Origin of the sequence: Pseudoalteromonas sp. 20-MNA-CIBAN-0454, assembly GCF_040308685.1 — a bacterium.
GTDB classification, from domain to species: domain Bacteria; phylum Pseudomonadota; class Gammaproteobacteria; order Enterobacterales; family Alteromonadaceae; genus Pseudoalteromonas; species Pseudoalteromonas nigrifaciens.
Window position 1 is genome coordinate 1 of sequence record NZ_JBEOOB010000015.1, and the last position, 57,319, is coordinate 57,319.

Genomic DNA, 57,319 nt, shown 5'->3' on the forward strand with positions numbered 1-57,319 from the left:
TGTCATGAACCCAATGCGTGGAATTTAAGTGTTCACGATAAAACCGGAATCGGTGTTCACCATCACCGGAATACGCAAATGACCTCACAACCTAATTGCTCCATCATTTGGGCTGTTTGTTTTAAACTGCCTTGCGTACTTTGCTGTGCTACCTCGCTATCTAATTCACGAGCTGTTATTGCTACTCGATAGCCTGCTTTTGCAAATGCGATGGCTGTTGCACGACCAATACCTCTACTTGCACCTGAAATAAACGCTACTTTTGACACAAATTATCTCCTATTTTTTATTTAACTTAGCATCAATTTAGCATTGCGGCATAGTTTAAATGGACCAAGGATTTTATTGTTATATGAAAATGCTACATAACTGATTACACAAGTAATAATGTGTGTTCTAAAAGCATCTGTTGTTAGATTAAATAAGTGATTTTGTGAGGAGATTTTGTGGTAATAAAGGTAACGTTAGCTAAAAGCAAAAAACCCAGCAACGTTAGTTACTGGGTTTTAAATTTGGTGCGGATGGGGGGACTTGAACCCCCATGCCCTAAAGCACCACCCCCTCAAGGTGGCGTGTCTACCAATTCCACCACATCCGCATTTTTTAAGCTTGCGCTTAGGTGTTAAACTTTATGATTTATTTGAGGAGTATAAATCGTTTAACGTTTTAGCTTTTACGCTAAATTAATTTGGTACGTCAGAGCGTTGCTCTTTCGAAGATGTAACTGGCACATCTTCTTCAACAGGAATAACTGTTTCTAAAGCGGGTGCTGCTTCAAGGTTTTCCCATTCATCAGTCTTTTTAATATGACTTGCAGTAAGGTTGCCCAGTACTATGCTTAATATAAAAAACACAGAAGCTAAAACTGTCGTTGTTTTAGTCATAAAGTTACCTGCACCTGATGATCCGAAAACAGTTGACGAAGCACCCGCGCCAAATGAAGAACCCATATCGGCACCTTTACCTTGCTGGATTAAAACCATTCCAACAAGCGCTAAAGCTACAACTAAATAAACTACTAGTAAAATTTCGTACATTTATACGGTCCCTTTTGCACTGTTGCAGATAGCAGTAAATGAATCTGCTTTTAAACTTGCGCCACCAATTAGGCCGCCGTCTATATCTGTTTGTGCAAATAATAATTCGCTATTTTTTTCGTTAACGCTACCACCATATAAGATGGTTAGCCCTTGTGCTAAATCGCTGTTTAATGAAGCGATTTTGTCACGGATAAATTTATGAACGCTTTGTGCCTGTTCTGGCGATGCAGTCTTACCTGTGCCTATGGCCCAAACGGGTTCATATGCTATCACAGAATCTTTGAGTGCTGCTACACCTAATTTTTCAATTACTGCATCAATTTGTGCAGCAACTATTTGTTCTGTTTTACCGTTTTCTTGCTCACTTTCGCTCTCTCCAACACATAAAATTGGCGTTAAACCAACTTGTTGTGCGCGAGCAAATTTTGCAGCTACGACATCATTGCTTTCTTTGTATATACTACGGCGCTCTGAGTGACCTACTAATACATATTGGGCGCCCAACTCTTTAATAAGTTGTGCATCAACTTCACCGGTAAATGCACCGGGGGTATTTTCTGACACAGTTTGAGTTCCCGTTGAAACATCGCTGGCTATCATTGCTGACACTAACGGAAACGGAGGAAATAAAACAATGTCTATCTCGTTTGATTTAACATTGTTAATAGCATCAGACATTTGTTTAACCAGCTCTAAAGAGCCATTCATTTTCCAATTGCCTGCGACCATCGCCTTGCGTGCTGCCATTTTTCCACTCCACATGAGAAAGCGGTCGAGATATTAACTCGACTCGCCCAAAGTTACAAGAGGTTATTGTTATCAATCAGTTTGTTTGCTCATAGATTCAACAACCGCGGCTATTTTTTCTGCGCTGTCGATTACTAACTTCTCTTGTTCGGCCTCAACCATAACACGTACAACAGGTTCAGTGCCTGATTTACGTAGTAACACACGCCCCTTTTCACCTAAAGTTTGCTCAACCTCTGCTACTGCAGCTAATACTGCAGGCGCTTTTGTCGGATCTGTACCTGGGGTGTAACGTACGTTAATCATTTTCATTGGGTACTTAGTAAAACCAGTACCTAAGTCTTGTAATGTTTTATTTTGCGCAACCATAGCAGCTAGTACTTGCAAGCTTGAAATAATACCATCGCCGGTGCTAATTAAATCAAGGTTTAATACATGGCCCGAGCTTTCGCCGCCAATAGTCCAGCCTTTTTGTTGTAGCAATTCCATTACATAACGGTCGCCTACTTTACTGCGTGCAAATTCAATACCTTTGGCTTTCAATGCATTTTCAAGGCCCATGTTTGACATAACAGTGCCAACAACACCACCACCTAAATTATCATCTTGCGCTGCTTGGCAGGCAATAATATACACTAAGTCATCACCATCAAACACACGACCATTATGATCAACCATCATTACACGGTCGCCATCGCCATCATAGGCAATGCCCACGTCTGCATTATGTTCAAGCACTTTACGTTTTAGGGTATCTACGTGAGTAGCGCCGCATTCATGGTTAATATTTACACCATTGGGCTCACACGCATGCGTGATTATATTTGCACCTAGTTCGCGCATAACTGATGGTGCAATATGGTAAGTTGCGCCATTGGCACAATCGAGTACAATTTTTAATCCTTCAAGCGACAAGCTTTGTGGAAATTGGCTTTTACAGAATTCGATATAACGACCATCAGCGCTAGTTAAGCGACTCGCTTTACCTAATTTATCTGACTCAACACAAGTCATTGGTTCATCAAGCATGGCTTCAATTTCAAGCTCTACTTTGTCATCAAGCTTTAAACCGCGACAGTTAAAAAACTTTATGCCGTTATCGTAATACGGGTTGTGCGATGCACTAATTACTATGCCGGCTTCGGCTCTAAATGTTTGTGCTAAATAAGCAATCGCAGGGGTTGGCATAGGGCCCAGTAATACAACATCGATTCCTGCTGCAATTAACCCTGCTTGTAATGCGGTTTCTAACATATAGCCTGAAATGCGGGTATCTTTACCTATCATCACTTTTTTAGTGCCGTTTTCTGATAAGACACGGCCCGCAGCCCAACCTAGTTTCATTGCAAACTCAGGATTTATAGGATGCTCACCCACGAGCCCGCGTACACCATCGGTGCCAAAATATTTTCTTTCTTTCATTTAAAGTACTCCTTGTTTGCAGGCTTGTAGTACGTTAAGTACATCTGCGGTTTCTTTTACGTCGTGTACACGAATAATATGCGCACCATTTTGTGCTGCGATTAATGCGCCCGCTAAACTGCCGGCCAATCGCTCATTTGTATTTCTATTTAATAAGTTGCCAATCATCGACTTACGCGATAATCCCGCTAACAACGGTAAACCAAACTGATTAAAGTCATTAAACTGCGCCAGTAGTTGGTAATTGTGGCTGAGTGTTTTACCAAAACCAAAGCCAGGATCAAGAATAAGTTGTGTTTGCTTAATCCCCGCTGTTTTACACGCAGCAATACGCTGACTAAAAAACTGTTTTATATCTGTAAATAAATCATCATAGTGCGGCGCTGCCTGCATGCTGCGAGGTTGGCCTTGCATATGCATTAAACACACCGCAACATCAGGAAACTGCGCCACTACGTTCAGTGCGTCGCTTTCTTGTAATGCACGTACGTCATTAACAATATCGGCCCCAGCTAAAATAGCTTGGTGCATTACTTGTGCTTTACTGGTATCAATAGATATAACGCAATCACTGTTTTCACGAATTGCTTTAATCGCTGGTATTACACGTGCTAATTCATCCTCAAGGCTCACATCAGGAGCACCTGGGCGAGTCGACTCTCCGCCAATATCTATAATTTGCGCCCCGTCGTCTAACAATTGCAGCGCACGCTGCAGCGCAATATCAGGGTCTATAAACTTCCCGCCATCTGAAAATGAATCGGGAGTAACATTAAGAATCCCCATAATTACTGGGTTTGCCAAACTTAGTGTACGTTTGCGAGGCAAGTTAAGTAAATTATTCATGATGACCTTTTTGTTTGAACTTATTGGGCTAGCTGAGGTTGATTTTATACGTTTGATACAAAAAAGCCCCGAGGTTCGGGGCTTTTAGTTTAGCTATTTTAACGATTATTCAGCTTTGTCATCAAGGTTTGTTTCATCTTTTTTAGCTTCATCAGTTGGTTTTTGATCTTCATCAACTAATTTTTCTGCTGAAACATCTTCTTTAACTGGCTTTTTTTCATGGCGGTCATGCGCATCGCGTGGTTCACGAACTTCTTGGCGCGCCATTAAATCATCAATTTGCTTAGCATCAATCGTTTCGTACTTCATCAGCGCATCTTTCATTGCGTGTAGAATATCGATATTTTCTTTTAATATCGCTTCTGCTCGCTGATAGTTACGATCTGATAATAAGCGTACTTCGCTATCGATAATTTTAGCTGTTTCGTCCGATATACTCATAGAGCGGCCACCGCCCATGTACATATCGTTTTGATCTTCTGCGTAAAGTAGTGGTCCAAGTTTTTCACTTAAACCCCAGTGCGTTACCATTTTACGGGCAATATCACTCGCACGTTCAATATCGTTACTAGCACCTGTGGTTACTTTATCTGCACCATAAATAAGTGCTTCTGCGATACGTCCGCCATACAGGCTTGAGATCATCGACTCTAGCAATTCTTTCGAATGGCTTACACGGTCTTGTTCAGGCAAGTACATAGTTACACCTAGCGCACGGCCACGTGGAATTATAGATACTTTATAAACAGGATCATGCTCTGGCACCATACGACCAACAATAGCATGGCCAGCTTCATGGTACGCTGTCATGGCTTTTTCTTGCTCGCTCATCACCATGGTTTTGCGCTCAGCGCCCATCATGATTTTATCTTTAGCAGCGTCAAACTCAGCCATACTTACAACACGTTTATTACCGCGTGCCGCATACAGTGCAGCTTCGTTTACTAGGTTTGCTAAATCAGCACCTGAAAAACCCGGTGTACCACGTGCAATTACAGCCGCTTCAACGTTGTCGCCTAATGGCACTTTACGCATATGTACTTTAAGAATTTGCTCACGGCCACGAATATCAGGTAAGCCAACTTCAACTTGACGGTCAAAACGACCAGGACGAAGTAAGGCTGGATCTAATACGTCTGGGCGGTTAGTTGCAGCAATAACGATAATACCTTCGTTACCACCAAAACCATCCATTTCGACTAGCATTTGGTTTAGCGTTTGCTCACGTTCGTCGTTACCGCCGCCCATACCAGCGCCACGTTTACGACCTACAGCATCTATTTCATCAATAAAGATAATACAGGGTGATGCTTTTTTAGCTTGCTCGAACATATCTCGTACGCGAGATGCGCCCACACCAACAAACATTTCAACAAAGTCCGAACCAGAAATAGTAAAGAACGGCACTTTTGCTTCACCAGCAACGGCTTTAGCAAGTAACGTTTTACCTGTACCAGGAGGACCAACCATCAACACGCCTTTAGGAATGCTGCCACCTAATTTTTGAAATTTTGATGGGTCGCGTAAAAAATCTACCAATTCTGATACATCTTCTTTAGCTTCATCACAACCAGCAACATCGGCAAAAGTGGTTTTTATTTGATCTTCGCTCATTAAGCGCGCTTTGCTCTTACCAAACGACATTGCCCCTTTACCGCCACCGCCTTGCATTTGACGCATAAAAAATATCCACACACCAATAAGCAGTATCATAGGGAACCAAGAAATAAATATGCTTGCTAAAAATGACTGCTCTTCAGGTTTAACCCCTTTCACATTCACGTTACTTTTTAACAAATCATTTAAAATGTCTTTGTCGTAAATTGGCATAATCGTTTGAAAACGTTCGCCACTGGTTTTTGTACCTGTAATTGTGCCACTGGTACTTTCAATTGCCACTTCTTGTATAGAGCCACTGCGGGCATCTTTAACAAATTGACTATAACTAGTTTGACGATCTACTTGATCGCCGCCATTAAAGCTCTGAAATACTGACATCAGCACAACTGCAATAACCAGCCAGAGTATTAGATTTTTTGCCATATCGCTCAAGGGGTTAACCTCTTGTATCCAATTAATTTAAATTCAACTAAACGCCCAACAACTGTACTACAGTTTATATCCAGTCGCTACTATATATACTTCCCGTGAACGGGCGCGCGAGGCATCTGGTTTACGTATCTTCACTGTTTTAAAACTATTACGTACATCTTGCAAGAACTGATCAAAGCCTTCACCTTGGAATACTTTAACAATAAATGCACCATTTTTCTTTAGTACTTGATTACACATATCCAGTGCAAGCTCGACCAAATACATGCTACCAGCTTGATCAACTGAATTGTTACCACTCATATTTGGTGCCATGTCAGAGAGTACCACATCAACATTTTTGCCATCAATACGTTTTAACAACGCACTTAACACTGCTTCTTCACGAAAGTCGCCTTGTAAAAAGTCAACACCCGCTAATGAATCCATAGGGAGGATATCGCACGCTATAACTTGGCCTTTATCTCCTACTTTTTCTGCCAAATATTGTGACCAACTACCCGGTGCAGCCCCTAAATCAACAACAGTCATTGCTGGGCGGAGTAACTTGTCTCTACTTTGGACCTCATCTAATTTAAAAACAGCTCGAGAACGCCAACCTTTTTTTTGCGCCTCTTGAACATATTTATCATCAAAATGTTCTTTCAGCCATCGCTGTGAACTGGCTGACTGTTTTTTATTTGTCATAAATTAACACGCAACTAATTAGTAATATTCTTTAGATGGCGGTAGAATACCCTTAATTCAAGCCATATTCAGCAAAATTTGTATAAACATGACATTATCAAACAAACAAAAGCAGTTTTTAAAAGGTCAGGCACATAGCCTCAAGCCTGTAGTTTTACTAGGTTCTAACGGTTTAACCGAAGGCGTAGTAGTAGAAATTCAAAGCGCATTAGAAATTCACGAATTAATTAAAGTGAAGGTTCCAACTGATGATCGCGAAACTAAAGCGCTCATTTTTGAAGCAATTGTGCGTGAAACTGGTGCAACTAAATTACAATCAATTGGTCACACTATTGTGCTTTACCGCCAAAGTGAAGAGAAAAAAATTAAATTACCGCGTGGCTAAACACCTACTTGTAGGATTTACCCGGTAATATAAAAAAACCAGCACCCGCTGGTTTTTTATTATCTGTCACTTTTAAATTAATGATTAAAATCCATAGTGAGTTCACTGACCCTATATTGTGGTGCATCTTTTGGGGCTTTATCGCGTATTTTATCTAGTATGTAATAGCGCGAAAACTCATCTTCAGACATAGCACTCACCGTACCTTTTGAAAGCAGTGCCGTAAGTTCAGGCGTGGTATTACTGTGTCCTACAACAATTACAACACCCTGTAATTTTAGTAGTTTACTTTCAAGTGAAGCTAAATCAGCTGCATCATACATTTTTACTGTAGTGCTTAAGTAAGTAGCCATTGGCGCTGCTGTTTGTAATGTACGCTTATAATTGCTGCTAAATAGCTGCACGTTTTTATGTTGTTTTATTAACTGTACCAAATACTGTGCACGTTGTGCGCCAAGCACTGTAAGCGACGGGTTTTTACCGGCTTGTTTTTCACTGTGGCGAAATAAATAAATCTTATCTGGGGCGGCAAATACAAATTGGCTATTAAACACCATAACCAGTAGCGCCAAGATTAAAAGCCTTTTATCTTTAATCATGATTTTTAGCCTCGCTTATATTTAAGCACTCTATTTATAAACTCTGTTGTAAGTTCATTTATCACCCCAGTTTCGGCATTTATTATTAAGCTAAAACCCACATTTAAATGAGGAAAAACCACTAAATCGGTGCGATAGCCTTGCACCCAACCACTATGGTAATAAAGGGTTTCATCATCGTAGTTATATACTCGCCAACCTAGCCCATAAAAAGCCTCACTAAGATGACCTTTCCATACTCGTCGGTATTGCTCTTTTTTGGTATGCGTATAGGGACGTGTTTGTACCGCTAATGCATCGAGCGATAATACATTTGGGTACTGACCTAATTGCGCCTTTAGCCATATTGCCATATCGGCAGCACTGGCATTTATGCCTGCAGCGGGGGCTACTTTATAATAATTTTTTTTCAGCTTAGCGCTATACCAACGTTTTTTCCCTCTTACATGTGGAAATGCGTAGTTTTTATCTTGCACCATAGCGTCGTAGCCTAAACTAGTGTCATGCATTTTTAAGGGCGTAAAAATAGCGTCATTTAGCCACTGAGAGTAACTTTTATGAGTACTCCTTAAAATTACATCGTCAATTAAACTAAACATCACATTTTGATAGCCATAACACTGCCCAGGATCGCATATGGGCGCTACCGTAAGTAGCTTTTCAACAATATCTGGATAACTCATTCGTGATTCAATTAGGTTATCGTAGGCGTTGGGAACTAGGCCACTAGAGTGACTTAAAATATGATAAACCTTTAAATTATCTTTGTAGTCGGTGTTAGCAAATTCAGGAATATAGTCGCTAATAGGCTGGTATAAATCTATTTCCCCTTCACTTGCAAGCTTAGCAGCTAACGATCCTGCAAAGGTTTTAGATACTGATGCTAATCTAAAACGTGTATGTTGATTAACCCTTTGAGAGCTACCCACTTTGGTAAAGCCCATGGTATGAATATAATCACTCGACTGCATATTAACAATCGATAAAGCCGCGCCAGGTATACCTTTTCGTTTAAGCTTTTTTTCTGCGTAACGCCCATATTTTTTTACAAATGCAGGCCAATCTGGATCTACATTTGCAGCAACCTCTGAGTGGGTTATTAAAATACAAAAGGCGAGCAGGTAATAAATCGAGTAATTAAGGTACTTCATCGGTGGCTGTTTTTTCTTTTTTTAATTGCTTCTATGCATATAATATCATGAACTTTTGTCAAGACTAACGTACAATATGTTGATTATTGGCCTTTTACTGAGTGTGAAGTATTTATGCGTTTTTTAGTTGTACCACTTTTTATATTATTTTCATCGGGTTGCGCTATAACCACAACAACAAATCAGCCTGCTGAGCCATTGGCAATGCCCTTAAAGCCAATGTTAAAAAGTCAGACATACCAACTGGAGTATGAGGCACAACACACCTCGCCTAAAGTAAAGTCAGTGCAATTACCAGCTCATAAAGTAATGAAAAACCAAACGGTTAAAATTGTTACCGACAGAGTAAGTGTAACCGACACTTTACTGGCGCAAATAAGCCAAGCGCTCAATGACAAACAACTAAAAGTAACTACTAAAAACGATAGTGATTACACACTTGCTATTCATCAAGTTGATCTGTCGTTTACCGATGATAGTAAATACACGTTAAATCAGCCCAAACAACCTTATGCTCTATACTCTAAAGTTGCACAGCAATTTCCAACCCAGCAGTGTGCAACTATTTTAGCGCAAGTTAGCATGCGCTTAACGCATAAAGCCTCTGGTGATGTTGTTTGGTTTGCAAAATCATCTTTAGATAGCACTAGCTTTCATCGTGAATCACTGATTTATAGTTTTACCGAAGAGCAAAAAATCACTAATGAACTTGAAGTAGTCGCCTTTGTCCACCAGCAAAATACCGAACAAGCACGTTTAGCACGCGCCGAGGCAAATACAAAGGTAACTATTCCTAAATATAATACAATGAGCAAGCTTAGCACACTGACTAAAGTGCAAGGCCCGTGTACTCGCACAGAAATAAGTGCTTTAGCACCAATGATGCAGTTTTATTTAAGCAGTATATTAATCGACAAAATTAAAGTGATATAAGCGTAAGTTAAACACTACATTTTTTTACAGGTTTAAAGGAACGTTTAACAATATACTACGCTTTATAATCATTACTTATTTAGGTTCCAAGGATGAAGCACTCAATACTTAGCTATTTTTTATGTTACACCTGCTTATTATTTGCCTGTGTATTTAGTGCCCATAGTACTGCCAGTAACCGCTATTATGCTGATAATACCTTGGAGCCTATTCAAGGCTTTGCATGGGACTGGAGCGCCGGTACTGGTTATTATATTGAAGACTCTTACCTTATCGGCATGGACTCCTATGACGATGGTATTGAATTAGATCTCAGCCTTGCGGTTTCTTTTGATAACTTTTATCTCGATTATGACCATAACCAACTCAGCGGCGGCCTTGTTATAGGCTACAGTCTAATTAACAAATATAATTGGGAGCTCGATATAATCGGTGCTAACGCCCAAGCTGGGTTTGGTCAAAAAGGCTTGGGGTTTTATAACAATGGTGTGGTTGAGGAATTACGCGGCATTAAAAAGCGTAAGTATGACTTTAATACAGGCCTTAGATTTACCCACAGATTTGATGGCTCACAGGTTTCTATTGAATTTTTGCATGACATTTCAAACGCCCACAATGGCTGGGTATTTAATTCTTTTTTTAGCAAAATACAACCTTGGCGTAACTGGGAGTTTCGCTCAGGCATAGGCTTTAGTGCCTATTCTGCTGACTTTACTAACTATTATTTTGGTATTGAGCAAAGTGAAGTTACCTTGCTGCGTCCTGCCTATAAAACCAATGCCAGCAGCAGCATTATGCTTGAGTTTCATGCTGAGTACCCGCTTAACCAAGACTGGGTGTTTTTAGCCGGCTGGTTAACGACTTTATTTTCTAAAGAAATTGACGACAGCCCTATTATTTCTCAAGGGTACCAACACAAAGCCAAGCTAGGCGTGCGTTATGTATTTTAGACGCTGGTGTTATTTACTATTAGCTTACCCTGGCAGTTTACTCGCCGAGGTGCCCCAAGAGGTAACCGCACTTAGTGCAATACCTAATACCTGCGTGGCACTACGTGAAGGCCGCCACTGTTATACTGAAGTGGTTTTATCATGGCAGCAGCCCACAATAGGTAACTACTGCTTACGAGACGCTACCTCAAAATATATTATGCAATGTTGGCTTAAGCAGCAACACGGCGTTTTTAATTATGCATTTGACTCTGAGCAGAGCTTATCATTTGAATTATTTGATAGTAATACTGCAAAAGTCATAGCCACCACTGAAGTAAAGTTACAGTGGGTTTATCAAAACAGGCAGAAAAAACGCCGTTGGCGATTGTTTTAATAAGGAAGTCTTATGGATAATTACGGTACTATTTTACTCGTTGAAGATGATATTTCTTTGGCACAATGGGTGGCTGAATATTTAACAGAACAAGGCTATTGTGTACATGTTTGTCATCGCGGTGATGAAGTTGTTGGCCAAGTTAAAACCTTGAAACCGCAGTTAATACTACTTGATATTATGCTTCCTGGGTTAGACGGCATAAGCGTTTGTCGCGAGCTACGTAGCTTTTATCAAGCTCCTATTATTATGCTAACAGCTCGTGATGACGAAATGGATGAAGTGATTGGCTTAGAGGTAGGTGCCAGTGACTACATAATGAAACCGGTACGCCCTCGTGCATTACTAGCAAGAATAAAGTCAGCCCTTAGGCTCACCACCCAAAGCAGCCAATCTCATAAACAGCATAGTATTATTAATGTAGGGGCTTTGAGCATTAATAGTGAGTCGCGAAGCGTTAAACTTAACGATATCGATATAAATATATCTAGCGCTGAGTATTTATTGCTGCATTACTTAGCCAGTAACGCAGGGCAAGTTGTATCACGCGATGCGGTGTTTAAAGCAACCAAAGGACGCGAGTACGACGGCCTTGATAGAAGTGTTGATGTGCTTATTTCTGCGCTACGTAAAAAGTTTAATGACGATCCGCAAAACCCTGAAAAAATTAAAACAATTTGGGGACGAGGTTATTTACTCGTTGCCACTGCTTGGTAGCTACAAATGAAAAAGTTTTATATTGCACTGCTTAGCAGCGCACTGCTTTCGATTATTGTTTTAGGCTGGCTTATTGACGCTTTTAGTCAAAATACACACGCCCCTTTAGACGAATTTAGCATGCAAAGTAAAATGATTGCAGGGTTTAGCAAGCAGCTTGCTACTCTCCCCCCTACAAAGCGCAGTAATTATGTTACAAAGTTAGCCAACGACTTTAGCCTGCCGCTTACCTATAAGCTAAACGACACTTTAGCGCTTAGCCCTGCCTTACTTATGCAAATGCAAACCCATGGTGGGTTAATTTTAGAGGGCGAACAGGGTTTTCATATGCTTTATAGCAACCAAGCATTAAGCCCTTATCATTTATCTATGCGCCTCGATAACTCATTTGAAGCAGAGCAACGCGACGATATTATTCTAACCTTATTATTTTACGCTGGGCTGTGTGTATTTATGGGCTTTATTATTTATCCCTTAGCCAAACGCTTGAGCGTGTTAAATGAAGCAGCTAAAAAATTTGCATCGGGTGATGTTAAAACTCGTATCAAAGTCTCTCATTTCACGTATATAAAAGATGTAGAGCTCACCTTTAACCGTATGGCGAGTCAAATAGAAAAGCTGGTTGCTGAAAATAAGCTAATGGCTTCGAGTTTATCCCATGACATTCGCACCCCCATAGCTTGCCTGCGATTTGGTTTAGATGCTGCAATAGATAGCAATGACATGCCAAAAGTGAAGCAATATTTAACCCGCATGGAAAATGACTTAGACCATATGGAGTCTATGCTAAAAAGCTACCTAGCCTTTGCCACGCTAGAACAAAATGCCAACCGCTTAACCTACTCTGCAACCCATATGCGCAGCTACTTTGAAGATATTTTAGCGCAGCTATCGCCTAAATTAGACTCCCACAAACTCAGTGTGCAACTTAATAGTAGTAACGATGTTATTTATGCCGACTTACATTGGCTTGCCAGAGCCGTTACTAATTTAATTAATAATGCCTGCGACTTTGCCCTGCAACATATTTATGTAAGTGCCACTGTCAATGAGCAACATATTATTATTACCGTAGAGGACGATGGCCCAGGCATAGCAGCTGAAAACTTTAGCAAAGTATTTAGCCCTTTTTTTCGCGAAAACAATCACCGCAATCGAGCTGATAAAAGTTATGGCCTCGGATTAGCAATTGTTGAAAAAGTAGCTGACTGGCATCACGGCCGTGTTTATGCAGGCAAAAGTAAGCAGTTAGGTGGAGCTTGTTTTACCCTGAAAATAGCTCAACAACACCCTAGTGTAAAGTAAAGGCTACACACTGTAAATTAACAATTATTAAACAATATCAAGCTGTTAATTTTTAGTTTTAAGTTACTAAACTAAAATCTATGTTCATAACACAGAGTTTAATAAAGTAATTGTGCTAGATCACCAAATTAGCACTTTTTATTTTTTTACATTTCCAGTAGATTGTCTGCGCCGTCACAAAATAGAGAAGTACAATAATATGAGTGCAGTAAGAGGCGAGTTTAGCTCTCGCTTTGGTTTTATAATGGCCGCCGCAGGATCTGCTGTAGGTTTAGGTAACATTTGGGGTTTCCCTACACAAACCGCAAGTAATGGTGGTGCCGCATTTTTAATTGCGTATTTAGTACTGGCATTCTTTTTGGCTTATCCTGCTTTAATGGCGGAGCTAATGATTGGTCGTCATGGCCAAGCAAATGCGGTTTCTTCACTTAGAAAAATATCTAATAAACCTTGGCAAAAACATTTTTCTTTTGCGGTTGGTTTTGGCGGTATTTTATGTGCTGGCTTTATTTTAAGCTTTTATGCCATTGTTGCTGGTTGGATGCTAAGTGCAACAGCAGAACCTATTACAACGTTAGTGGGCGCAAACTCTGCATCTGCTTGGCTAGGTGAACAGTCACTTAGCAGAAACATCATTTTCACTATGATCTTTATTGTACTAACCGTTGCTATTATTAGTCGTGGCGTTGAAAACGGAATCGAAAAATGGTCAAAACGTTTAATGCCTGCTTTGCTCAGCATTTTATTTGCGTTAATTATTTATGTAATGACCCAAGATGGCGCTATTGAAGGCTTAAAGGCGTATTTAGTACCTGATTTCTCATCTATTTTTGATGCTAACTTGTTAGTTAGTGCACTAGGGCAAGCATTCTTTTCATTATCACTAGGTACCAGTGTGATGATTATTTATGGCTCGTATATTAGTAAAAAAGAGAACTTAGTTTCGTTAGGTGCTTATGTCACGCTTATTGATGTATTTATTGCTTTTGTCGCAGGGTTATTAATCATTCCTGCTATGTATGTAGCACAAGCACAAGGGATTGAGATTTTCTCACCGACTACCGGAAAGCTCCTCTCTGAAGACACATTAGTATTTCAAGTATTACCTGCACTTTTTGATGGTATGGGTGGTATGGGGTTATTTGTTGGCTTTGCGTTTTTTGCGCTAATGAGCATTGCAGCACTCACCTCCTCTATTTCAATGCTCGAAGCGCCGGTATCTTATACGGTAGAACGCTTTGCAATGTCTCGCTTACAGGCCACTTGGGTAATTGGTGCATTAATCACTCTAGTGAGCATCACGATAGTGTGTAACTTAGAGTTACTGTTTGGCTTAGTGATCACCTTAACCACTAAAGTGGCACAGCCATTATTAGGTCTTATGTGTTGTATATACGTAGGCTGGATTTGGTCAAGAGGCTCATTACTAAAGGCCATTCAAGAAGGTAACCCTGAAGTACACAATACCTTATTTTGGAAAGTATGGCCTTGGTACACTAAGTTTGTATGCCCACTGGCGATAGGCCTGGTATTTTTACATTCATTATTAAGCTAAAGTTAGTTTCTGCTCTTAACAACAAAAAAGCCCACATTGTGGGCTTTTGTAATCAAGGTACTAGTTGTAAAACCATATCTTGATGAGCAATGCCATCTTCTAAATATTCAGCATTAATACTTTCAAATCCGAATGAGCGATAAAACTCCAGTAAGTACGTTTGCGCACCAATATAAATATCACGTTCTGGCCATTGGCTTTTACAGCAATTAATGGCCTCTGTAACCAATTGCTGAGCCAATCCTCTACCTCGTTCCTCTTTAGTGACTAACACGCGACCGATCGCACTGTATTTTGCGTTTTTTTCGTAGCATCGAGCATAAGCTTGTAGCGTATTATTTTTCACAGTGTAAATATGCAAGGTACTTGGTGCTATATCATTATCGTCAAGCTCTGGATAAGGGCACATTTGCTCAACTACAAATACCTCTACGCGCCCACGCATTATGGAGAATAAGGTTTGCGTATTGAGCGCAGTAAAAGTTTCACATTTAAACGCCATTGTAACTCCTGTCGTTGGCTCTAATAGACATAAAAGCCTATACGTTATTAGGGCTAGGCATAATAGCAGTAATGCAGCTAGGGGCTTAATTAACCGCTATGCTATATAATAAAATGGCTTAAAACAAAAACCCAGCATAAGCTGGGTTTGTTTTAAGTAATTATCTACCTTAGGTAAATAGTCGCTCTAACTGATCGCATAATTGCGAGAGATTTACATGGTCGTGCTCTATGGTTAAATCTACATAACCATCGCCTTTAAATGCTCTATCTAACTCAATTAACACATGGGTTTTATGTGCTTCTGGAATGAATGATAATTCAATTTCTTTCACTCCAAATAAACTGCGGCTGTTAGGCTTGTATTCTAGCTCTTGATAACAACCAGACACTGATTGAAACGTTGATGCGCGCAAGTGGCCTTTTTCAACATCAGCTTTAGTTAGGCTAAAGCCTAGCTTTTCCATGGCCTGCATACACGTTTTAACAGCTTCATTGGGGTACACATGTAAATGGTCTTTATCACTTGGATCAAGCGCTAAATCAATGTCCAGCCCAGTTTCAAGCCAAACATAAGATTGGTTATACCCTGCATTAATTTCAGTAATAGGTGTTTCTGAATGCAACCGTGCTTGAAAAGGAATCGTTTTAACTTCCCCTGGCTCTACCGTGCCTATATCTGTAATGCGCCACTGCTCTATAACGTGGTTGGTAAAATAGTCACCATCTTCATTTGATGCTTTAACTCGCGTCATTAATAGTAAATCTAACCCTGCAATTTCTTGGCTTACATCACCAGCTGTAATAACGATTTGCGCATTAAATAATTGCCCAGGCTGAAGGTGCTCTGTTTCTAAAATAGTGTCTACTTTGGCGGCACCAATACCAACCGATGCTAAAATCTTTTTAAACATATTTTTCTCCTTAAGCTGAGCGGCTCTATAATGTGCTCTAACTTAAACTTCGTCGTTAGCGCATCTTAACCACATTTAAATGCTCTTGTCAGTGAAAAACTACTATTTACATGCTGTTTACGATTAAATAAGTGTTAAATGTCCATTTTTCATACGCAACAGAGCAAGTATTTGATTAAACGGCGCTTAAGCCTAATCTTTTATGAAGGACTTATTGTATGAGTAAAATGGTGAGTATTTGTATATTTATTTTCAATGGTATTGATTTTTCGTTACACTAAACCTCCCAATGAAGTGATATTTATAATTATGGAACTAATTTACTTTGCCGCCGCGTTTGTGTTTGGCTTTGCTGTTTATCAGCTAAAGCTCCCTCCTCTTATCGGTTTTTTACTTGCGGGATTCGCGCTTAATTTAGCGGGCTATAAAAGCACCGAATTACTCAACACCATTGCTACCTTAGGCGTTACGCTTTTATTATTTAGTATTGGTTTAAAGCTAAAAGTAAATAGTTTAATGAAACCACAAGTGTGGGCTTCTGCTACTTTACATATTATTTTGAGTAGTGCGTTATTTAGTGGCTTTATGCTATTACTTAGCCTATTTGCACTGCCATTATTTGTTGATTTGAGCTGGCAAAGCGCTTTATTAGTTGGCTTTGCATTGAGTTTTTCTAGTACCGTTTTTGCTGTTAAAGTGTTAGAAGAACGTGGTGAAATGGGCAGCTTACACGGAAAAGTAGCCATTGGTATTTTAGTTATGCAAGATATTTTTGCCGTGGTATTTTTAGCTATTAGCACAGGTAAAATCCCTAATATTTGGGCTTTGGTACTTATTATTTCACTGCCGCTAGTACGCCCAGTTATGGGGTGGATACTAAACCGCTCTAAACACGGCGAACTCCTGCCATTATTTGGGTTTTTCTTTGCACTTGTGGCTGGTTATCATGCATTTGAGCTAGTTGGTTTAAAAGGTGATTTAGGGGCATTAATAATAGGTATGATGATTGCGCCTCATAAAAAGGCCAGTGAACTTTCTAAGTCATTACTTAATTTAAAAGATATTTTATTGGTTGGCTTTTTCTTAACAATAGGTTTAAACGCAGAGCTTACCACCAGCTCATTACTTGCCGCGTTATTACTGGTGTTAGTATTACCAATCAAAACGTTTTTATATTATGTGCTAACAAACATGTTTAACTTACGTGCTCGCACCTCATTGCTAACCACTTTTAGTTTAGCTAATTATAGCGAGTTTGGTTTAATAGTTTGCGCTGTAGCCGCCTCTACAGGCATGATCACCTCTGAGTGGTTAGCCGTTATTGCAATTGCCGTATCAATTACTTTTATTATTGCATCCCCTTTAAATAAGCGTTCTAACGAAATTTACGCAAAAATAGAGCCTTGGCTACTAAAGTTTGAAAGTAAAACTCGTTTATCCGAAGAACTGCCTGTTAACCTTAACGACACTAAAATTGTTATATTTGGCATGGGCAGAATTGGCACAGGTGCTTATGAAACAATAAATGCTACGCACCCACAGCTAGTTGCAGGTATAGACATAAAGCCTGAAGTAGTTGATAAGCACATAAAACGCGGAAGAAATGTATTAATAGCAGATGCAACCGACCCTGACTTTTGGCAGCGCGTAAATCACTCTCGTGTTGAAATGGTCATGCTAACAATGCCACAGCATATGCAAAATATTTTTGCGTTAGAGCAATTAAAAGCATCGGGTTATAAAGGGCAAGTTACCGCTATTGCTAACTACCCTGATCAGCAAAAAGAGTTAGAAGAAATGGGTGTAAATTCTACCTATAACTTTTACTTAGAAGCCGGTAGTGGTTTTGCTGAGCACGTTAAACAAAAATTATTTTCGTAAAGCAGCACTAATTTGAATTTACATTCTTTTACAAGCTAATTCTCTAACATAGAAAAAAGCAGGTAAACTAAAGACTATTGGTAAATATTAGCGCAAGCACCTGCCCCTAATTAGACTCCAGCTAACGAAGGGCTTGCTAATAAAATATATTAATCCAGAGGGCCTGCTCCCTCGTTAAATAGGCTGTTACTTGCCCGTCACAGCCTATTTTATCTCTTTAATATACCTTACACTTAGCTATGTTTTATAAAACCTTTAAAGCCAATGGATCCTACACAGCTAAAAATTGCCGTTAATACTATTATGCCCTTTGGAAAGTACGCAGGCCGCCCTTTACTGCTTTTACCCGAGCCCTATTTAGTATGGTTTAAACAACAAGGGTTTCCCGACTCAAAGCTAGGCAGCCAACTCGCCATGATGTATGAGGTAAAGCTCAATGGGCTAGAGCAAATGTTAATGCCATTACTAGAAAAGAAAAATAATTAAATTAAGAACTTTTTTATAAAGGGGCTGTCTATTACTTTGCTACTTGTTGATTTTGATTAAAACCCAAAAAAGCGCCCTTGTTAACAAGGGCGCTTTTTTATTGAGTGTTTTTTATCTGCGTACTTTTTATTTATGTACTTTTTATTTATGTATTAAAAGCTGCTATTTACTAATCGGTAAGCTGACAATAAATTTAGCTCCGCCTAAGCTTGAATCTTCAATTGTACACTGACCTTGATGCCAAGAAATAATTTTACTGACAATAGCCAATCCTAAGCCAAACCCACCGGTTTTTTTATCTCTACTTTTATCCAATCGAGTAAATGGCTTAAATACATTTTCACGCTCAACTTCAGCAATACCATTGCCATCATCTTCAACAATAAAAACTATATTATTAGCTTGCGCTAATAAGGTTATTTGCACACTATTATTGGCATGCTTTAAAGCATTACCTACCAAGTTTTGCATTATTCTCGCCATAAAGTGACTGTCGCAGCGGTAAATCAGTTCACTGGGTAATGTAGTGCTTAACTTTATTCGCGTATCAAAACTGAGTTTTTCAACCACCGTTTTAACCACTGCCACTAAATTACAATTGATCAGCTGTAAACTCGGTTGCTGTGAATCTAAACGTGCATACTCAAGCATTTCAGAAACCAGTGCCTCAAGTTCATTTATATCGACTTGCATATTAGCTAAGTATTTTTCGGCTTTATCATCGAGCATTCGGTCTTGAAGCATTGCAATGGCAAATTTTAACCGCGCCAGTGGCGTTCTAAATTCATGCGATACCGATGAGGTAAGCTCTTGCTGCGCGGTTAATAAAAACTCAATTCGCTGCTGCATCACTTGCAAGGTGCCCGTTATAGGTAAAAAAAATGATTTAGAGCTATCTGTTAATTGAAAGTCCTGTGAGCCACCTACGGCCTCGCATGCATTACGCAGCTTAGCAAAGTCTCGCCACAGTAAAAAACTCCACAAACCAACAGGAATGCCTACAATTAATAACAGCAATAAGTAGGGTAAAACAGAGGCAACGGGCTTGGCTGCCCCCCCTATAGGGCCAACCTGTAATAGTTGTGTGGCGTTAAGTTGAACATACCAAACTATGCGCTGTTGTTTATCATATAAATAAAGGTAGTGATTTTTTAATAGCTGAGCTTGTTGCTCGGCGGGTAATATTAAATCGCGCTGAGCAATCACTTGACTAGAAAAATGGTTTTTTAGCTTTGTAAGCCCATTAGGGGTTTGTGATAATAGCCACAAAGACTGGCCAAACTCATCGTCGAGTAGCACCTGCTGCTGCGATTCTTCATATGGCCAAAGCTGTTCAATTACCCCGCTGACAATAAATAACGAGACAATAATATACACATACAGGCTTATAAACAGCTTGCCCATTAACGCAGCTTAACACTAAGCATTAATTACATATCCCACGCGTCAGAAACAAATAAATAGCCTTGTCCCCAAACAGTTTTAATCCGATAAGGTTTGTCGCTGTTATCGCCCAGTTTTTTGCGAATTCTTGAAACGCGTACATCTACGGTGCGATCTAGGCCATCGTATTGTCGCCCTATCATATGTTGGTGCACATGTTCGCGGCTCAATACTTCTCCGGCATTTGATGCTAGTAGCCAAAGTAATTCAAATTCATGTGAGGTTAGGACTATTTCTGCGCCCGATAACTTAACAATACGGCTGGTTTTATCAATAAATAAGTCGCCAAACTGCAGCTCTTCGGTGGCTTTTAAGTTAGGTTGCCCACGGCGTAATAATGCGCTAATTCTTGCTAATAATACACGTGGCTCAGCCGGTTTAATAACATAGTCATCAGCGCCAAGCTCTAGCCCTATTACCTGATCAAAGTCTTCACCTTTGGCCGTTAACATTAAAATAGGAGTGGTGTATTTATCACGTACTTGTCTGCAAACACTAAAGCCATCTTTACCTGGCAGCATTACATCTAAAATAATCAGGTCGACGGGATTACTTTCAAGGTAAGTAAACACTTCATCACCACGATCTAGTACGTCGACTTCTAAGCCATTATGTTCGAGGTAATCTTTGGTTAATTGCTGTAAACCAAGATCATCTTCAACAAGTAATATTTTTGGCATTTACTACTCCTAAATTAAAAAAAGCTCCACGGTGAACGCAGCCGATACTGTTTTTTAGTATGGGCACTTTGTACTTCAACGAGTACGCTCGCAAGTGAGTCACCGGTGTGAGGATTGATCAGGGAGTATATGGTCTCCACCTGAACACGCGCTTTATAGCTAAACTGACCAGAACCTTGCTGTTGCCAGCATCGTATTTGCGTATTTTGTTGATACAAACACACATCTTTAACCGCTAACTGCTGCCATTTAAACTGCAAATTGAGATCGCAAAAATCATGCTGTTCAGAGACAACACAAACTTTGGGAGATACATCAAGAATTGTTTGCGCCACGCTAACGCCACTAAGTAGTGAAGAAATAAACACAAAAAAGATTAAATACTTCATATTAAAAAGTATGTTCAAATCCTATAAAGGCAGTCGTTGAATAATGACGTTCAAACAGCGGGCTACTATCCATAGCCGAATAGTCATAATATGCTAAATGAAAACGAAGAGCGTTGGCCTTGCTAAGGGGCCAGCGGGCATCGATTTTAGCATAAGGTTGCCAACTACTACCAACTACTATTTTACCTAACAGTGTTTCATCACTGTTTAAACCGTAATAATAGTCGTTTAATTGCGCAGACTTATAATTAACTCCCACAGTGGGCTTTAATTGCAAATTACCTACTTGCCCATGATACTGCCATTGTATTGCAGCTCGCCAACCATTATAAGCTGAGTTTACATCGTGCAATGCTTGCACGGATAACATCTGCTGCTCAGCTACAAAGGAGTAACTAATACCTGCATCTAAAACGAGCTTGCGCTTACTAATATTATTAATATTTATTTGTTGAGGCGAGGTATCTGTTTCTAACTGGGTAAATTGATTATTTGAACTAGCACTTTTTAGCGCAAATATATTTTGCGGGTGCCAATCAATAAAAAAACGCGACTCAGGGTTTAATTCTGTTACTAGGCTTAAGTTATGCTGTTGCGTTTGTTTAATCGAGTAGCCAACTCGGCCATTATCAAAAAACCACTGTTGCCCATAAAAGGCTATTTGAGGAATGATCACCAACGGAATATTATCTGCACCATATAATGGATTAGTTATTACTCCCGCCCCTATACTCATACTTAAATGCAGTTGCTCTGTAGATATATGTGCATCTACAGGCTCGTCACTTTGCGCAAATACCTGAGCATTAAACGAAAGAGAGATTAATAATATTATTATAAAATAAAACCGCATTGTGTTCATCGTACATATATAAAAAGGCCATTTATCCATAGTAGCAAGGTCATTGAGAACAAGCTCTAGGCAGTTACAATCATTAACAACTTTTATACAATTATGATTACTTTGCGGCTTATATACTTAGCCTAACAGCTCTATTGATAGGCAATAGAGGAGCGGTAGATTAAAGGCTTACGCTATCTGGGCTTTTATACTAAGAGCAACCTTAGTAAGTGTATTGCATTAAATTATTTTTTCACCCATATTTTGCGCTATATTCCACAAGGCACTTATAGCCGGGTCGTTTAATTCCTTATGTAATACTGCCAAGCCAATATCAATACCTTTAGGTGCATGTGTATTTGTTTGCAGAACGTGTACTTTGTCTTGTAGTGGACTGTTATCTAAAACTATTTTAGGGATCATTGCTATACCAAAGCCAAGGCTCACCATAGATACCATCGCTTCGTGCCCCGCTACTTGTGCATAAATTTTTCCCTGAATATTATTTTTTCGCCACCATTGCTCCAAGCGCTGCCTAGCAAACCCTTGCTCTGGCACAATAAATTCAAGTTCTGACCAATCAATACTACTTGTATTACTAGCAAGCTTTTGCGTAATTGAGCACGCAATTTTAGGCGCAATAAATACCAGCGGCGAATAGCCAATATCAACAAAGGCAATTTGTGCAGGTAACTTATTTGGCTTAGCAGCAATAGCCATAGATTCGTGGCCATCTAAAACACGGTTTATTGCCAGCGCAGGATCGCCGGTATTTAGGGTGATTTCTATATGCTGATGTTGAGCGCGTAACTGCTCTAAAATATGATGTAAAAAGCTGTACGATGCGGTTACTGAACAATAAATACTCACGTTGCCATAAATATACTGCTGTGGCTCTTTTAGGTTCGCTTTAAAGCGCTGCCAATTAGCCAATGTGGATGTGGCGTAGTCAATAAATGCCAGCCCTTCGCGGGTTAGTTTTACACTGCGGTTATCACGTAAAAATAGCATTACCCCCACTTCGCTTTCAAGCTGCTTAATATTACGGCTCAATGTCGGCGCACTTATATGACAAAGTTCACTGGCACGCGAAAAGTGCAATGTTTTTGCCAACGCTAAAAAGTAATTTAAATGCTTGTGATCCATAACCAACTCAGTATTTCATATTATGAAACACTCTAATGCAAATATATCAGTTTACGCAAGAAAAGATTTTTCATATGGTTGAGTTAAGCAAAGCAACAGCAATGCATCTAACAAACTGAATCAATAGGACACTAACATGGCGAATTATTTTAATACCTTACCTTTACGCGAACAATTGGCGCAATTAGCCCAATGTGAATTTATGAACGCAGACGAGTTTACTGACGGCGTTGATGCTCTTAAAGGTAAAAAACTGGTTATTGTAGGCTGTGGCGCACAAGGCTTAAACCAAGGCTTAAACTTACGTGATTCTGGTTTAGATGTGTCGTATACGCTGCGTGACTCGGCCATTAGTGAACGTCGTCAATCATTTTTAAACGCGTCTGAAAATGGCTTTACTGTAGGCACTTACCAAGAACTAATTCCAACTGCCGACGTAGTATTAAATTTAACGCCTGATAAACAACATACTTCAGTGGTAAACGCAATTATGCCACTAATGAAACAAGGCTCAACCCTTGCCTACTCTCATGGCTTTAATATTGTTGAAGAAGGTATGCAAGTACGCGACGACATTACCGTTATTATGGTAGCACCTAAATGCCCAGGCTCTGAAGTGCGTGAAGAATACAAACGTGGCTTTGGTGTACCAACTCTAATTGCTGTGCACCCAGAAAACGACCCACAAGGGCATGGTTTAGCTCAAGCTAAAGCCTATGCCGCAGGTACTGGCGGCCACAGAGCCGGCGTACTTAAGTCGTCATTTATTGCTGAAGTAAAATCAGATTTAATGGGCGAGCAAACCATTTTATGTGGCATGTTACAAACCGGTTCTATTTTATGTTTTGATAAAATGATTGAAAAAGGCATTGATGCAGGTTACGCCTCAAAACTAATTCAATACGGCTGGGAAGTAATTACTGAAGCCCTTAAATACGGTGGCGTAACCAATATGCTTGACCGTCTTTCAAACCCAGCTAAAGTAAAAGCGTTTGAATTAAGCGAAGAACTAAAACAAATTATGCGCCCACTATATAACAAACATCAAGATGACATCATCGATGGTACTTTTTCACGTACCATGATGGAAGACTGGAATAATGATGATGCAAACTTACTTAAATGGCGCGCAGAAACAGCCGAAACTCACTTTGAAAAAACCCCAGCGGGCAATGTTGAAATTGCTGAGCAAGAATTTTTTGATAACGGTATTTTAATGGTCGCTATGGTTAAAGCAGGCGTAGAGCTTGCATTTGAAACCATGACTGCCGCAGGCATTATTGCAGAGTCGGCTTATTATGAGTCATTACATGAAACGCCACTGATTGCTAATACCATTGCGCGTAAAAAGTTATTTGAAATGAACCGTACAATTTCGGACACGGCTGAATATGGTTGTTATTTATATAACCACGCATGTTTACCTTTGCTACAAGACTTTATGCAAAAAATTGACACCGACGTAATTGGTAAAGGCTTAGGTGAGCATAGTAATCAAGTAGACAACCAAACGCTAATTCAAATTAATACAGCATTACGTGAACACCCTGTTGAAAAAGTAGGCGCTACATTACGCGGTTACATGTCAGCAATGAAAAAAATAGTTTAATCCCAAGTTAATCTAAGTTTCACTTGTTAGAAACCAAGCCCACCTGCTTTTGCGGTGGGCTTTTTCGTACCTGCATAGCACGCTATTCATCACTCGCTCAAAATATATAATGTGTTAAAATAATCACCTACTTGGTTCAGTTGTAAACAAAATTACCCTTATGATGATACAAAACCTTTCTATTACTCAAAAAATCACCGCTTTAGGCAGTGTTATAGCAATCTGTGTTGCCGCGCTCATAGGCTTAACATCGTTACATAACGCAGAGGATATCATCGAAAAGCGCATGATAGAGTCTGAACTTCCAAGCAAGTTACAAACTATTAGTAACCATATTGGTGGCGAAATAAACGAGCTTTTAGGCGCCGCAGAACAACTTTCTTCAAATGTATTTCTGATTGATTGGGCAAATTCAGCCACCGAGGACGACTCTCAACTTCTTAATGAGTTAAATAGATTAGTACAGCAGTACGATCTTGCTACTGCATCATGGGCAAATAGAGACACCGCACAATACTGGAACCAAAATGGCTTTTTACGCGTATTGAAAAACGATGCCGCAGATGGCTGGTTTTTCGCATTTAAACAGTCAAAGCGCCCTTATGACATTAGTATTTATCAAGAATCTGCTAACGATGTAAAAATGTTTATTAACCATCAGCAACCCAATGGTTTAGGTTTGGCAGGGCTTGCTAAAAGCATTACCGATATGCAAAAGCTACTGCAGCAATTTAAGATTGAGCAATCTGGATTTGTTTTTCTTGCCAATAAAAATGGCTTGATCCAGTTACACAAAGACGCCAATAAAGTGGCTAAAGTAAATATAGATGCCCTGTACGGCGAAAATATACATAATAAATTATTAAATAGTAATGGCTTTTCATTGGCAGAAATTAACTTAGCAGGTGAAGACACCCTGGTTGCTGCAACACCAATAAAAAATACTGACCTTTTTGTTGTAGCCCAAGTACCTAAAAGCGAAGTGTTTTCGAGTGTGAGTAAATTAGAATGGCAAATTTTAACCTTCACTATAATTATCGCCCTTATAGCGAGCTGTATTAGTTATTTGCTTGCTCGCTCATTGTCGTCGCCACTGTCGAAAATAGCCGAGCTATTCTCTCGTTTAGGCACAGGCGATGCTAATTTAGCATATAGACTTCCTTACTCTGCGCAACCTGAGCTAAATTATTTAACCGATGGTTTTAATCAATTCATCGAAAAAATAGACACAGCAATTAAACAAGTTGCCCATGAAAGCCATGGGATCCGCCAAAGCTCTGACCACGTGTTTGCGCAAGCAAAACATAACTCACAAGCAATTGATCAGCAAAAAGAGCAAACAATATCAGTTGCTGCCGCCATTAACGAAATGGGCGCAACAGTACAAGAAATAGCACAAAGTGCCGCCAACACGGCGAAGTTAACCAATAGTAGCCGTGAAAACACCAGTAAAAGCCATCAACAGGTACTGCAAAGCCAAACGACTATTGCAGCTCTTGCTAGCGACATAGATGGCATTACAGAGCAAGTAACCTTACTTTCTAAAAAAACGCTTGATATTGCTAGTATTGTTGACTCAATTAGAGGTATTTCTGAGCAAACAAACTTACTTGCGCTTAATGCTGCTATTGAATCTGCGCGTGCGGGCGAGCACGGTCGTGGTTTTGCTGTTGTTGCCGATGAAGTGCGAGCGCTGGCTAATCGTACCTCACAATCAACCACTGAAATTCAGTCGATGATTGAAGAATTAACCCAAATATCGAATGATGTTGTTACCGATATTAGTCAGTCCAAAAGTAAAGCTCAGCAAAGTGTAGGGGCAATGCAAAACTCAGTTGAGCTGCTTGATACAATTACTGAAACAGCAAATCAAATTAATGATATGGCAACCTTAATCGCAACAGCAACAGAGCAGCAAAGTAATGTAGTAGCCGATGTAGGACGTAATATTGAGCAAATTAGTGAAATTAGCGACAAGTCGATGAATGAGCAATTAAATACTGAGCAGGCTATTCGCGATTTAGCAAATAGCGCACAAACGCTTGCGTCACTTGTTGCCACTTTTGAGGCAAATCGCTAACTCATTTTTTGTAACATTTAAATTATACCTCTGAGTAAAATTACAACTACACTTAACTGGTAAGTAGTTTTGCTTAGAGGTATTATATGAAAGCCACTCAACTTAAATATTATTTATCATTTAGCTTTATACTTTTTTTGTGTGCGTGTAGCTCACCGCCAAAGTTAGCGCTGCCGCAACTCATTGAGCCAGCAAACTTTAAGCTACAACAGATCGAAACTCCAGCAGAAATATTTAAATTAGATACCAGCTTAACGCGGCAATTAGATTCTCATTTAAACAGTCAAAATTCAGCCCAACATATTGCACAAGGCATATTTAGCTTTTTATTAAAAAATGGTGATGACTCACTTGCCTATCGCTCATCTGCCACTTTAACCGCTGCACAAAGCTATCAAAATCTAAACGCTAACTGTTTGTCATTATCTATATTAGCGTATAGCTTAGCGGAGCACTTAGGCTTAAAAGCGCAATTTCAAAAAGTACATATCCCTGAATATTGGGCACTTGATCAAGGCGTTAATTTATTAACCGGACACATAAATTTAAGCCTTAATAGCCAACCTCTAATAAAAGATGCTGGCACTTTATTTTACCAACGAGATCAGCGCTTAATTATCGACTTTGACTCTAACAGCCGACAAGCACGCTTTAAAACAACACGATTATCAAAAAATACTGTTACCGCTATGTTTTATAATAATAAAGGTGCTACTGCGCTAATAAATAAACAATATGAATTAGCCTATAGCTACTTTAATGCAGCAACTAAGGTAGCACCTAATTTTAGCGTTGCATGGGGGAACTTAGGTGTTTTATTTAAGCAATTTAACTATTTAAATGAAGCCGAGCAAGCTTATAATTACGCCCTTCATCTTGATAAAAACAACAACACAGCACAAGGTAATCTTGCTATGTTGTACTTACTTACAGAGCGAGAGATGCAAGGAACTCAAATACTTAATCAGCTTGATAAACAGCGCCAAAGTAATCCTTATTACCATATATCACTTGGTAATACCGAGTACGTACATAAATATTACGCTAAAGCACTCAAACACTTTAAAAAGGCCTATACATTATCCCCCACACTTCACGAAAGTCATTTTGGCTTGGCGCGAGTTTACTTTCAGTGGGGCGATACAAAGCAAGCAAAGTACCATTTGCGTAAAGCCGGAAAAAATGCTGATTTTTTACATGACAAAAAACGTTATGACGCAAAGTTAAAAGCGCTGCAATCATTAACCGCAAAGGTAGGTGCCCATTAAACAATTAACTGTCGTTATTATTTTTCTGCTTTTAAGCCCTTTTGTTAATAGTAAAACGGCGCAGCAGCTACTTATTGATGATTTATATTACTTAGCAGACCAGCAACTTGCAGGTAGAAAAACAGGTTCTCAAAGCGCAGAGCTTACAAGAAGCTATATAAAACACAGATTAAGCCAAGTTAATAATAACGTGGTCGAGCAGCCATTTTGCTATAAATCGGGCCTATTTAGCCAAGCGTGTGGTATTAATATTATTAGTTCCAACATAGGTGCTCTAGAGGCAGTAACACAGGCAAGCGACCCATTACAAAAAGCCACTCGTATTATTATTACCGCACACTATGACCATTTAGGTAAACGTGGCGGAAAACTGCATCCTGGAGCAAATGATAATGCCACCGGTGTTGCTGCTTTAATTTATTTAGCAAGCGTATTTAATAATAAGCCACTGCCTTTTTCTCTTACCTTTGTAGCCACAGATGCAGAGGAAAACGGCTTACATGGCAGTAAATATTTTGCCAAAACACTGCTACCAAATAGCGTTATTATGAACATAAATTTAGACATGCTAGGGGTTAAAAAACGTCGTAGCAACTTATATGTATTAACCTCTAGATCGTTAAAAAACACCTTAAATAGTGTGTTTTTAGCCGTTGAAAATAATAATGTAAATTTAAAACCGGTTTACTCCGCAGCGCAAATGAGCAGATATATAAAATCTAAAAATATAAACTGGCATAAAGCGAGCGATCACTATTCGTTTGCAAGACAAAAAATCCCTTATGTTTACTTTGGCATGGGCTACGACAGTGCCCATCATACAAGTAATGACACCGCTGAGAATATTAACAGCAAACTTTTTACTGATGCAGTGCTATTAATAGAAGCCTTTATTAACCAGCTTGCTAAAACACCACTCCCACTTAGCCCGTCTTAAATGATGCTACATAGGCTTCTTTTTTAGCCCTAGATAATTTTTTCACTTGGTATTCTAATTTACTTGCTGCACTTTTATTGCCAACACTGTGCTGATGAATAAGTAAAAGTGGGCCTTTACCTTTAAGGTTTTTTGCACCATTACCCGCTTGGTGCGTAGCAAGACGTTGCTCAACATTGGTCGTTATACCCGTATACCAATGGCCGTAGCGGGTTTGTACTATATACAAATACCAGATAGATGGCTTTTTTAAGCAGCTCTGATCACTGCATTTTAAACTTTTTTGATTATCAGTGGTCAAATCGCTACCTTAACTTAATGCCCTTAACAAAAAACAATTGCTTAAAAGGGTTTTACCTTCAGTGACTAATCGGTATCATGCAGATTATAAAAAATAAGGATCACAACTAACAATGCAGTCGTTAAAAACTTTTTCTCTTTGGCTTATCGTTGCTTTAACGCTTAGTTCAGCAGCTGGGTGTTCTAGCTGGGTATACAGAATCAACATCCCTCAAGGTAACTTTTTAGAACAATCTGATGTTGATAAACTGCGTGTAAACATGACTCGTGAGCAAGTTGTTTATGTATTAGGCAAGCCTATCGCCGAAAATGCATTTGATAATAACACTTGGCGTTATGTATATAGCTTTAATAAAGGCCGTAGTAACGAGCAGTACAAATCACTGGTTATTAACTTTGAAAATGAAAAGCTTGCTTCTATTTCAGGTGATTACGAACAGCCAGAAAACTTTACTACTCCACTCGAACAATAAGCACCCTCGCTTATAAAATTATAAAGGTGAGTTAAGCTCACCTTTATAATAGCTAAAACCTTATGCTATCGCTCTATAGGACGGCCACCGGTTACTTTATTTGCTCGCCCTTCTTCTTTCGCTTTTTCAGCTCGTTTTCTACGCGCATCTTTAGGATCGGCAATTAAAGGACGATAAATTTCAATTCTATCCCCCTCTTTTAGCTCTTGATTAGGCTTTACAGTTCTATTCCAAACACCGAGTGTTAGTGCTGTAGCATCTATTTCTGGGTGTTTTTCGATAATTCCTGATTGAATAACAGCTTGTTCTACCGTTGTTCCCTTAACAACTTCTATTGTTAAGCTTGTTGCTGTTTCGGGTAGTGCAAATACAACTTCAACATCAATCATACTCTCACTCCATAAACCTGTTTCGCGCGCTGAGTAAACGCACTCACCATATTTTTTGCAACATCATTAAATATTTTACCAAACGCTAACTCAATCAACTTACTCGAAAACTCAAAGTCTAATTGTAACTCTACTTTGCAAGCATTTGCGTCAAGTTGTTGAAAGTGCCAACGCCCCTGCAACATTTTAAACGGACCATCTACAAGATTTAATACCACGGTTTGCTCATCAACAAAGGTATTTTCTGTGGTAAACCACTTTTTTATACCTGCTTTTGATATTTCTAAACTCGCGGTCATGCTATTATTGTGTTGCTTAATAATTTTTGAGTCTGAGCAATTAGGTAAAAACTGAGGATAGGCTTCTACATCATTAATAAGGTCAAACATCTCTTTAGTGCTGTACATAACCAGCGCACTTTTTTTTATTTGTGGCATACTCACTCCCAACTGTGTGGTGGAATTTTAGCAAGCTTTACGCGTTTCCCCAAACTTTCACGCTGCTTAAATTAATTACTAAGCTTTTAAATGCATTATTAAAAAATCGATGTAAAACATCTCGTATTACGTATAATATAGGGCACTATGGCTAAGAATAAATCATCAAAATCGACAAGCAATACCATCGCGCTTAACAAAAAAGCGCGACATGAGTATTTTTTACACGATAAGTTTGAAGCGGGTGTAGAGCTCCAAGGCTGGGAAGTAAAAAGCATCCGAGCTGGCAAAGTTAACATCACTGAAACTTATATCCATCTTAAAAACGGTGAAGCATTTTTATTAGGCGCCCAAATTCAGCCTCTTAACAGTGCATCTACCCATGTAATTTGTGATCCTTTACGTTATCGTAAGTTACTATTAAGCAGACGCGAGCTAGATCGCTTAGTAGGCGCGACTGAACGCGATGGCTATTCATTAATTGCTACTGCTATGTATTGGAAGAATTGCTGGGTGAAACTTGAGTTTCATTTAGCAAAAGGTAAAAAATTACACGACAAACGCGAAGACGGTAAAGATAAAGACTGGTCGCGTGAAAAAGAACGCTTAATGAAGCATAAAGCATAAATAAAAACGCCTAATTTATTAGGCGTTTTTTTATTTATTTTAAAATAATTTAACGCACAATTTTAAACCAAACTGCATAAATATACTGCAACTTAGTGGCTGTTAATAAAAGAATAAATTATTACAAAATAAGTGCTCACTAAACTATTTAATTCTTACCACTAATTGCAACGCAAGATTTATATTAAAACCCCGCTTTACGTCGAACTTCTATCTCCAAGTAAATAAAACACACTGACTATTTTACCAGCAACACCCAGACTAAAGTCACATCACACCGCAATTGCTAACACCTTTGTTACATGGTATTAATATGGAGGCTTTTTTAGCTACCAAATTCAACAAAACTAACAAGGACTTAAGGATGAAGCAATTTGCATTTACCCCTAGCTTAATTGCAGGGGCTACTTTGGCATTAACAGCTGGCTTTACAACAACAACATACGCCGCTGATGAAGTGAAAAAAGTAGAACGCATTGAAGTAACGGGCTCTCGTATTAAACGTTCTGATATGGAAGGCCCTTCTCCGGTTCAATCTATCAGTAGAGCCGATATTGATAACATGGGTTATGACAACCTACAGCAGTTGCTTGAAAGAATGCCTGTTGCAGGTAGCGGTACTTTCTCTACCCGTGGTAATAACCAAGACTCTACTGCAAATGGTTCTGCAGCGGTAAGTTTACGTGGCCTAGGTGCTGACGCAACTTTAGTACTTATTAATGGCCGCCGTGTTGCTATTAGTGCATTCGCTGAAGGTATTACTAACTCATTTGTTGATATTAACAGTATTCCTGTTTCAGCGATTGAACGTATCGACATTTTAAAAGATGGTGCATCAGCTATTTATGGCTCTGATGCTGTTGCGGGTGTAGTTAACGTTATCTTGAAAAAAGATATTGATGGTATTGAAGTAAACTTAGGCTACGGTGGCACTGACGGTCCTAATTACGAAGAAACATCAGCCAGCATCGTTTGGGGTACAAGTAACGAAAAAAGCAGTGCTTCCGTTATTATTGACTACTTTAAAAACACCTCTTTATCGTCAAGTGAAATGGGCAGTTTAGGCACTGCAGATCAAAGAGCTTTAGGTGGTGAGGACTTTCGTTCATCACGTGGCTTCCCTGGTTACTTTTACGTTGATGGTGTAAAAACCATTGACCCTGCTTGTCCAGCCGATAGCGCAACTGCCAGTGGCAGCTGTTTGTTCGATTACGGCCCATACGGCTATATTGCACCAGCATCTGAACGTATTGGGGCTATTTCGCAGTTTGAGTATAATTTTGATAATGGTATTACCGCATTTTTAGAAATGGCAGTACAACACAATAGCTCTGTGGCTATGGGTGCGCCAACCCCGCTAGATGAAGATGCAGGGCTTACTGTGCCAGCAAATCATCCTAATAACCCATTTGGTAAAGATATAGATATTGGCCGTTACAGAACGGTTGATGCCGGTGCTCGCCAATGGGATATTGAATCAGATACGATGCGTTTTGTAGCGGGTTTACGAGGCGAATTTAACGACTGGAGCTGGGAGACAGCGGTACAAAAAGGTCGTAGTAAATCAATGCAAACTGGCGATCGCTCACAAGGCTGGGTGCGTACCGACTTTTTACAACAAGAAATAGATGCCGGTAATTACAACCCATTTGGCGGCACTTATAACGATCCTGCAGTAATCGACAGAATCACTACTAGCTTAGTACGTCAAGGTGAGTCACATATGACCTCATTTGACGCAAACATTAGCGGTGAAGCATTTAGCTTTGGCGACGATGTGGTGATGATGGCAGCCGGTATTGAGTACCGCGAAGAAGACGTTACAGATATCCCTGATGATCAGTTCCGTCGCGGTTTAATTTTTGGTACTGAAGCTGTATCAGCCGCAGCATCGCGCGATCAATATGCTGCTTATGTTGAATTTTCAATTCCACTAGCTGATACATTAGAATTGCAACTTGCTGGACGTCACGATGACTATAGCGATTTTGGCACAACTACCAATCCAAAAGTTGCACTTCGCTGGGCACCTAGTGATGAAATCACGGTTCGTGGCTCATGGGCACAAGGCTTTAGAGCACCCTCTTTAGCACAAGTTGGCCTAGGTCCATCAGAAAAAAGTCAGTTCTTTATTGATACTCAACGCTGTCAACAAACGGGCTTAGACTGTCAGGCACTTGATTACAACATTCAATTCTCTGGTAATGCAGACTTACAACCTGAAGAGTCTGAATCTTGGAACGTCGGCTTCATTTGGGCCCCTAGCGCAGAGTTTGGTTTAAGTGTTGATGTGTGGAGCATCACCCAAGACAATAAAATTGACCAAGAAGAGTTTGGTCCAATTTATGCTGCCGAGTGTGGTAACCAAAACAGTACTGTATGTGTTCGCTTACCGCCTACTAATGGTGAAAGCTTAGGTTCAATTCAAAAAATCTATAGCACATTTGAAAACGTCTCTTCACAAGAAGTATCTGGCATCGACTTTTCAGCAAATTACAATCATTCATTGGATGATTTAGGTTTATTGAAATTCAATTTAGAGTGGGCTTACCAAAACAAATTTGAAAAAGATGGCCGTGATTACTCTGGTGAGTATGGTTACCCTGAGCATCGTTGGATTTTCTCAACTAACTGGGAAGTGGGCGACTTTAATACTAATGTTAACTTAAGTTATGTTGGTGAGTTTGAAGACACACCTGATATCGACTTTGATGGTAACTTAGATTTTGATAGCAATACATCACGTATGATTGATTCACAAGTGTTGGTTGACTTACAAACGTCGTACCGTATCACTGAGTCAGCTAAATTATCACTAGGTATTAATAACTTGTTTGACGAAGAGCCTCCTTTTGCAATTGGTGATGGCGATTCTGACCTTTACGGTTATGCGTCTGGGGTTCATAACCCACGCGGTCGTTATATTTATACTAAAGTAAGCTTCTCGTTCTAAATTAGAAGCAACAAAAAAACCGCCAATTGGCGGTTTTTTTATTTAAAACGAGAGCTAAATTATAGATCGCCTTCGTTTTCAGATAGGAACTTAGCAACGCCTTCAGGGCTTGCATCCATACCTTTTTTACCTTCAGTCCAACCAGCAGGACATACTTCACCGTGCTCAGTGTGGAACGCTAGCGCGTCAACCATACGTAGCATTTCATCAATGTTACGACCTAGTGGTAAGTCGTTCACTACTTGGTGACGTACATTGCCTTCTTCATCAATTAGGAAAGAACCACGAAACGCAACACCCGCTTCAGGATGCTCAACGTCGTATGCTTTACAAATTTCATGTTTAATATCTGCAACTAGTGCATATTTAACTTTACCGATACCGCCATCTGCAACAGCAGTGTTACGCCATGCGTTGTGTGAGAATTGTGAATCGATAGAAACACCAATTACTTCAACGCCACGTTTTTGGAATTCTTCATAACGCTTATCAAATGCAATAAGTTCAGAAGGACATACAAACGTGAAATCTAGTGGGTAAAAGAAAATAACTGCTTTTTTACCTTTAATTTTTTCATGAAGGTTATAGCTATCTACAATTTCACCGTTACCAAGAACTGCTGCAGCGGTAAAGTCTGGTGCCTGGCGGCCTACTAATACACCCATTTTATTCTCCAAATATTTTGAGTTTGTTGTCAATTGCTTATGCAATGCTGATAGTTATATGGGCTCTAAAACTTAAAAACCAATAGCGCACATATAATTATTATTATTCTAGAGAGAACTGGTGCGAAATGACAATCGTATTTAACGATTCCTCCCATCGATAATACTGAACGCTAAAAAGTGATGGGGTTTATTTTATTAGCTCAGTTTCTTGGTTATAAAGTATTAATAAAATGAAGACACAAAAAAACCTGCAAATGCAGGCTTTTAAAATAGGTTTAATCCATTATGTCGCTGGGCATATCGCCACGAATTTGTTGCCAAATTTCACCGGTTTGATGACCATATTTACGCATCATCATGATCGCACCGTCGTGTTCTCTGTTTTCGGCCAATTTAGTTAAGTCTTTATAAAACTGGCGAGCCAACTCACGCGTCCCCGGATCTGAAAAATAATGACAACCTATTTTTGAATAAAATCCTTTAAAGCCATTGAGTATAAGCACGTAAATACGATTATTACCTGCAACAGCTAACTCGTGATGCACTTTATAATCGTAATCAGCAAATGCTTGCGCACTGTCTTCTAACTCATCGCTTTGTGAGAGAATTTCAATCACACGTTCTGGATTTAACTTTATAGCTGCACGCGTATAAATTGCGCTTATATTAGTGCGTGCAGAGAGTAACTGGTCGGTTAACTCTGGCATTTTATCTTCATCAAGACGTGCTAACGTTTCAAGAATATTTAGTCCTGACGTTTCCCAAAAGTTATTCACTTTTGTTGGCTTACCATGTTTAATAGTTAACCAGCCATCTCGAGCCAATCGCTGTAATACTTCACGTAACGTCGTTCGGGTAACACCTATTAACTCTGAGAGTTCACGCTCAGCAGGTAGAATAGATCCAGGAGGGAAATCGCCATTCCAGATAGACTCTACTATGTATTCTTCAGCAAATCCTGCTGGGCTTTTCGCTTTAAAAATTCTCATCCAATTCCCACTCGAATTAATTCACACTACTACATACGATTAACCGACTGATTGTACCAGACGACGCTCAAGTAACAAGTAAAGTACGCCATATTACTGCCAGTATGCGATTAAAATATTTGTGTCTATAAAATGCTTTATATTTTTTACTAACACTTGTCGCAAGCACTTATATATTCACCCTAGATACATTTTAAGTAGTTATTTACTTTAAGTTCGCGCCTTGCCTTATTAACTTATTACGTAAAGTCACCTCACACACATACTTTACTCGTTTAAAGGGCTACCTCTTTATTCACATTATTGGATTTTTATTGGCTTTTAGAATTATAACCTTAACTTTAATCATCATAAATGCATGTGGGTAGGCTTTAAGTCGTTTTGCTTGCCCCTAACTTTATCCTACGTCATAATCTAACGTCTTATTTAAATACGGATTTATTATGAACTGGCTTGCACAATTACCCACCCAACGTACTCCTTGGCTTTTGTTTAGTGGTATTGTTTTTCTGCTTGAAATAACGGCACTGTTTTTTCAATATAAAATGGGATTGGCGCCATGTATCATGTGCATATATCAGCGTACTGCGGTATTAGGTTTACTTATTGCAGGTATTATTGGTACAAGTAATCCAGAACATAGAGGGGTTCGCTTGCTCGCCTATAGTGTATGGGCTGTTTCTAGTGTTTGGGGATTTATAATTGCCCGCGAGCATATCGAAATGCAAACAACCACTGATCCTTTTGCATTTAGCTGTGAGTTTGAACCTAACTTTCCTGCCTTTATGCCATTACATGATTGGATCCCAAGCTTTTTTGCAGCCACTGGTGATTGCGGAAACATTGACTGGCAATTTGCGGGGCTAAGTATGCCGGCATGGATGGAAGTAATATTTGCGCTGTTTGCAGCCACTTTATTTTTACTGGTAACGAGTCGCTTAATGACTAAAAGGTCGCTGTAATGCTTGTGTTTTTTTCAAGCCAAATTAATGCTCTAAAACATTTAAAAATACGTGACAGACAAGCTGTTATAGCGATTTCTTTAAGTATGCTTTCACCTGTTAATAAAGTACTACTTCGTATTATAAAATTATTATTACTCAGTCCGCTGTTTTTAATATTTGCCGTATTTGAAGGCTGGTTACTCATCCCTTTTTTACTACTCGGTGGGTTGTGTTACCCACTACTAACGACTCCAATTGAGATTAACTTTGCTAAAAAGCATTTATGTGAAGCATTAACCCAATATACTAAGGGCGCTTAACGCGCCCTTTTTAACTTAAAACGAAACCTTACCTTCAAGCTTTGCAGCTAATTTTTTACCTATACCTTTTACCATTTTCAAATCCTCTAACGATGTAAAGTTACCCTTTGCTTCGCGATAATCTATAATAGCTTGTGCTTTTTTCTTACCAATACCAGGGAGCTTAGATAGCTGGCTAACATCAGCAGTATTAATATTTAAAGCCGCCTGTTTTACTTGCTGAGTTATTGCTGAGGTATCAACATTTGCGTAGGTAAGAGTTACTGGCAACATACAAAAAGCTGCAGCTAAAATACTATATTTTAGTTTTTTCATCTTTCTTCCTTTTTTGTTCATACATGAACATTTACTTTGTTGTTTATATGTTTAAGTCATAACGCAAAAGGCTTTTTACACCTGCACTTTATTAAATACTTAAACCTAACATTCACTCCCTGTGAGATCCTTAACTGCAACGGTACACAAAAGTGATTAAGTTAAATAAAGTAAAGTTAATCTTTGTTGTCAACTATTATCACTTAATATTAATTAGGGGACTTGCAAATTTAGGCACAAACTTGTACTGTACATAAAAACAGTAATCTAATGGTTTATATATACTATATGCCACGCAAGTAAGCAGGAGAAATCATGGCTGTTGTTGTTAAATATGTTGTAGAACGAAACGGAGTCGAGCGCATGACGTTTACTACCAAAAAAGAAGCTGATGCCTATGATAAAATGCTCGATATTGCAGAGTCGCTTGAAATTTTGCTAGAAAAAGTTGATGTACCATTAAGTGAGCAACAAGTAGAGTCACTCGCTTTAGAAATGGCAAAAAGTAAAGATGACTTCATGACAATATTAAAAGGTGGTAAAGAGCCTATAGCCCCTAAAGCTGCTGTAAAAGGCAAAAAAGCAGATAATGTTGCACCCATAGAAGAAAGTAGCGACAAAAAAGCGAGTTAATAAATTTTGCATAAAAAAGGGAGTAACCTAAGTTACTCCCTTTTTTTGTTTATAACTTTTTATAGTTCTTGTTCTACTTCATCAAATAAGGTTGTAATTTCTTTAGCTGGCTCATTGGTCATTAAGCTAACTAATACAATCGCAATACTTGATAAAATAAAGCCTGGGACTATTTCATAAATAACGCTACTTAAACTCCCACCATTAATGGTAATTGGTGCGTATATCCATATAAGTACTGTTGAAGCCCCCACTAACATGCCTGCTAAGGCGCCAGCAAAGTTCATTCTTCTCCAGTAAAGGCTAAACAATACGAGTGGTCCAAATGCAGCGCCAAAGCCTGCCCACGCATTACTCACTAAATCTAAAATAGAACTATCTCTATCGTAAGCTAAGTAAATAGCAAACATAGCAACTAATGCCACACTAATACGCCCAACAAAAACCAGCTCTTTTTGAGAGGCTTCGCGATGCAGGTATATTTTATAAAAGTCTTCAGTTAACGAGCTTGAACACACTAGCAATTGTGAAGAGATAGTACTCATTACAGCCGCTAAAATAGCTGCTAATAAAAAGCCAGCAATCAATGGATGAAAAACCAATTCAGATAGCACTAAAAATATTGTTTCTTTATCATTTATCGGCATTTCATTTTCTAGTATGAAGGCTGCCCCAAATAAACCAGTTAGTACTGCGCCTATTGCTGATAATGTCATCCAAGACATACCAATGCGTCGCATTGCTGGAATATCTTTAACTGAACGTACCGACATAAAGCGTACTATAATATGAGGCTGACCAAAGTAACCAAAGCCCCAAGCTAACGCAGAAATAATTGCGATAGTAGAGCCACCAGCAAACCAATCTAGCATATTTAGAGAATGAACTTCACTGGCCTTTGGCGAGATAAGTAACAGGTCATAGCTTGCATTAGCAAGCGTTTCCATTACTGGGTGATCAAGCATAGTAAACGTTACTATAGGTACGACTAATAGCGCTATAAGCATAATGCAACCTTGTACAAAGTCGGTCAAACTTACCGCTAAAAAACCACCAAAAAGCGTATAAAGTACTACAACACCCGTAGTGACATATAGGCCAACTTCGTAGCTCATTCCAAATGAATTTTCAAATAACTTACCACCAGCAACCACGCCAGATGAGGTATAAAGTGTGAAGAAAACAATAATAACAATAGCTGAAATAACACGTAATATATTTTTATTGTCCGCAAAGCGATTTGCAAAATAATCCGGGATAGTAATTGAATCATTCGCTTTTTCAGTATAAACACGTAGCCTAGGTGCAACTAAGAAGTAATTTGCCCAAGCACCAAGCACTAAACCAATCGCAATCCAAACCTTACTCAAACCAAAAAGATACATAGCGCCGGGAAGGCCCATAAGTAACCAACCGCTCATATCAGATGCACCTGCAGATAGCGCAGCAACACTTGGTGATAAATTACGGCCCCCTAACATGTAACCTGAAACATCGCTGGTTGATTGCTTAAATGCATACAATCCTATACCTAGCATTACAACAAAGTATAATGCTAGTGAAATAATCATTCCTGTTTCCAAATTCGCCTCCACTAATAAATTGCAACAGGCTTTTGATCCAAATAATGACTCTTAAAATATTATAGTTAAGACAGTATTGGGATAAAAACCATTCTCTGTCACTATAGCATGGGTAATAGTTAAAATTCCAACATGTCAACTTTAGTGAATTAAAAACAAACAAATCGTATGTATTTAAGTCAAAATTTCTGTAACTTATTAAAAATATGTTATTAATCTAAGATAAGCTTATTTACATCATGCTATTTTTAATGTTTTGCCATATATTGTTACAATCAATAGTTATTTTTTATCTATACGGAATTTTTTATGTACTTTTACGCTGCACGCCAACCGATCTTAGATCGCGATAAAAAGCTTATTGGCTATGAATTACTATTTCGTGATGGTGTAAATAACGTGTTTCCCGATATAGATGGAGATGAGGCAACAACACGCCTAATAGAAGGCAGCCAGTTTAATTTTGGCCTTGAGGATTTAACTGACAATAAACCAGCATATATCAATTTTACTCTAGAAACTTTACTAAAAGGCTACCCTACTTTACTGAGTAAAGACGCTGTGGTGGTAGAGATACTCGAAACGGTGCAACCTGGTAAGCGTTTACTTGCTATTGTTAAAGACTTAAAAGAAAAAGGTTATACATTAGCCTTAGACGACTACATTCATCAACCTGTGTGGCGTCACTTTTATCCATTTGTTGATATTATAAAAATTGACTTTTTAACCTGTAATATAGAAACAATTAAAACAATTATTGATGATTTAAAACCTTATCCACATCTAAAATTACTTGCTGAAAAAGTTGAAACCCACGAGGTGTATAACCAAGCATTGGAACTTGGCTTTGATTATTTTCAAGGGTTTTTCTTTTCAAAACCAGAGATGATCCAAAGTAAAGCGCTTCCCCCCTCTGGTATGACATTAGCCGAACTACTTTATGAGACCTCAACGCTTGATATGGATCTAAAAAAGATCACCGATATATTTGAGCGAGATGTAAATCTATCTTATAAGTTACTGCGTTATTCAAACTCTGCAGCATTTGCTAGACGTGCAAAAATAAGCACAATAAAACAAGCGCTTATCACCCTTGGTGCCAATGAAATTAAAAAGCTTTTATCTTTATTATTTGCAGCGCAAGTTTCAACAGATAAGCCTATGGAGCTAATTAGGTTATCGCTCACTCGGGCGCGTTTTAGTGAGTTACTGGCTATTTCGCATGGTAAGTTTAAAGACACAGGAATGGTTTTTTTAACCGGCATGATGTCGCTTATGGATGCTATATTAGATGAGAGTATGCAAAGTGTGATGCAAAAGCTGCCATTATCTAATGAGATTAAAGCCGCTTTACTTAATGACGAGGGCTTGCTTGCAAGCTACTTAAACTTGGTTAAGTTTTATGAGCAAGGCAATTGGCAGGCAGCTAATCAGATCAGCCAACAACTTGGTTTAGATGATAAAGTACCCGATGCTTACCACGAAGCAATTAGCTGGGTGAACGAGCAAATGCAGTTAATGAGCAATGTTTAATAACAACTTTCTAATCACTAATGAGAAAATAAAACGCCAGCATTGCTGGCGTTTTTAATAGGTTTACAAACTTTCTAAAAAATCTTCATCAAAGTCATCAGGCTCTTCTTTGATTGGCGGGTTACCGTCGTAAAGTTCGTATAATTGGCGTTGAAAATAAATATCTTTAATAAATAAGTAAGGGTCTAGTGAATCGTTCAATAAACCTTCTTGCGCAATTAGTGATGCACGGGCCTCAACAGCTTTTAACGCAAACACTAAAATTGTTTGTGGTGTAGTTAACGCTATTTTAGGTAAAACAAAGTTATCAACTACATCGCCGGTTAAGTTACGCGCTGTAGAAGGCCCCATAGCAGGTAGCATCAAGTAAGCACCATCACCTGCACCCCATACACCTAATGTTTGCCCAAAATCCTCATCTACATGTTCTAGACCTAATGAGCTGGCCACATCAAATAAACCAAAAACACCTACGGTCGAGTTAACTAAAAAACGTGCTAAGCTAACACTGGCATTACCTGGTTTACCCTGTAAACCGGCGTTGATCATATCTACCGGCGCACTAATATTATTGGTAAAATGCACTAAGCTTTGACGCACTGGTACAGGGGTCACCGTGATATACCCTACGGCGGCCGGTCTTAGTATGTATGTGTCTAAAACATCCATATTAAAGTCGTATATTGGGCGGTTAATATTTTGTAGTGGATCGCGCTCGTCCTTTTGGCTATCAGGTACTTGTGCACACCCGGCCAGCACTAACAAAACTATATAAATTAAACCATGTTTTAACATCGCGTATCCTTAAGGTATTAATGTGTCTATTTGCAGTTGCAACTGACGGGTACTTTCACGTTTTAATGCTGCTGAATGCCCTTCTAACTCACCGCTACTTGGCATTACTGAGTCATCATTAGAGATACGTGCAGTAATAACTATATCTTCTGCGCTTGACAAGTTTAATCCTGCAACCATAGAGTTTGCATCACTTAGTTCAACTGTAATAGGAAATTGATACTCGTTAAGCTTAACAACCGCTAGTGGCATTGGAGAGCCATTTAACGCTTTTGCAAAAACAAATAAAATTCCGTTTTCAGGTTGTTTATTTTTAAGCTCTGTACTTACATTTACTGTCACTTTAATTGCTGCACTCTTTGTAACATCAACATTTTGTGCTTGTTGTTGTTCAATCTCACTAATACGCTGCGCAATCATATTATAGCGGGTATCTGCTTTATCCATACTGGCAAGTAATACTTCAAACGCTGCTTTTGCTTGTACCCAATCTTTACGTTCGTAAGCAATGAGTGCTAATAAAGAAATAGCATCTAAATTTTGCGGCTCTTCTTGCAGTACTTTTGAAAGCATACCTGCAGCACGTGTCATGCTTGCCTCACTGCCCTCAAGTAACAGCACTTGGCTGTAACTAATAAGCACCTGCATATTAGCAGGATTCATTTGCAACGCTTTATCAAACGACTGCTGCGCCATATCAAATTCGTTCAATGACATAGCCACACGGCCCAGTAACATCCAGGCAATTTCGTCATCCCCCGTTTGGTTAAGCTTAGTTCGCAGTGCCAATGCAAATGCTTGCAGCTCGTTTTCACTCAGCGGCTCGCCTTTTTGCATAACAGCTCGCTCACCGTACTCTGCCAAGTTATCCATAGCATCGTGCCAAGCCGATATTTGCTGCTGATTACCGGTCATAGAGTAAAAAATACCGGTTAGGGCAATCACAAACGCACCGCCTGTTAAGGCAAAAATACGATTATTACCACGGCTATTAAGTGACTTTTCTGGAGAGAGCTCATTGAGTAAGCGACGTTTGAGCTCGATCACTGACTCACTGTGATTTTGTGCATCAATTCGCTGGTTTTCTAAGTCGTTTTGTAGCTCAACTAAACGCTGTTCATAAATACTAATAAGTTCTGCGTTCGCATTGTGCGTAATGGTTTTAACACGCTCTTTTTTTAAAAAAGGCAACATCACAAACAACAGTGCAATAAGTGTGAGTAAAGCAAAAGACGCCCACATTAAAATCATTTAACTTTGCTCCTGACGTTTATTTTTAGCAATTAATTTAACTAACATTGCTTCGTCGTTGTTGCTCCAGCTTTGTTTTACCGATGCTTTGCGTTGGCGAATAACAATAAAACCAAAACCAAAAATTACAATCAATACCGGTAAAACCCACAGCACTAAAGTTGCAGGGGTTACTGGTGGATCGTAATGTACAAAGTAGCCATAACGATCGATCATATAATCTATTACTTCGTCTTTCGTTTTACCATCTTTTACTAAAGCTAATACTCGCTCGCGTAAATCTTTTGCTACTACCGCATCAGAGTCGGCAATATTTTGATTTTGACACTTAGGGCAACGTAACTCTTTGGTTAGCTCTTCAAAGCGAACCGCTTGCTCGTTACTGTCAAATTGGTAACGGTCTTGCTGAGCAAGCGCCCCCATACTGACAAAAAGGCTAAGGGTTAATAACAACCACTTCATTATTTGAGCTCCTGCATAATTGGTGCAAACTTAGCACGCCACACTCGCGGATTTATATCACCGGTATGGTGCAACAAAATGGTGCCGCTTTTATCAACTAAAAAAGTTTCTGGCGCACCCGACACACCTAAATCTAACGACAGTGTGCGATGTAAATCTAAAATATTAAACTGATATGGGTCGCCAGCACGCGTTAGCATATTGGTTACGTCACTACGCAGTGCTTGCATATCAAATGGCCCGTCAAAATCGGCATCGTAACCTTGCACATAGTACAAGCCTATAATTTTAACGCCTTGCTCGCGCAATTTAGTTAAGTAGCCTAGCTCTGCTAAACATGTAGGGCACCAGGTACCCCATACATTTAATAAATAAACCTCACCTTTTAACTGCTCATTGCTCCATTGCTTATTATCTTGCATTAGATCTGGCAGGCTAAATTCTGGCATAGATTGCCCTAATCGCCCTGTTTGTATTTCCCTTGGGTTAGCAAATAACCCTTGGAATAAAAACACACAAATAAAAGCAAAAACCAGTAACGGTGCTATAGCTAAAAGCTTACGATTCATGCTTCGCTCTCCGCTGTTTCTTTTGTTGATTGAGGCGATGAGGTGCGATAGCGTTTATCAAATAAAATAACAAACCCTGCTAACGAAATTAATATACCGCCAATCCACATCCAACGCACAAATGGCTTATGATAAATTCGTAATGACCACGCGCCTTCGCTTAATTGCTCACCTAACGCTAGGTATAAATCGCGTGTGAAGCCTGCATCAATTGCTGCTTCTGTCATAAACTGCATGCCAATATCGTAACGGCGTTTTTCGGCATGTAACTGAGTGACTAGCTTGTCATTTTTTAATACCGATACAACACCCGCATGGCCACTGTAATTAGCTCCGCGAACATTTTTCACTCCTTCAAAGCGGTATTGATACTGATTAAGCTGCACCGTATCACCTGGTTTCATTGATACGTCGCGCTCAACCGAGTATGCCGAAGTAAGGGTTACGCCAGCAATTACAAAGGCAATACCTATATGGCCAAGTACCATAGCCCAATAACCTAAACCTAAGCGCTTAAAGCCTTCTTTAAAGGTGCTATGTACGGTAACTTTACTGTACAAATCAATACCTGTTGTAATTACAATCCATACAGCTAACGTGGTTGCTAATAAGGTAAGCGGTGCAATCACATCATAGCTAGAAAATAACCAAGCAAAGGTAATAATAATACTGACTAATACACCCATTAGTATTTTGTTTTGTAAAAACGCCCATTTATTTTGCTTCCAGCGTAAAAACGGCCCAATACCCATTAAAATAGCAAATGGCACTAACAGTATTGCAAACATCTTATTAAAAAATGGTTCGCCAATTGAAATGCTGCCTAAGCCCATTTCTTTGTGCACCATAGGCAATAAAGTACCTAGTAATACAATTAAAGTAGCAACCACTAAGAATATATTATTTAGCCACAGTGCTACTTCGCGCGATACTAACTTGTAACGCCCTTCGCTTCGCACTTGCGATACGCGCATGCCATAAAGTGCTAATGCACCGCCAACAACAATAGCTAAAAAGGCCAGTATAAATAAGCCTCTATCAGGGTCAGTTGCAAAAGCATGCACAGATACAATAATACCTGAGCGCACAATAAAGGTGCCCAGTAAGCTAAGTGAAAATGCTGCAATTGCTAACAGTACTGTCCATGATTTAAATACACCACGTTTTTCTGTCACACTCAATGAATGTAAAAGTGCTGTTGCTACTAACCAAGGCATTAAAGATGCATTTTCTACTGGATCCCAAAACCACCAGCCGCCCCAGCCAAGTTCTGAATACGCCCACCAACTTCCTATGGTAATACCTAAAGTTAAAAAGCCCCACGCGGTCATAGTCCAAGGACGAGACCATTTGGCCCAAGTATTATCTAGCTTGCCAGTTAAAAGTGCCGCAATTGCAAAAGCAAACGCTACAGATAGCCCTACATAACCCATATAAAGTAACGGCGGGTGTATGATCATACCCGGATCTTGTAGTAGCGGATTTAAGTCGCGCCCCTCTACCGGAAAATAAGGTAATAAACGCTCAAATGGGCTTGAAAGCAATAAGGTGTACATCATAAAGCCAACACCTAAAAAGCCAAGCACACCAAGTACACGAGCACGCAATACCCAAGGTAGTGCTTTAGAGCGCAGTGCAACAACAGCTGTCCAACCAGCTTGCATCAATAACCACAATAAAATAGCGCCTTCATGCCCACCCCAGGTCGAGGTTATTTGATAATACCAAGGCAAAGAGCTACTTGAGTGATACGCCACATACGCAACTGTAAAGTCATTTGTAAGGCTGGCATAAATAAGGGCGGCAAACGAAATAAATACAAATACAAATTGCCCTACCGCTAACGAAGGAGCAGCACGCATTAAGCGTAAATTACCGGTATGTGCCCCCCACAGCGGAAAAACACATAATAAAACGCTTAGCACCATGGCAAGCGTTAAAGAAAAATAACCAAGTTCTGGGATCATTATTAATTACCACTATCTAGGTTGTATTTAGGTTTCTCGTGTTTAATTCCTTTTAACGCTTCTGCCACTTCAGCAGGCATGTATTCTTCATCATGCTTAGCAAGTACTTCAAATGCTTCTATTACATTGGGCTCCACAAGTACACCTTGTGCAACTATGCCTTGGCCTTCGCGAAATAGGTCAGGCAAAATCCCCTGATAACGCACTACCACGGTTGGGCCTGTATCAACTAAAGTAAAGCTTACTTTTAAACTTTGCTCATTGCGCTCTACCGAACCTGGTACAACCATGCCACCAATGCGTAGCTTTTGGCCTATTTGTGGTTTTTCTTTATTGGGGCCTTTACCGTCAACAAGCTCACTTGGGGTATAAAATAAATTAATGTTTTCTTGTAATGCATACAGTACCAAGCCTATTGAGGCACCAATACCAAACAGCACTGCAACAATAACTAAAAGGCGTTTTTTACGTCTTGGGTTCATTATATTTGCTCCTGCTTAGCATTTTTAATACGAACTTCTCGCGCTATTTGTTGCTCTACCGATGCCATAATATGCTTAGTCTCTCTGAGTGAACTAAATAAAATACCTAATAAAATAAGTGCGCATGTACCAAAAGAAAGCCACACATAAAATCCATAGCCTCCCATTGCAATAAAATCAGAAAATGAGTCAAACTGCATAACTACCTCTTAGTTAACAACTGGCGCACCCATGGGCGATGCTTTTCACGTTGTAATATTTCATTTTTAAGACGAATTAAAGTAACAGTGCCAACAAAAGCCGCAAACGCCAAAATGTTTACCATTAATGGCCAAAACATACTGGGATCAATTGCTTTGGTATCTAGCTTAGTTATTGAGGCTCCTTGATGTAGAGTATTCCACCACTCAACAGAGTAATGAATAATAGGTAAATTAATAACCCCTACAATAGCCAAAATAGAAGCGGCACGACCCGCTGCCTTCTTATCTTCAAAGGCATGGTACAAAGACAACACACCCAAATATAAAAATAATAAAATAAGTTCTGAGGTTAAACGCGCATCCCACACCCACCAAGCGCCCCACATAGGTTTACCCCATGCAGCACCGGTTATAAGTGCAATCGCAGTAATGCACGCCCCTACAGGCGCAATTGCAATAACTGCAAGTTCAGCGTTTCGTAACTGCCAAACCAGCGCAATAATGGCAGCAATTGCCATTGATGAATAAGCACCCATAGATAAAATAGCCGAAGGCACATGAATAAAAATGATACGGTAGCTGTCTTTTTGTTGGTAATCGGCAGGCGCAAAACCAAGCCCCCATACCCAACCAACTAACATACTAATAACCGTAACTACGGCAAAATAAGGCAATAACGTATTGCATAACTTATATGCACGCTCTGCTTTAGCATAGGGATGTAACCACTTCCACATATTAACTTACACTCACTTTTAATGCTGACGATATGGCGATTGGCGCACTAATAATAGCAATAACTAACATAGCGCCAAGAATGGCAAGCTGCCCACTATAATCCAGCGACATAGTACTGGTATCGATAGCTGACGTTGCAAAAATTAAAACCGGAATATACAAAGGCAACACCAATAAACTCATTAAAATACCGCCTTTTTGTAATCCTACAGTAAGCCCAGCCCCAATTGCGCCAATAAAGCTCAACAAAGGCGTACCTAATAATAGCGTTAGTAACGTAGCCATTAATGCTGTGTTATCTAAATTCAATAGTAGTGCAAACAGTGGGGTCATTAATACCAAAGGAAGCCCAGTGATCACCCAATGCGCGGCTACTTTAGCCAACACAGTTAACGATAACGGATACGACGATGCAATAAGTTGTTCAAGTGAGCCATCGTTATAATCATCTCTAAACAGCTTATCTAAGCCCAACATAGTTGAGAGTAAAGCAGCCACCCAAATTATACCCGGCGCCATTCTTGCCAGTAGACCGGGCTCTGGCCCAATAGCTAACGGAAATAATGAAATAACAATTAAAAAGAACAAAATAGGATTGATAATTTCAGCGCGCTGACGAAAAGCAAGTTTAACATCTTTACTAAACACGGCTTTAAAAAGTAACCAATAGGAGTGTTGTCGGGTCATTAGTGACGATACTCCAAAGTGAGTGTTTGTAGGTTGCTAAAATGAGCCGTTAAATCTTGATGCGTGGTTAGCAATATAGCTCCGCCATTTTTTAAATGCTCAACAAAACGTTGCTGTAAAAAGACAACACCACTTTTATCAAGTGCTGTAAATGGCTCATCTAAAATCCATAACTTAGCTTCACTTAACCATAATCGAGCTAACGCAACACGGCGTTGCTGCCCAGCAGAGAGCGTTCTAACCGGTACATCTTCAAGGCCTACTAAGCCAAGCTTACTTAATAAAGGGTATAAATCACCTTCATTAGTGTAGCCATTAATTGCCAGCCAATGCTTAACGTTTTCAAGCGCACTGAGCTGCACATTAACCCCGGTTTTATGGCCTATAAATAATAGATCTCTGGCGTACTCTTCATAGTACTTTTTAATCGACTGATTAAGGTACAGAATATCGCCTTCATCAGGCATAGAAAAGCCCGCTATAATACGTAATAAAGACGTTTTACCAGCACCATTAGCACCTGCTAATTGCATGATTTGGCCGCTATTAAGGCTAAAATTAAGATCCGCAAACAAACAACGTTCTTGCTTGATGCAGGTGACGGACTTAATGTGTAACAAGATGACGATTCTCTCTGCCAAAAATTAGGCGTTAGTCTATCATAATGATAGGGTAATACGAATATTGCTTTAAAATCGATTCACTAAAAATAAAGAAAACTTGATTTAAAATAATGAATACACCTACGCAAATTACATTATCTAATTCATTGGTTAATAACCTAACCTCTAATGCGCCTAAGCATAACTTAACCTCGCTTCCTGGCGAGATGCTTGCGGCAAAAAATATTCAGTTTTCTAAAGAATCGATTACCCTAGATGTATTAATAAATAAGCACTGGCAAACTCTCAGACTTGGCATTACAACTGCGCCAAAAAACTTAGACAAAATAGCCAGCGCAAATATACAGCTCAGTAATGAGGGCAAGTCACTTGCAATTACCCCCAACAATACAAGGCTTACACTTAATCAACCGGTGCAATTACAGCAATTTTTAAATTATATAAATACCGGAAGCGAGTTACAAAATAACCCTATGCCGGCGCAGGTCGTATTAACGCCTACACCCAAGCTGGTAATTGAAAAGCTTAATGCCAGCATTGCAATTAATAAAGAGGTAGCGCAACTACTGGCCGCCGAGCAACCATTAAAAATAATAATTAGCACTAATAACAAAGGCGCGCAGCTAGACGTTATCAATCGCTTTGTTGACTCCGTGCATACACAACCCATAACTCAAGCAAAACTAGCAAGTTTACTTGCGCAAAATTTGCCAAATGCACAGCTACAAGCAACCCCTAAATTTGCAATTTTAACGCATGCACAACAAGCAGGTTCATTTAAGCTTAATATAAACAATAATCAACTTAACCAACTTTCGCATACCGTAACAAACGTAAACTTGAGCAGCCAAGCCAACAAACTGTTAATTAAAACTAATATAAACAGTACCACTGTCATACTTAAAAACTCGTTCACAAAACCGTTTAATCAACTAATTTCGGCGCAGCAAAGCAGCGTATCAACAAGCAATTTAAATAACCCTACTAGTCCATTAATAGCGGCTAATAACAGCCCTATTGATTCTTGGTTAAAAAGTAGTTTTGGTGAACTAAAAACGCGTATAAGTGATGCAGTAAAATACTTCGAAAACAAACCTTTTGCCGCTATAAATCAAACGCCAACAGGTATTAATAAACTAAATGTCGCCGAGCAGTTAAACCAGCAACCTAACCAGTTGCCACCTTTAGTGCAGTTAACCCAATTAATTAAATCAAGTGTTAGCCTATGGCAGTTGCCAACAAGCATGCTCTTTGCAACAACGAGCAATGGCAAACTAAGTTCGCAAAATCAATTACACCCTTTAGAAGCTAAATTACTCGCTCCACTGCTAAACCAACTCAGTGCAGCTAGCGCAATAAACATACCCAATAACACGCCGCTTTTAAGCAGCAAAATAGCAGATATTGCACAGCAGTTATCGCAGCAACCAGCCGACTTAACGCGCCTCGTAAATCAGGCATTTAATCGGATGGTTTCTAGTAACAATTTGCACCCAACAGCTATACAGCGCGAAATTCTTGCCACATTACAACCAACGCAACTGACAAACGACACGCTGCAAAGCAGTTTTAGTAAGGGATTAGAGCAACTTGCAGTAAGCATTTTAGCCGCGCCTATTATTAGCCAAACAACTACACCTATTAGCATTAATAATCAAACCGGCTTAGATGCACTACTGCAGGTGTTATTACCCACATTTAAAACCGGCAACTCTGGTGCTAAATTACTTGAGCAACTGCAACAAAGCCAAGTGCAAGCACTTGCGGGGGAGTTAACACAAGTTAAAAATACCCTTGGCCAAGTAAATGTTACCCCTGCTAATCAGCTAGCCGACTCAAACCCCTTGGTAAACTTTTTATTACCAATGAAATTACCGCCAGAAGCGGCGCAAACAGAAATAACATTAGGCCAATATAAAAAGCCCAGTGGCGATAAGCTAGCAGGAAAAAATGTCTGGTTTGTTAGATTAAACTTTGATTATGCACAGCTTGGTCAGTTACAAATTACTGCCGAATTAATGGATAAAGCACTTGATTGCCAGTTATTTGCATCAAGCCAAGAAGTGACCGCTATGGCTCATCCGCATCTTGATAATTTAAGATCAAAATTAGCCAAGCATGGTTTGCAAGTAGGTGATCTTACTTTAAAGCAAGGCGATGCAAGCCATCAAGCTTTTTATAAATCGCATGCCATTATTAATATTAAGGTATAAAAATGAGTGACTCAGCCAACAACAAATCTGCGATTGGGCTTTTATATGCAGCCGGAAACTCGCCTATGGTAAGTACCAAGGGCTTTGGCAAATTAGCTGATGAAATAATAGCAGCGGCTGAAAAAAAAGGCATTATGATCCATCAAGATGAAGCATTAGCCAAAACGTTATCACACTTAGAGCTTGGGGAAGAAATACCTAAAGAGTTGTATTATGTAATTGCTGAGCTAATTGCATTTTCGTATGTATTAAGAGGGCAATTTCCGCCAGGCTGGCAAGACTTTCAAGGTAAGTTAAATATTAAGGCGTAGCTTTAACAGCATTAAAAAGCAAAAAAGACGCTAAGCGCCTTTTTGTTTATGCAATGAAAACAGCAGTTCTGCTTCTGCTCTAGGTAATTCGCATTCACGAATTACTTCTTCTAAATCAGCTCCAAGTTCGACCATTTTTACAGCACGAGAATAAATTTTTGCATCTGGATCGTCATACTTTTGCGCTGCTTGTTGTTGAGTTAGCTCTTCATTTTGCTGCTCAACTTCAAGTACTCGCTTACCAATACTTAATAACCCAGTGCGCAACTCTTGTACCTCACTGCGTAAAATATTAATTTGCTCAGCCGAGTCTTTAAATTGCTGCAGCTGAGAGGTAAGCTCACTTGCATAGCTGCTTTTAAATAGAATGATCATCGCCAATGCTATAAGGGCAACAGCTAACGCTATAATTGCTAAACTGAGTAATAACATAATTTTTATTGGTAAAGCTTATAAATCGCTCAACTCATCCCATTCGTCGTCACTAAGTAGCTTATTTAAATCAACTAAAATAAGTAACTCGTTTTCGCGATTACACACACCCTGAATAAACTTAGCGCTTTCTTCTGTGCCTACATTAGGCGCACTGTCTATTTCTGAGCTGCGCAAATAAACCACTTCAGATACGCTGTCGGCTAAAATACCAATAACTTGCTCTTCAGCTTCAATAATTAAAATTCGCGAATTATCTGTTGCATCCGTACCGGCTAAACCAAAACGGGCACGAGTATCAATAACCGTAACCACATTGCCACGTAAATTAATAATACCAATCACGTACGAAGGTGCACCAGGTACAGGGGCTATTTCAGTGTAGCGTAATATTTCTTGCACTTGCATTACGTTAACACCGTAAGTTTCGTCTTCTAACTTAAACGTTACCCACTGTAGTATTTCATCATTATTATCTGCATTTTTATTTGCTGACAGTAACTTATCTTGGTTCATGCTGTTTCCCCGTAATGGTCATTACTACTGACGGCTGTCTAGGCCTTTCTCTAATAATGCATTTAAATTATTTACATCTATTAAAGCGCACATTTTTTCTTTAATAACACCGGCAAGCCATGGGCGCTTACTTTGGTTTGTACGCCATTTTACATCTTCTTTACTCAATGTAATGTTATTTATTAGCTTTTCTGCCAATAATCCCCACTGACTGTCGCCTAGTGTAATTAAATACTTGTAGTTAAGTGACGCCTCTAACTTTTCGTCATACTTTTCTGGCATAACCCAACGTGCGGTATCAACCACATTAAGTTTTTCATCTCTATTGAGCATAACGCCTTTAAACCACTTTGGTTTACCAAATAAATGATTTACTTCATTTAATTCATGTATACCGCCTAACGCTTTAAGCGGCACAGCTAGCGTTAATCCTGCCACTTCAAAAAATAAGGCTTGAAACTGCCCGTCAAAATAATCAGCTTGGCTTTGTGCGGCTAATATTTGCTCGGCCGACAGTGTTTGCTCAGCAGAGGTAACTAGAGCTTTGATTTCTTGCGCTATCGGCTTGTTAATAACTTCTGGCACAGCTTGCTCAAATACTGGCGTACTTTGTGTGCTCTGCGCTTCTAAATCTGGGTGTTCAGTTTTTTTATCCGTTACTTGCTCAAGTAATTTTGCAACGGGTTCAAGATTATCTACAGGCTCGTCTTCGCACAATAACGCGCCTAGATATTGAGTCATTACTTTTTCATTAGCAAATAATTGCTTACTCATTGATTAACCTTGTTCTATTAAATAGTCGAGCAATGCCTTGTAGGCATATACCCCGCGAGACCGTGGACAAAATTCACTTGGAACTTGTTGCGCTAAACTGGCGTCTCTAAATTTGGTATCTACCGGAACAACGCCCGGCCACACTTTATCAGTATAAGTATTTTGCAGTGTTTTATATGCCTCTAACGAGGCTTTCGTGCGCTTATCGTACATGGTGGCAATTATAGTATATTCATAGCTTTTAGCTTGAGATGTTTGCATTAACTGCATAGTACGCATCATTCTGTCGAGCCCCTTTAGCGCTAAAAACTCGGTTTGTACCGGCACTAAAATGCGTTCACTCGCAGCTAGCGCATTAACCATTAATACGCCAAGTACTGGGGGGCAATCGAGGATTGCATAGTCGTAATATTCGCTTATTTTTGCAAGCGCTTTTTTTAATATTAATCCCATGCCGGTTTTATTGCCCATACTTCTATCTAGGGTAGCAATAGCCATAGTGGCGGGTAATATATCTAAGTTTTCAATACTAGATGGACATAATGCTTGGAGTATTTCTTCGCTTTGCATGCTAGTTCCGCGTACAAAAATATCGTATACGCTAACCTCTAAATCCTCGGAATCAATGCCAAAGTAATAGGTTAATGAGGCATGAGGATCGGTATCAATCAATAATACGCGCTTACCTTGAGATGCTAAAATACCTGCAAGGCTAACCGCGGTTGTGGTTTTCCCTACTCCACCTTTTTGATTTGCTACAGTCCAAATCTTCACATTGCATCCTAATTACAGTTCATTTCGAGTCGATATACGAATACCGCCATGGGGTAAACGAATTATTTTTATTGTATTATCGTCAGAGGGTAATTCTGCTTCAGGCTCAGGTTTAACGACTACTTGTTGCGGCTCAACGCTTACTACTTCTGCTGTTGGTGGCAACCCATATTTAGATAGGGCAATAACTACTTTGCGATTTTCAGCACGCCCTTGCTTAGTATCGTTAGTGGCAAAAGGAGAATATTGACCATATCCCTCAATCGCCATTCGCGCTGAATTTATACCTAGGCTTTCAAGCTCAACTAAAACGGCTGTTGCACGCGCCACCGACAACTCCCAATTCGAGCGGTACATTTCATTACCTATGGTTTGGTTGTCAGTATAGCCGCGTACTCTAATATAGTTATCTACCGGAGCAATAATATCTTTAATTATTTTAACAACTTGCTTAGCTCGAACTTGCGCTACACTACTGCCACTTGAAAATAGCATGCCAGAACTAAGCTCAATGATCAGCCAATCTTGGCTGAGTTCTAAACTTGCTTCACCATCGCGTATTTCATCTATTAATGACGATTGCAGCTTAGCCAACAAACTATCGAGTGGTTTGCCAAGGTGTTTTTGCTCAATATTACTGGTATCGCTTTGTCCGTCCAGCAGCTTTGGCCCGTGTTCTTCTTTTAAAATACTTTCGCCGTAGAGCACTTCTTGCTCTGGGGTTACTCTGTCTGTCAATATTGCGTCGCCATTTACCCCAGTTCCTTGCTGCGAATGTTGACGGGCTGACTTATCAAATACATAACCAATCGAATCGGACAGCACTTGAAATTTCTCTTCTTTGTTAATTGCTATTGCGTACAAAACCACAAAAAAGGCAAACATAATCGTCATATAATCAGCATAAGACACCAGCCAACGTTCTGTGTGTTGACTTTTAGTAGTGGTGTTGCGCAAGCGACGACGTAACATAATAGCTGCTACTCAACCACGACATTTGGGCGGTCAACCCGATAGGCTTCAAGCTTTAATTCAATACTTACTGGGCTTTCGCCTTGGCTTATTGCAATTACGCCCTCGGCAAGCATTTCGTGATAAAGCATTTTTTGCTCAACCCGTTGCTTTAACTTATTAGCCATAGGTAAAAATAATAAATTAGCTAAACCCACGCCATAAATAGTTGCTATAAAGGCAGTGGCAACACCGGCTCCAAGCTTTTGCGGATCTGTAATAAACGACATTGCCTGAATAAGACCAAGCACGGCCCCTAAAATACCTATGGTCGGACTATAACCGCCCATAGCTTCATAAACACGACTTGCCTCTAGCAGACGTTCGCGCTCTAACAGTAAATCTATTTCTAACGTATCGCGCAGTTTTTGATCTGAGCAACCATCAACTAATAATCCAAGCCCTTTTGCAGCATAGGCATCTGGGTGGGTAAGCGCTTCGTTTTCAAGGGCTAAATAACCTTCTTGACGTGCTTTATGTGACCATCCTTTTACTTGCTCTATGGCATCTTCAATATTGTATTTAGGCGATACAAAAACCCAGTGCGTAATTTCTAGCATCTTTTTAAAAGTACTGGCTGATGTTTGTAACATTACAGCACCCAATGTGCCGCCCAGTACAATGATCAACGCAGGTCCGTTAAATAATGCCGATACCACACCGCCCTCTAACGAGTAACCTATTGCAATGGCGCCTAAGCCAATAAGTAAACCTAGTACGGAAAGCTTATCCACAGCCCACCTCTGTCTTTAAACGTATTGCTACTTCATCTAATGGCAGACTTTCGCTCGCTAAACCAGCATTAGCAATTGCTTGTGGCATACCATAAACAACACAACTTTTTTCATCTTGTGCCCAAATGGTTGCCCCTGATTGTTTAAGCATGCGAGCGCCTTCACGCCCATCTGCGCCCATACCAGTTAATACTATAGCTAATACATCACCTTGATACGCTTTAGCGGCACTGGCGAAGGTTACATCAACGCTTGGTTTGTAACTAATGCGCTCGCTGTTATCTTCAAAAACTCGTAGTGTTCTACTTGCCCCACGACCATCAATCATCATTTGCTGGCCACCCGGTGCTAAGTAAGCCACACCTGCTTGCAGTCGATCTCCTTGCTGCGCTTCTTTTACCTGAATTTTACACAAACTATTTAAGCGTGCCGCAAAAGCCGGAGTAAACGCAGCAGGCATATGCTGAATTAATAATATAGGGTGCGGAAAGTTAGCAGGAAGCTGAGTTAATATAGTTTGCAGCGCAACAGGTCCACCGGTTGATGTGCCAATTGCAACTAGTTGATAGTGCTTGCCACTCGCGCGCTTTGTTACTATTGCACTGCGACTAGTTACTGGCGAATTATTAAAGCTTCGCTCTGGTTGTACTACTGTTGTTGCTGTTTTATTTGTTTGTGCAAACCTTGCTGCTAATGCGCTTGGCGCTGAAGTAGGTGTAAATAAAGGTTTGTTTATACTGGAGGGTCTAGGGCTAGCAACACGTCTAATACGTTGGCGGCCAATTTCTTTTACTTTGCTTTGCAGCAGCTTAATGGCATCTTCGTTATTGCGAGCAATGTCTTCAAATTTTTTCGGTAAAAAATCCATAGCACCAGCATCAAGTGCATCTAAAGTTGCAGTTGCACCGGAGCGAGTTAACGAAGAAAACATTAAAATTGGCGTCGGGTTACTGGCCATAATTTCTTTTACAGCACTTATACCATCCAACACCGGCATTTCTACATCCATAGTGATCATATCAGGACGTAAACTAGCTGCTTTTTCTACAGCATCTCGGCCATTTACGGCAAAGCCAATTACTTCAATCTCGCTATCTAATTCAAGAATCTCACTCACTCGACGGCGAAAAAAGCTCGAATCATCAACAACTAAAACTTTAACGGCCATTTTGCTCTCTTATTTTTATTATGTAGACGTATAAAGTATACGTCTACTTTATTATTTACCTGCGTAGTGTTTTAACATACTCGGTACATCTAATATAAGTGCAATACCACCATCCGAAGTAATAGTGGCACCTGCCATTCCAGGCGTACCTTGTAATAAAGCGTCTAACGGCTTAATAACCACTTCTTCTTGACCAATTAACGAATCAACCACAAAGCCAACTTGTTGTGTACCTATTTGCACAATAACCACATGCCCTTGCGCTTTACGGCTTGTACGATCGGCACCTTTCACTAGCCAATGCTCTAAATAAAATAAAGGCACTGCTTTTTTACGAACAATAATAGTTAACTGACCATCAACCACATTCGTTTTAGTAAGGTCTAAGTTAAATATTTCACTTACTCCTGCCAATGGTAGTGCAAATGTTTGCTCACTCACTACCACCATTAAGGTAGGTAAAATAGCCAAAGTTAACGGTACTTTAATTTCAAGTATAGTGCCC

General features: G+C 39.6%; 63 protein-coding genes and 1 tRNA gene (1 of these 64 cut by a window edge). 22 read left to right on the top strand and 42 right to left on the bottom strand.

The genetic code is table 11. The features are described 5' to 3' along the window. Positions 1-62: 62 nt before the first annotated feature. The 8 genes from AAEZ22_RS09000 to rlmE form a co-directional block, all read right to left on the bottom strand. Positions 63-269, bottom strand: a complete 207-nt coding sequence (locus AAEZ22_RS09000; protein WP_352297016.1) for an SDR family NAD(P)-dependent oxidoreductase — start codon at positions 267-269, stop codon at positions 63-65. 244 nt (positions 270-513) lie between these two features. Next, positions 514-598: transfer RNA gene (locus AAEZ22_RS09005), tRNA-Leu, on the bottom strand. A gap of 85 nt (positions 599-683) precedes the next feature. Further along, positions 684-1,037: a preprotein translocase subunit SecG gene (secG, locus tag AAEZ22_RS09010; RefSeq protein ID WP_011327567.1), complete on the bottom strand. Its 354-nt coding sequence runs from the start codon at positions 1,035-1,037 to the stop codon at positions 684-686. Beyond that, positions 1,038-1,787, bottom strand: coding sequence for a triose-phosphate isomerase (tpiA, locus tag AAEZ22_RS09015; protein WP_352297019.1), 750 nt, complete (start codon positions 1,785-1,787; stop codon positions 1,038-1,040). Positions 1,788-1,859: 72 nt separating this feature from the next. Further along, on the bottom strand, positions 1,860-3,209 hold the full coding sequence (gene glmM, locus AAEZ22_RS09020; protein ID WP_011327565.1) for a phosphoglucosamine mutase: 1,350 nt from the start codon (positions 3,207-3,209) through the stop codon (positions 1,860-1,862). Then, complete coding sequence (gene folP, locus AAEZ22_RS09025; protein WP_179808219.1) at positions 3,210-4,055, bottom strand: dihydropteroate synthase; 846 nt, start codon at positions 4,053-4,055, stop codon at positions 3,210-3,212. Between the two features lie 105 nt (positions 4,056-4,160). Next, positions 4,161-6,107, bottom strand: a complete 1,947-nt coding sequence (gene ftsH, locus AAEZ22_RS09030) for an ATP-dependent zinc metalloprotease FtsH (RefSeq protein WP_179808221.1) — start codon at positions 6,105-6,107, stop codon at positions 4,161-4,163. Positions 6,108-6,164: 57 nt separating this feature from the next. Then, complete coding sequence (rlmE, locus tag AAEZ22_RS09035) at positions 6,165-6,794, bottom strand: 23S rRNA (uridine(2552)-2'-O)-methyltransferase RlmE (protein WP_011327562.1); 630 nt, start codon at positions 6,792-6,794, stop codon at positions 6,165-6,167. 88 nt (positions 6,795-6,882) lie between these two features. On the opposite strand from rlmE, the gene yhbY reads away from it, so the two are divergent. Then, positions 6,883-7,179: a ribosome assembly RNA-binding protein YhbY gene (gene yhbY, locus AAEZ22_RS09040; RefSeq protein ID WP_011327561.1), complete on the top strand. Its 297-nt coding sequence runs from the start codon at positions 6,883-6,885 to the stop codon at positions 7,177-7,179. Between the two features lie 77 nt (positions 7,180-7,256). Here yhbY and AAEZ22_RS09045 read toward each other — a convergent pair whose 3' ends face one another. Then, a complete protein-coding gene (locus AAEZ22_RS09045; protein WP_011327559.1) occupies positions 7,257-7,778 on the bottom strand; it encodes a SixA phosphatase family protein in 522 nt (173 codons plus the stop codon). Positions 7,779-7,783: 5 nt separating this feature from the next. Then, on the bottom strand, positions 7,784-8,929 hold the full coding sequence (locus AAEZ22_RS09050) for a serine hydrolase domain-containing protein (protein ID WP_011327558.1): 1,146 nt from the start codon (positions 8,927-8,929) through the stop codon (positions 7,784-7,786). 114 nt (positions 8,930-9,043) lie between these two features. Here AAEZ22_RS09050 and AAEZ22_RS09055 point away from each other — a divergent pair, with 114 nt between their 5' ends. The 6 genes from AAEZ22_RS09055 to AAEZ22_RS09080 all read left to right on the top strand — a co-directional run bounded on the left by AAEZ22_RS09055 (position 9,044) and on the right by AAEZ22_RS09080 (position 14,765). Continuing rightward, a complete protein-coding gene (locus AAEZ22_RS09055; RefSeq protein ID WP_011327557.1) occupies positions 9,044-9,862 on the top strand; it encodes a hypothetical protein in 819 nt (272 codons plus the stop codon). A gap of 92 nt (positions 9,863-9,954) precedes the next feature. Further along, positions 9,955-10,812: a MipA/OmpV family protein gene (locus AAEZ22_RS09060; protein WP_086993499.1), complete on the top strand. Its 858-nt coding sequence runs from the start codon at positions 9,955-9,957 to the stop codon at positions 10,810-10,812. Beyond that, the gene (locus AAEZ22_RS09065) at positions 10,802-11,188 is read left to right on the top strand and encodes a DUF3019 domain-containing protein (RefSeq protein WP_041454364.1); all 387 of its coding nucleotides are present in this window, start codon (positions 10,802-10,804) and stop codon (positions 11,186-11,188) included. The genes AAEZ22_RS09060 and AAEZ22_RS09065 overlap by 11 nt, the downstream gene beginning before the upstream one ends. 12 nt (positions 11,189-11,200) lie before the next feature. Then, positions 11,201-11,905, top strand: a complete 705-nt coding sequence (locus AAEZ22_RS09070) for a response regulator (protein ID WP_011327554.1) — start codon at positions 11,201-11,203, stop codon at positions 11,903-11,905. 6 nt (positions 11,906-11,911) lie between these two features. Next, positions 11,912-13,210 (top strand): ATP-binding protein, encoded by a 1,299-nt coding sequence (locus tag AAEZ22_RS09075; protein WP_197181906.1) that lies wholly within the window; start codon positions 11,912-11,914, stop codon positions 13,208-13,210. A 199-nt stretch (positions 13,211-13,409) separates the two neighbouring features. Then, positions 13,410-14,765, top strand: a complete 1,356-nt coding sequence (locus tag AAEZ22_RS09080; RefSeq protein ID WP_086993503.1) for a sodium-dependent transporter — start codon at positions 13,410-13,412, stop codon at positions 14,763-14,765. Between the two features lie 52 nt (positions 14,766-14,817). Here the strand turns inward: AAEZ22_RS09080 and AAEZ22_RS09085 are convergent, their stop codons facing one another. Further along, complete coding sequence (locus AAEZ22_RS09085; RefSeq protein WP_086993505.1) at positions 14,818-15,267, bottom strand: GNAT family N-acetyltransferase; 450 nt, start codon at positions 15,265-15,267, stop codon at positions 14,818-14,820. A 169-nt stretch (positions 15,268-15,436) separates the two neighbouring features. Then, positions 15,437-16,180, bottom strand: a complete 744-nt coding sequence (locus AAEZ22_RS09090) for a sporulation protein (protein WP_011327550.1) — start codon at positions 16,178-16,180, stop codon at positions 15,437-15,439. Positions 16,181-16,489: 309 nt separating this feature from the next. Between AAEZ22_RS09090 and AAEZ22_RS09095 the strand changes: the two genes are divergently transcribed. Further along, positions 16,490-18,061 (top strand): cation:proton antiporter domain-containing protein, encoded by a 1,572-nt coding sequence (locus AAEZ22_RS09095; RefSeq protein ID WP_041454668.1) that lies wholly within the window; start codon positions 16,490-16,492, stop codon positions 18,059-18,061. A 264-nt stretch (positions 18,062-18,325) separates the two neighbouring features. After that, complete coding sequence (locus AAEZ22_RS09100; protein ID WP_041454363.1) at positions 18,326-18,547, top strand: DUF3820 family protein; 222 nt, start codon at positions 18,326-18,328, stop codon at positions 18,545-18,547. A 162-nt stretch (positions 18,548-18,709) separates the two neighbouring features. On the opposite strand, the gene AAEZ22_RS09105 is transcribed toward AAEZ22_RS09100, so the two are convergent. From AAEZ22_RS09105 to ilvY, 5 genes are all read right to left on the bottom strand, one after another. Beyond that, entirely contained in the window at positions 18,710-19,951 is a 1,242-nt protein-coding gene (locus AAEZ22_RS09105) for an ATP-binding protein (protein ID WP_197181907.1), read from the bottom strand. Between the two features lie 26 nt (positions 19,952-19,977). Further along, the gene (locus AAEZ22_RS09110; RefSeq protein WP_011327546.1) at positions 19,978-20,670 is read right to left on the bottom strand and encodes a response regulator; all 693 of its coding nucleotides are present in this window, start codon (positions 20,668-20,670) and stop codon (positions 19,978-19,980) included. A gap of 14 nt (positions 20,671-20,684) precedes the next feature. Continuing rightward, the gene (locus AAEZ22_RS09115; RefSeq protein WP_011327545.1) at positions 20,685-21,059 is read right to left on the bottom strand and encodes a DUF3019 domain-containing protein; all 375 of its coding nucleotides are present in this window, start codon (positions 21,057-21,059) and stop codon (positions 20,685-20,687) included. A 1-nt stretch (position 21,060) separates the two neighbouring features. Then, on the bottom strand, positions 21,061-21,912 hold the full coding sequence (locus AAEZ22_RS09120) for a MipA/OmpV family protein (protein WP_231617932.1): 852 nt from the start codon (positions 21,910-21,912) through the stop codon (positions 21,061-21,063). Between the two features lie 228 nt (positions 21,913-22,140). After that, positions 22,141-23,046, bottom strand: coding sequence for an HTH-type transcriptional activator IlvY (gene ilvY, locus AAEZ22_RS09125; protein ID WP_197181908.1), 906 nt, complete (start codon positions 23,044-23,046; stop codon positions 22,141-22,143). Between the two features lie 136 nt (positions 23,047-23,182). Here ilvY and ilvC point away from each other — a divergent pair, with 136 nt between their 5' ends. From ilvC to AAEZ22_RS09145, 4 genes are all read left to right on the top strand, one after another. After that, positions 23,183-24,655: a ketol-acid reductoisomerase gene (ilvC, locus tag AAEZ22_RS09130; RefSeq protein ID WP_011327542.1), complete on the top strand. Its 1,473-nt coding sequence runs from the start codon at positions 23,183-23,185 to the stop codon at positions 24,653-24,655. 160 nt (positions 24,656-24,815) lie between these two features. Beyond that, positions 24,816-26,735: a methyl-accepting chemotaxis protein gene (locus tag AAEZ22_RS09135; protein ID WP_182683986.1), complete on the top strand. Its 1,920-nt coding sequence runs from the start codon at positions 24,816-24,818 to the stop codon at positions 26,733-26,735. A gap of 86 nt (positions 26,736-26,821) precedes the next feature. Next, the gene (locus AAEZ22_RS09140) at positions 26,822-28,003 is read left to right on the top strand and encodes a tetratricopeptide repeat protein (protein ID WP_179808128.1); all 1,182 of its coding nucleotides are present in this window, start codon (positions 26,822-26,824) and stop codon (positions 28,001-28,003) included. Next, positions 27,993-28,940, top strand: coding sequence for a M28 family peptidase (locus AAEZ22_RS09145; RefSeq protein WP_197181909.1), 948 nt, complete (start codon positions 27,993-27,995; stop codon positions 28,938-28,940). Before AAEZ22_RS09140 ends, AAEZ22_RS09145 begins: the two co-directional genes overlap by 11 nt. Here AAEZ22_RS09145 and AAEZ22_RS09150 read toward each other — a convergent pair. Continuing rightward, complete coding sequence (locus AAEZ22_RS09150; RefSeq protein ID WP_089367892.1) at positions 28,927-29,241, bottom strand: GIY-YIG nuclease family protein; 315 nt, start codon at positions 29,239-29,241, stop codon at positions 28,927-28,929. The genes AAEZ22_RS09145 and AAEZ22_RS09150 overlap by 14 nt on opposite strands. Positions 29,242-29,353: 112 nt before the next feature. Between AAEZ22_RS09150 and AAEZ22_RS09155 the strand changes: the two genes are divergently transcribed. Continuing rightward, positions 29,354-29,713 (top strand): outer membrane protein assembly factor BamE, encoded by a 360-nt coding sequence (locus tag AAEZ22_RS09155; RefSeq protein WP_086993523.1) that lies wholly within the window; start codon positions 29,354-29,356, stop codon positions 29,711-29,713. Positions 29,714-29,778: 65 nt separating this feature from the next. Here AAEZ22_RS09155 and AAEZ22_RS09160 read toward each other — a convergent pair whose 3' ends face one another. Continuing rightward, positions 29,779-30,102, bottom strand: coding sequence for an RnfH family protein (locus AAEZ22_RS09160; RefSeq protein ID WP_011327536.1), 324 nt, complete (start codon positions 30,100-30,102; stop codon positions 29,779-29,781). After that, positions 30,099-30,539, bottom strand: a complete 441-nt coding sequence (locus AAEZ22_RS09165; RefSeq protein ID WP_197181910.1) for a type II toxin-antitoxin system RatA family toxin — start codon at positions 30,537-30,539, stop codon at positions 30,099-30,101. Before AAEZ22_RS09165 ends, AAEZ22_RS09160 begins: the two co-directional genes overlap by 4 nt. 147 nt (positions 30,540-30,686) lie before the next feature. Between AAEZ22_RS09165 and smpB the strand changes: the two genes are divergently transcribed. After that, positions 30,687-31,166, top strand: a complete 480-nt coding sequence (smpB, locus tag AAEZ22_RS09170) for an SsrA-binding protein SmpB (RefSeq protein WP_011327534.1) — start codon at positions 30,687-30,689, stop codon at positions 31,164-31,166. Between the two features lie 364 nt (positions 31,167-31,530). Further along, entirely contained in the window at positions 31,531-34,119 is a 2,589-nt protein-coding gene (locus AAEZ22_RS09175; protein ID WP_011327533.1) for a TonB-dependent receptor, read from the top strand. Positions 34,120-34,178: 59 nt separating this feature from the next. On the opposite strand, the gene AAEZ22_RS09180 is transcribed toward AAEZ22_RS09175, so the two are convergent. Together AAEZ22_RS09180 and fadR are read right to left on the bottom strand one after the other, a co-directional pair. After that, entirely contained in the window at positions 34,179-34,784 is a 606-nt protein-coding gene (locus AAEZ22_RS09180; RefSeq protein ID WP_011327532.1) for a peroxiredoxin, read from the bottom strand. Between the two features lie 278 nt (positions 34,785-35,062). Beyond that, the gene (gene fadR, locus AAEZ22_RS09185; protein ID WP_011327531.1) at positions 35,063-35,776 is read right to left on the bottom strand and encodes a fatty acid metabolism transcriptional regulator FadR; all 714 of its coding nucleotides are present in this window, start codon (positions 35,774-35,776) and stop codon (positions 35,063-35,065) included. Between the two features lie 443 nt (positions 35,777-36,219). Here fadR and dsbB point away from each other — a divergent pair, with 443 nt between their 5' ends. Further along, positions 36,220-36,738, top strand: coding sequence for a disulfide bond formation protein DsbB (gene dsbB, locus AAEZ22_RS09190; RefSeq protein WP_352297023.1), 519 nt, complete (start codon positions 36,220-36,222; stop codon positions 36,736-36,738). After that, positions 36,738-37,040: a DUF6170 family protein gene (locus AAEZ22_RS09195; protein WP_011327529.1), complete on the top strand. Its 303-nt coding sequence runs from the start codon at positions 36,738-36,740 to the stop codon at positions 37,038-37,040. Before dsbB ends, AAEZ22_RS09195 begins: the two co-directional genes overlap by 1 nt. A 15-nt stretch (positions 37,041-37,055) precedes the next feature. Here the strand turns inward: AAEZ22_RS09195 and AAEZ22_RS09200 are convergent, their stop codons facing one another. Further along, positions 37,056-37,355, bottom strand: coding sequence for a ComEA family DNA-binding protein (locus AAEZ22_RS09200; RefSeq protein WP_011327528.1), 300 nt, complete (start codon positions 37,353-37,355; stop codon positions 37,056-37,058). Between the two features lie 315 nt (positions 37,356-37,670). Here AAEZ22_RS09200 and AAEZ22_RS09205 point away from each other — a divergent pair, with 315 nt between their 5' ends. Continuing rightward, complete coding sequence (locus tag AAEZ22_RS09205; protein WP_089367888.1) at positions 37,671-37,988, top strand: YebG family protein; 318 nt, start codon at positions 37,671-37,673, stop codon at positions 37,986-37,988. Between the two features lie 59 nt (positions 37,989-38,047). Here AAEZ22_RS09205 and putP read toward each other — a convergent pair whose 3' ends face one another. Then, positions 38,048-39,559 carry a sodium/proline symporter PutP gene (gene putP / locus AAEZ22_RS09210; RefSeq protein WP_339684418.1) on the bottom strand — a complete coding sequence of 504 codons (1,512 nt, stop codon included), beginning with the start codon at positions 39,557-39,559 and terminating at the stop codon, positions 38,048-38,050. 321 nt (positions 39,560-39,880) lie between these two features. Here putP and AAEZ22_RS09215 point away from each other — a divergent pair, with 321 nt between their 5' ends. Continuing rightward, complete coding sequence (locus tag AAEZ22_RS09215; RefSeq protein ID WP_352297026.1) at positions 39,881-41,104, top strand: EAL and HDOD domain-containing protein; 1,224 nt, start codon at positions 39,881-39,883, stop codon at positions 41,102-41,104. A gap of 63 nt (positions 41,105-41,167) precedes the next feature. Here AAEZ22_RS09215 and AAEZ22_RS09220 read toward each other — a convergent pair whose 3' ends face one another. From AAEZ22_RS09220 to ccmA, 10 genes are read right to left on the bottom strand one after another with little or no spacing between them, the layout of a single operon-like run. Beyond that, positions 41,168-41,899, bottom strand: a complete 732-nt coding sequence (locus AAEZ22_RS09220) for an MlaA family lipoprotein (RefSeq protein WP_339684417.1) — start codon at positions 41,897-41,899, stop codon at positions 41,168-41,170. Between the two features lie 9 nt (positions 41,900-41,908). Beyond that, a complete protein-coding gene (ccmI, locus tag AAEZ22_RS09225) occupies positions 41,909-43,150 on the bottom strand; it encodes a c-type cytochrome biogenesis protein CcmI (protein WP_339684414.1) in 1,242 nt (413 codons plus the stop codon). Beyond that, positions 43,151-43,612 carry a cytochrome c-type biogenesis protein gene (locus tag AAEZ22_RS09230; protein ID WP_011327522.1) on the bottom strand — a complete coding sequence of 154 codons (462 nt, stop codon included), beginning with the start codon at positions 43,610-43,612 and terminating at the stop codon, positions 43,151-43,153. Continuing rightward, complete coding sequence (locus tag AAEZ22_RS09235) at positions 43,612-44,181, bottom strand: redoxin family protein (protein WP_011327521.1); 570 nt, start codon at positions 44,179-44,181, stop codon at positions 43,612-43,614. Before AAEZ22_RS09235 ends, AAEZ22_RS09230 begins: the two co-directional genes overlap by 1 nt. Then, positions 44,178-46,148 (bottom strand): heme lyase CcmF/NrfE family subunit, encoded by a 1,971-nt coding sequence (locus tag AAEZ22_RS09240; protein ID WP_011327520.1) that lies wholly within the window; start codon positions 46,146-46,148, stop codon positions 44,178-44,180. The genes AAEZ22_RS09235 and AAEZ22_RS09240 overlap by 4 nt, the downstream gene beginning before the upstream one ends. A gap of 2 nt (positions 46,149-46,150) precedes the next feature. Next, on the bottom strand, positions 46,151-46,630 hold the full coding sequence (gene ccmE, locus AAEZ22_RS09245) for a cytochrome c maturation protein CcmE (protein ID WP_011327519.1): 480 nt from the start codon (positions 46,628-46,630) through the stop codon (positions 46,151-46,153). Beyond that, positions 46,630-46,830, bottom strand: coding sequence for a heme exporter protein CcmD (gene ccmD, locus AAEZ22_RS09250; protein ID WP_011327518.1), 201 nt, complete (start codon positions 46,828-46,830; stop codon positions 46,630-46,632). The genes ccmE and ccmD overlap by 1 nt, the downstream gene beginning before the upstream one ends. A 2-nt stretch (positions 46,831-46,832) precedes the next feature. Then, entirely contained in the window at positions 46,833-47,570 is a 738-nt protein-coding gene (locus AAEZ22_RS09255; protein WP_011327517.1) for a heme ABC transporter permease, read from the bottom strand. Position 47,571: 1 nt separating this feature from the next. After that, a complete protein-coding gene (gene ccmB, locus AAEZ22_RS09260) occupies positions 47,572-48,258 on the bottom strand; it encodes a heme exporter protein CcmB (protein WP_011327516.1) in 687 nt (228 codons plus the stop codon). Next, entirely contained in the window at positions 48,258-48,878 is a 621-nt protein-coding gene (ccmA, locus tag AAEZ22_RS09265; RefSeq protein WP_350594216.1) for a cytochrome c biogenesis heme-transporting ATPase CcmA, read from the bottom strand. The genes ccmB and ccmA overlap by 1 nt, the downstream gene beginning before the upstream one ends. Before the next feature lie 113 nt (positions 48,879-48,991). Here ccmA and fliK point away from each other — a divergent pair, with 113 nt between their 5' ends. Both fliK and AAEZ22_RS09275 read left to right on the top strand, forming a co-directional pair. Continuing rightward, on the top strand, positions 48,992-51,094 hold the full coding sequence (gene fliK / locus AAEZ22_RS09270; protein WP_350594218.1) for a flagellar hook-length control protein FliK: 2,103 nt from the start codon (positions 48,992-48,994) through the stop codon (positions 51,092-51,094). 2 nt (positions 51,095-51,096) lie between these two features. Further along, a complete protein-coding gene (locus tag AAEZ22_RS09275) occupies positions 51,097-51,405 on the top strand; it encodes an EscU/YscU/HrcU family type III secretion system export apparatus switch protein (protein WP_011327513.1) in 309 nt (102 codons plus the stop codon). Positions 51,406-51,435: 30 nt separating this feature from the next. On the opposite strand, the gene AAEZ22_RS09280 is transcribed toward AAEZ22_RS09275, so the two are convergent. The 8 genes in view from AAEZ22_RS09280 to AAEZ22_RS09315 are tightly spaced (at most 51 nt apart) and all read right to left on the bottom strand, a layout consistent with a single transcriptional unit that may run on beyond the window. Beyond that, complete coding sequence (locus AAEZ22_RS09280) at positions 51,436-51,837, bottom strand: DUF2802 domain-containing protein (protein ID WP_011327512.1); 402 nt, start codon at positions 51,835-51,837, stop codon at positions 51,436-51,438. A gap of 18 nt (positions 51,838-51,855) precedes the next feature. Then, a complete protein-coding gene (locus tag AAEZ22_RS09285) occupies positions 51,856-52,353 on the bottom strand; it encodes a chemotaxis protein CheW (protein ID WP_011327511.1) in 498 nt (165 codons plus the stop codon). Between the two features lie 24 nt (positions 52,354-52,377). Beyond that, entirely contained in the window at positions 52,378-53,127 is a 750-nt protein-coding gene (locus tag AAEZ22_RS09290) for a chemotaxis protein CheW (RefSeq protein WP_352297029.1), read from the bottom strand. A gap of 3 nt (positions 53,128-53,130) precedes the next feature. Continuing rightward, positions 53,131-53,901, bottom strand: a complete 771-nt coding sequence (locus AAEZ22_RS09295; RefSeq protein WP_011327509.1) for a ParA family protein — start codon at positions 53,899-53,901, stop codon at positions 53,131-53,133. A 12-nt stretch (positions 53,902-53,913) separates the two neighbouring features. Continuing rightward, positions 53,914-54,873: a flagellar motor protein MotB gene (locus AAEZ22_RS09300; protein ID WP_192531784.1), complete on the bottom strand. Its 960-nt coding sequence runs from the start codon at positions 54,871-54,873 to the stop codon at positions 53,914-53,916. Between the two features lie 8 nt (positions 54,874-54,881). Next, complete coding sequence (locus AAEZ22_RS09305) at positions 54,882-55,646, bottom strand: flagellar motor protein (RefSeq protein ID WP_058372798.1); 765 nt, start codon at positions 55,644-55,646, stop codon at positions 54,882-54,884. Next, complete coding sequence (locus AAEZ22_RS09310) at positions 55,639-56,814, bottom strand: protein-glutamate methylesterase/protein-glutamine glutaminase (protein ID WP_011327506.1); 1,176 nt, start codon at positions 56,812-56,814, stop codon at positions 55,639-55,641. The genes AAEZ22_RS09305 and AAEZ22_RS09310 overlap by 8 nt, the downstream gene beginning before the upstream one ends. 51 nt (positions 56,815-56,865) lie before the next feature. Next, positions 56,866-57,319 carry the 3' end of a chemotaxis protein CheA gene (locus tag AAEZ22_RS09315; protein WP_182683999.1) on the bottom strand. It continues 1,724 nt past the right edge of the window, so 454 of the gene's 2,178 nt are visible here — the last part of the coding sequence; its start codon lies beyond the right edge, outside the window; the stop codon is at positions 56,866-56,868.

Coding starts and splice junctions, on each gene's coding strand:
- fliK (WP_350594218.1), top strand. CDS start 48,992: ATGAATACACCTACGCAAATTACATTATCTAATTCATTGGTTAATAAC.
- secG (WP_011327567.1), bottom strand. CDS start 1,037: ATGTACGAAATTTTACTAGTAGTTTATTTAGTTGTAGCTTTAGCGCTT.
- AAEZ22_RS09310 (WP_011327506.1), bottom strand. CDS start 56,814: ATGGCCGTTAAAGTTTTAGTTGTTGATGATTCGAGCTTTTTTCGCCGT.
- AAEZ22_RS09215 (WP_352297026.1), top strand. CDS start 39,881: ATGTACTTTTACGCTGCACGCCAACCGATCTTAGATCGCGATAAAAAG.
- AAEZ22_RS09200 (WP_011327528.1), bottom strand. CDS start 37,355: ATGAAAAAACTAAAATATAGTATTTTAGCTGCAGCTTTTTGTATGTTG.
- ccmI (WP_339684414.1), bottom strand. CDS start 43,150: ATGATTTTAATGTGGGCGTCTTTTGCTTTACTCACACTTATTGCACTG.
- yhbY (WP_011327561.1), top strand. CDS start 6,883: ATGACATTATCAAACAAACAAAAGCAGTTTTTAAAAGGTCAGGCACAT.
- ccmB (WP_011327516.1), bottom strand. CDS start 48,258: ATGACCCGACAACACTCCTATTGGTTACTTTTTAAAGCCGTGTTTAGT.
- AAEZ22_RS09060 (WP_086993499.1), top strand. CDS start 9,955: ATGAAGCACTCAATACTTAGCTATTTTTTATGTTACACCTGCTTATTA.
- AAEZ22_RS09220 (WP_339684417.1), bottom strand. CDS start 41,899: ATGTTAAAACATGGTTTAATTTATATAGTTTTGTTAGTGCTGGCCGGG.
- AAEZ22_RS09140 (WP_179808128.1), top strand. CDS start 26,822: ATGAAAGCCACTCAACTTAAATATTATTTATCATTTAGCTTTATACTT.
- AAEZ22_RS09285 (WP_011327511.1), bottom strand. CDS start 52,353: ATGAACCAAGATAAGTTACTGTCAGCAAATAAAAATGCAGATAATAAT.
- ilvC (WP_011327542.1), top strand. CDS start 23,183: ATGGCGAATTATTTTAATACCTTACCTTTACGCGAACAATTGGCGCAA.
- AAEZ22_RS09175 (WP_011327533.1), top strand. CDS start 31,531: ATGAAGCAATTTGCATTTACCCCTAGCTTAATTGCAGGGGCTACTTTG.
- ccmE (WP_011327519.1), bottom strand. CDS start 46,630: ATGAACCCAAGACGTAAAAAACGCCTTTTAGTTATTGTTGCAGTGCTG.
- AAEZ22_RS09065 (WP_041454364.1), top strand. CDS start 10,802: ATGTATTTTAGACGCTGGTGTTATTTACTATTAGCTTACCCTGGCAGT.
- AAEZ22_RS09075 (WP_197181906.1), top strand. CDS start 11,912: ATGAAAAAGTTTTATATTGCACTGCTTAGCAGCGCACTGCTTTCGATT.
- AAEZ22_RS09120 (WP_231617932.1), bottom strand. CDS start 21,912: ATGCGGTTTTATTTTATAATAATATTATTAATCTCTCTTTCGTTTAAT.
- AAEZ22_RS09100 (WP_041454363.1), top strand. CDS start 18,326: ATGGATCCTACACAGCTAAAAATTGCCGTTAATACTATTATGCCCTTT.
- AAEZ22_RS09180 (WP_011327532.1), bottom strand. CDS start 34,784: ATGGGTGTATTAGTAGGCCGCCAGGCACCAGACTTTACCGCTGCAGCA.
- AAEZ22_RS09300 (WP_192531784.1), bottom strand. CDS start 54,873: ATGTTACGTCGTCGCTTGCGCAACACCACTACTAAAAGTCAACACACA.
- AAEZ22_RS09235 (WP_011327521.1), bottom strand. CDS start 44,181: ATGAATCGTAAGCTTTTAGCTATAGCACCGTTACTGGTTTTTGCTTTT.
- AAEZ22_RS09115 (WP_011327545.1), bottom strand. CDS start 21,059: ATGAAGTATTTAATCTTTTTTGTGTTTATTTCTTCACTACTTAGTGGC.
- AAEZ22_RS09095 (WP_041454668.1), top strand. CDS start 16,490: ATGGAACTAATTTACTTTGCCGCCGCGTTTGTGTTTGGCTTTGCTGTT.
- AAEZ22_RS09090 (WP_011327550.1), bottom strand. CDS start 16,180: ATGTTTAAAAAGATTTTAGCATCGGTTGGTATTGGTGCCGCCAAAGTA.
- AAEZ22_RS09205 (WP_089367888.1), top strand. CDS start 37,671: ATGGCTGTTGTTGTTAAATATGTTGTAGAACGAAACGGAGTCGAGCGC.
- smpB (WP_011327534.1), top strand. CDS start 30,687: ATGGCTAAGAATAAATCATCAAAATCGACAAGCAATACCATCGCGCTT.
- AAEZ22_RS09105 (WP_197181907.1), bottom strand. CDS start 19,951: ATGGGCAAGCTGTTTATAAGCCTGTATGTGTATATTATTGTCTCGTTA.
- AAEZ22_RS09110 (WP_011327546.1), bottom strand. CDS start 20,670: ATGCCAAAAATATTACTTGTTGAAGATGATCTTGGTTTACAGCAATTA.
- fadR (WP_011327531.1), bottom strand. CDS start 35,776: ATGAGAATTTTTAAAGCGAAAAGCCCAGCAGGATTTGCTGAAGAATAC.
- AAEZ22_RS09070 (WP_011327554.1), top strand. CDS start 11,201: ATGGATAATTACGGTACTATTTTACTCGTTGAAGATGATATTTCTTTG.
- AAEZ22_RS09050 (WP_011327558.1), bottom strand. CDS start 8,929: ATGAAGTACCTTAATTACTCGATTTATTACCTGCTCGCCTTTTGTATT.
- putP (WP_339684418.1), bottom strand. CDS start 39,559: ATGATTATTTCACTAGCATTATACTTTGTTGTAATGCTAGGTATAGGA.
- AAEZ22_RS09255 (WP_011327517.1), bottom strand. CDS start 47,570: ATGTGGAAGTGGTTACATCCCTATGCTAAAGCAGAGCGTGCATATAAG.
- AAEZ22_RS09155 (WP_086993523.1), top strand. CDS start 29,354: ATGCAGTCGTTAAAAACTTTTTCTCTTTGGCTTATCGTTGCTTTAACG.
- AAEZ22_RS09195 (WP_011327529.1), top strand. CDS start 36,738: ATGCTTGTGTTTTTTTCAAGCCAAATTAATGCTCTAAAACATTTAAAA.
- AAEZ22_RS09080 (WP_086993503.1), top strand. CDS start 13,410: ATGAGTGCAGTAAGAGGCGAGTTTAGCTCTCGCTTTGGTTTTATAATG.
- AAEZ22_RS09055 (WP_011327557.1), top strand. CDS start 9,044: ATGCGTTTTTTAGTTGTACCACTTTTTATATTATTTTCATCGGGTTGC.
- ilvY (WP_197181908.1), bottom strand. CDS start 23,046: ATGGATCACAAGCATTTAAATTACTTTTTAGCGTTGGCAAAAACATTG.
- AAEZ22_RS09280 (WP_011327512.1), bottom strand. CDS start 51,837: ATGTTATTACTCAGTTTAGCAATTATAGCGTTAGCTGTTGCCCTTATA.
- AAEZ22_RS09135 (WP_182683986.1), top strand. CDS start 24,816: ATGATGATACAAAACCTTTCTATTACTCAAAAAATCACCGCTTTAGGC.
- AAEZ22_RS09240 (WP_011327520.1), bottom strand. CDS start 46,148: ATGATCCCAGAACTTGGTTATTTTTCTTTAACGCTTGCCATGGTGCTA.
- tpiA (WP_352297019.1), bottom strand. CDS start 1,787: ATGGCAGCACGCAAGGCGATGGTCGCAGGCAATTGGAAAATGAATGGC.
- AAEZ22_RS09290 (WP_352297029.1), bottom strand. CDS start 53,127: ATGAGTAAGCAATTATTTGCTAATGAAAAAGTAATGACTCAATATCTA.
- AAEZ22_RS09230 (WP_011327522.1), bottom strand. CDS start 43,612: ATGAAGTGGTTGTTATTAACCCTTAGCCTTTTTGTCAGTATGGGGGCG.
- rlmE (WP_011327562.1), bottom strand. CDS start 6,794: ATGACAAATAAAAAACAGTCAGCCAGTTCACAGCGATGGCTGAAAGAA.
- folP (WP_179808219.1), bottom strand. CDS start 4,055: ATGAATAATTTACTTAACTTGCCTCGCAAACGTACACTAAGTTTGGCA.
- glmM (WP_011327565.1), bottom strand. CDS start 3,209: ATGAAAGAAAGAAAATATTTTGGCACCGATGGTGTACGCGGGCTCGTG.
- AAEZ22_RS09085 (WP_086993505.1), bottom strand. CDS start 15,267: ATGGCGTTTAAATGTGAAACTTTTACTGCGCTCAATACGCAAACCTTA.
- AAEZ22_RS09160 (WP_011327536.1), bottom strand. CDS start 30,102: ATGATTGATGTTGAAGTTGTATTTGCACTACCCGAAACAGCAACAAGC.
- ccmD (WP_011327518.1), bottom strand. CDS start 46,830: ATGCAGTTTGACTCATTTTCTGATTTTATTGCAATGGGAGGCTATGGA.
- dsbB (WP_352297023.1), top strand. CDS start 36,220: ATGAACTGGCTTGCACAATTACCCACCCAACGTACTCCTTGGCTTTTG.
- AAEZ22_RS09045 (WP_011327559.1), bottom strand. CDS start 7,778: ATGATTAAAGATAAAAGGCTTTTAATCTTGGCGCTACTGGTTATGGTG.
- AAEZ22_RS09165 (WP_197181910.1), bottom strand. CDS start 30,539: ATGCCACAAATAAAAAAAAGTGCGCTGGTTATGTACAGCACTAAAGAG.
- AAEZ22_RS09275 (WP_011327513.1), top strand. CDS start 51,097: ATGAGTGACTCAGCCAACAACAAATCTGCGATTGGGCTTTTATATGCA.